Origin of the sequence: Pseudobutyrivibrio sp., assembly GCF_017471675.1 — a bacterium.
Taxonomy (GTDB): domain Bacteria; phylum Bacillota; class Clostridia; order Lachnospirales; family Lachnospiraceae; genus Pseudobutyrivibrio.
This window is the reverse complement of sequence record NZ_JAFUSK010000002.1, coordinates 1-57,671: the sequence shown is the minus strand read 5'-3', so window position 1 is coordinate 57,671 and position 57,671 is coordinate 1. Positions and strand designations below refer to the sequence as shown.

The 57,671-nt window shown below is 38.4% G+C and carries 54 protein-coding genes (1 of these 54 running past the window's edge); 5 read left to right on the top strand and 49 right to left on the bottom strand.

Going from position 1 to position 57,671, the window contains the following annotated elements; genetic code table 11:
• The 32 genes from flhA to IJ535_RS00145 form a co-directional block, all read right to left on the bottom strand.
• Positions 1-1,757: the 5' portion of a flagellar biosynthesis protein FlhA gene (gene flhA / locus IJ535_RS00300; protein WP_294297156.1), read on the bottom strand. 295 nt of this gene lie to the left of the window's left edge; the window shows 1,757 of its 2,052 coding nt (coding positions 1-1,757); its start codon is at positions 1,755-1,757; its stop codon lies beyond the left edge, outside the window.
• Between the two features lie 23 nt (positions 1,758-1,780).
• Positions 1,781-2,914: a flagellar biosynthesis protein FlhB gene (flhB, locus tag IJ535_RS00295; protein ID WP_294297154.1), complete on the bottom strand. Its 1,134-nt coding sequence runs from the start codon at positions 2,912-2,914 to the stop codon at positions 1,781-1,783.
• The gene (locus tag IJ535_RS00290; RefSeq protein ID WP_294297151.1) at positions 2,914-3,693 is read right to left on the bottom strand and encodes a flagellar biosynthetic protein FliR; all 780 of its coding nucleotides are present in this window, start codon (positions 3,691-3,693) and stop codon (positions 2,914-2,916) included. Before IJ535_RS00290 ends, flhB begins: the two co-directional genes overlap by 1 nt.
• 5 nt (positions 3,694-3,698) lie before the next feature.
• A complete protein-coding gene (gene fliQ, locus IJ535_RS00285; protein ID WP_294295557.1) occupies positions 3,699-3,968 on the bottom strand; it encodes a flagellar biosynthesis protein FliQ in 270 nt (89 codons plus the stop codon).
• A gap of 29 nt (positions 3,969-3,997) precedes the next feature.
• Positions 3,998-4,858, bottom strand: a complete 861-nt coding sequence (fliP, locus tag IJ535_RS00280; protein ID WP_294297148.1) for a flagellar type III secretion system pore protein FliP — start codon at positions 4,856-4,858, stop codon at positions 3,998-4,000.
• Positions 4,859-4,876: 18 nt separating this feature from the next.
• Positions 4,877-5,239, bottom strand: a complete 363-nt coding sequence (locus IJ535_RS00275; RefSeq protein WP_294297233.1) for a flagellar biosynthetic protein FliO — start codon at positions 5,237-5,239, stop codon at positions 4,877-4,879.
• A 1-nt stretch (position 5,240) separates the two neighbouring features.
• On the bottom strand, positions 5,241-5,603 hold the full coding sequence (locus IJ535_RS00270; RefSeq protein WP_028243865.1) for a response regulator: 363 nt from the start codon (positions 5,601-5,603) through the stop codon (positions 5,241-5,243).
• A gap of 25 nt (positions 5,604-5,628) precedes the next feature.
• Positions 5,629-6,816 (bottom strand): flagellar motor switch phosphatase FliY, encoded by a 1,188-nt coding sequence (fliY, locus tag IJ535_RS00265; protein WP_294297143.1) that lies wholly within the window; start codon positions 6,814-6,816, stop codon positions 5,629-5,631.
• 1 nt (position 6,817) lies between these two features.
• A complete protein-coding gene (gene fliM / locus IJ535_RS00260) occupies positions 6,818-7,798 on the bottom strand; it encodes a flagellar motor switch protein FliM (protein WP_294297140.1) in 981 nt (326 codons plus the stop codon).
• A gap of 78 nt (positions 7,799-7,876) precedes the next feature.
• Positions 7,877-8,401 (bottom strand): flagellar basal body-associated FliL family protein, encoded by a 525-nt coding sequence (locus IJ535_RS00255; protein ID WP_294297137.1) that lies wholly within the window; start codon positions 8,399-8,401, stop codon positions 7,877-7,879.
• Positions 8,402-8,413: 12 nt separating this feature from the next.
• A complete protein-coding gene (locus tag IJ535_RS00250) occupies positions 8,414-9,316 on the bottom strand; it encodes an OmpA/MotB family protein (RefSeq protein ID WP_294297135.1) in 903 nt (300 codons plus the stop codon).
• Positions 9,316-10,122: a motility protein A gene (locus IJ535_RS00245; RefSeq protein ID WP_334298418.1), complete on the bottom strand. Its 807-nt coding sequence runs from the start codon at positions 10,120-10,122 to the stop codon at positions 9,316-9,318. The genes IJ535_RS00250 and IJ535_RS00245 overlap by 1 nt, the downstream gene beginning before the upstream one ends.
• Before the next feature lie 391 nt (positions 10,123-10,513).
• On the bottom strand, positions 10,514-12,166 hold the full coding sequence (locus IJ535_RS00240; RefSeq protein ID WP_294297130.1) for a flagellar hook protein FlgE: 1,653 nt from the start codon (positions 12,164-12,166) through the stop codon (positions 10,514-10,516).
• Positions 12,167-12,255: 89 nt separating this feature from the next.
• Complete coding sequence (locus IJ535_RS00235; protein ID WP_294297127.1) at positions 12,256-12,657, bottom strand: TIGR02530 family flagellar biosynthesis protein; 402 nt, start codon at positions 12,655-12,657, stop codon at positions 12,256-12,258.
• Positions 12,658-12,673: 16 nt separating this feature from the next.
• Positions 12,674-13,528 carry a flagellar hook capping FlgD N-terminal domain-containing protein gene (locus tag IJ535_RS00230; protein WP_294297122.1) on the bottom strand — a complete coding sequence of 285 codons (855 nt, stop codon included), beginning with the start codon at positions 13,526-13,528 and terminating at the stop codon, positions 12,674-12,676.
• Positions 13,529-13,543: 15 nt separating this feature from the next.
• Entirely contained in the window at positions 13,544-15,016 is a 1,473-nt protein-coding gene (locus IJ535_RS00225; RefSeq protein ID WP_294297120.1) for a flagellar hook-length control protein FliK, read from the bottom strand.
• A 53-nt stretch (positions 15,017-15,069) separates the two neighbouring features.
• Entirely contained in the window at positions 15,070-15,945 is an 876-nt protein-coding gene (locus IJ535_RS00220) for a MotE family protein (protein WP_294297118.1), read from the bottom strand.
• A 3-nt stretch (positions 15,946-15,948) separates the two neighbouring features.
• Positions 15,949-16,404: a flagellar export protein FliJ gene (gene fliJ / locus IJ535_RS00215; protein ID WP_294297115.1), complete on the bottom strand. Its 456-nt coding sequence runs from the start codon at positions 16,402-16,404 to the stop codon at positions 15,949-15,951.
• Positions 16,405-16,415: 11 nt separating this feature from the next.
• Positions 16,416-17,708 (bottom strand): flagellar protein export ATPase FliI, encoded by a 1,293-nt coding sequence (gene fliI / locus IJ535_RS00210; RefSeq protein ID WP_294297230.1) that lies wholly within the window; start codon positions 17,706-17,708, stop codon positions 16,416-16,418.
• A 30-nt stretch (positions 17,709-17,738) separates the two neighbouring features.
• The gene (locus IJ535_RS00205; protein WP_294297110.1) at positions 17,739-18,635 is read right to left on the bottom strand and encodes a FliH/SctL family protein; all 897 of its coding nucleotides are present in this window, start codon (positions 18,633-18,635) and stop codon (positions 17,739-17,741) included.
• The gene (gene fliG / locus IJ535_RS00200) at positions 18,625-19,632 is read right to left on the bottom strand and encodes a flagellar motor switch protein FliG (protein ID WP_294295543.1); all 1,008 of its coding nucleotides are present in this window, start codon (positions 19,630-19,632) and stop codon (positions 18,625-18,627) included. Before fliG ends, IJ535_RS00205 begins: the two co-directional genes overlap by 11 nt.
• A 6-nt stretch (positions 19,633-19,638) precedes the next feature.
• Complete coding sequence (locus IJ535_RS00195; RefSeq protein WP_294297108.1) at positions 19,639-21,252, bottom strand: flagellar M-ring protein FliF C-terminal domain-containing protein; 1,614 nt, start codon at positions 21,250-21,252, stop codon at positions 19,639-19,641.
• A gap of 25 nt (positions 21,253-21,277) precedes the next feature.
• Positions 21,278-21,583, bottom strand: a complete 306-nt coding sequence (fliE, locus tag IJ535_RS00190) for a flagellar hook-basal body complex protein FliE (RefSeq protein ID WP_294297105.1) — start codon at positions 21,581-21,583, stop codon at positions 21,278-21,280.
• 54 nt (positions 21,584-21,637) lie between these two features.
• Entirely contained in the window at positions 21,638-22,090 is a 453-nt protein-coding gene (gene flgC / locus IJ535_RS00185; RefSeq protein WP_294297102.1) for a flagellar basal body rod protein FlgC, read from the bottom strand.
• Positions 22,091-22,113: 23 nt separating this feature from the next.
• On the bottom strand, positions 22,114-22,512 hold the full coding sequence (gene flgB / locus IJ535_RS00180) for a flagellar basal body rod protein FlgB (protein WP_294295539.1): 399 nt from the start codon (positions 22,510-22,512) through the stop codon (positions 22,114-22,116).
• Between the two features lie 245 nt (positions 22,513-22,757).
• Positions 22,758-23,534 carry a GTP-sensing pleiotropic transcriptional regulator CodY gene (gene codY, locus IJ535_RS00175; RefSeq protein WP_044934105.1) on the bottom strand — a complete coding sequence of 259 codons (777 nt, stop codon included), beginning with the start codon at positions 23,532-23,534 and terminating at the stop codon, positions 22,758-22,760.
• A 128-nt stretch (positions 23,535-23,662) separates the two neighbouring features.
• Complete coding sequence (gene topA / locus IJ535_RS00170; protein WP_294297100.1) at positions 23,663-25,735, bottom strand: type I DNA topoisomerase; 2,073 nt, start codon at positions 25,733-25,735, stop codon at positions 23,663-23,665.
• Between the two features lie 129 nt (positions 25,736-25,864).
• Positions 25,865-26,959, bottom strand: coding sequence for a DNA-processing protein DprA (gene dprA / locus IJ535_RS00165; RefSeq protein WP_294297093.1), 1,095 nt, complete (start codon positions 26,957-26,959; stop codon positions 25,865-25,867).
• A complete protein-coding gene (locus tag IJ535_RS00160; protein WP_294297089.1) occupies positions 26,959-28,491 on the bottom strand; it encodes a YifB family Mg chelatase-like AAA ATPase in 1,533 nt (510 codons plus the stop codon). Before IJ535_RS00160 ends, dprA begins: the two co-directional genes overlap by 1 nt.
• Before the next feature lie 89 nt (positions 28,492-28,580).
• Complete coding sequence (trpS, locus tag IJ535_RS00155; RefSeq protein ID WP_294297085.1) at positions 28,581-29,588, bottom strand: tryptophan--tRNA ligase; 1,008 nt, start codon at positions 29,586-29,588, stop codon at positions 28,581-28,583.
• 20 nt (positions 29,589-29,608) lie between these two features.
• Positions 29,609-30,142 (bottom strand): DUF5662 family protein, encoded by a 534-nt coding sequence (locus IJ535_RS00150; RefSeq protein WP_294297079.1) that lies wholly within the window; start codon positions 30,140-30,142, stop codon positions 29,609-29,611.
• Positions 30,143-31,996, bottom strand: coding sequence for an alpha-amylase family glycosyl hydrolase (locus tag IJ535_RS00145; RefSeq protein ID WP_294297076.1), 1,854 nt, complete (start codon positions 31,994-31,996; stop codon positions 30,143-30,145).
• A gap of 141 nt (positions 31,997-32,137) precedes the next feature.
• On the opposite strand from IJ535_RS00145, the gene IJ535_RS00140 reads away from it, so the two are divergent.
• On the top strand, positions 32,138-32,446 hold the full coding sequence (locus IJ535_RS00140; protein WP_294289960.1) for a DUF1292 domain-containing protein: 309 nt from the start codon (positions 32,138-32,140) through the stop codon (positions 32,444-32,446).
• Here the strand turns inward: IJ535_RS00140 and IJ535_RS00135 are convergent.
• From IJ535_RS00135 to IJ535_RS00115, 5 genes are all read right to left on the bottom strand, one after another.
• A complete protein-coding gene (locus IJ535_RS00135; RefSeq protein ID WP_294297074.1) occupies positions 32,422-34,245 on the bottom strand; it encodes an ATP-dependent helicase in 1,824 nt (607 codons plus the stop codon). The two genes, IJ535_RS00140 and IJ535_RS00135, sit on opposite strands and share 25 nt — an antisense overlap.
• Positions 34,246-34,293: 48 nt before the next feature.
• Entirely contained in the window at positions 34,294-35,742 is a 1,449-nt protein-coding gene (gltX, locus tag IJ535_RS00130; RefSeq protein WP_294297071.1) for a glutamate--tRNA ligase, read from the bottom strand.
• Positions 35,743-35,833: 91 nt separating this feature from the next.
• The gene (locus IJ535_RS00125) at positions 35,834-37,381 is read right to left on the bottom strand and encodes a carbohydrate-binding domain-containing protein (RefSeq protein WP_294297068.1); all 1,548 of its coding nucleotides are present in this window, start codon (positions 37,379-37,381) and stop codon (positions 35,834-35,836) included.
• Positions 37,382-37,383: 2 nt separating this feature from the next.
• The gene (locus IJ535_RS00120) at positions 37,384-38,079 is read right to left on the bottom strand and encodes a DUF4956 domain-containing protein (RefSeq protein ID WP_294297066.1); all 696 of its coding nucleotides are present in this window, start codon (positions 38,077-38,079) and stop codon (positions 37,384-37,386) included.
• Positions 38,080-38,089: 10 nt separating this feature from the next.
• Positions 38,090-38,785: a polyphosphate polymerase domain-containing protein gene (locus IJ535_RS00115; RefSeq protein WP_294297063.1), complete on the bottom strand. Its 696-nt coding sequence runs from the start codon at positions 38,783-38,785 to the stop codon at positions 38,090-38,092.
• 184 nt (positions 38,786-38,969) lie between these two features.
• Between IJ535_RS00115 and IJ535_RS00110 the strand changes: the two genes are divergently transcribed.
• Positions 38,970-40,031 (top strand): GGDEF domain-containing protein, encoded by a 1,062-nt coding sequence (locus IJ535_RS00110; protein WP_294297060.1) that lies wholly within the window; start codon positions 38,970-38,972, stop codon positions 40,029-40,031.
• 40 nt (positions 40,032-40,071) lie between these two features.
• On the opposite strand, the gene galT is transcribed toward IJ535_RS00110, so the two are convergent.
• The 5 genes from galT to hrcA form a co-directional block, all read right to left on the bottom strand.
• Positions 40,072-41,565: a UDP-glucose--hexose-1-phosphate uridylyltransferase gene (gene galT, locus IJ535_RS00105; RefSeq protein ID WP_294297054.1), complete on the bottom strand. Its 1,494-nt coding sequence runs from the start codon at positions 41,563-41,565 to the stop codon at positions 40,072-40,074.
• 114 nt (positions 41,566-41,679) lie between these two features.
• Positions 41,680-42,849 (bottom strand): molecular chaperone DnaJ, encoded by a 1,170-nt coding sequence (gene dnaJ / locus IJ535_RS00100; protein WP_294297051.1) that lies wholly within the window; start codon positions 42,847-42,849, stop codon positions 41,680-41,682.
• 254 nt (positions 42,850-43,103) lie between these two features.
• Positions 43,104-45,002, bottom strand: coding sequence for a molecular chaperone DnaK (dnaK, locus tag IJ535_RS00095; RefSeq protein WP_294297048.1), 1,899 nt, complete (start codon positions 45,000-45,002; stop codon positions 43,104-43,106).
• A 23-nt stretch (positions 45,003-45,025) separates the two neighbouring features.
• Positions 45,026-45,691, bottom strand: a complete 666-nt coding sequence (gene grpE / locus IJ535_RS00090; RefSeq protein ID WP_330619448.1) for a nucleotide exchange factor GrpE — start codon at positions 45,689-45,691, stop codon at positions 45,026-45,028.
• Entirely contained in the window at positions 45,675-46,739 is a 1,065-nt protein-coding gene (hrcA, locus tag IJ535_RS00085) for a heat-inducible transcriptional repressor HrcA (RefSeq protein WP_294297046.1), read from the bottom strand. Before hrcA ends, grpE begins: the two co-directional genes overlap by 17 nt.
• Before the next feature lie 214 nt (positions 46,740-46,953).
• On the opposite strand from hrcA, the gene lepA reads away from it, so the two are divergent.
• From lepA to rpsT, 3 genes are all read left to right on the top strand, one after another.
• Complete coding sequence (gene lepA, locus IJ535_RS00080) at positions 46,954-48,759, top strand: translation elongation factor 4 (RefSeq protein WP_294297043.1); 1,806 nt, start codon at positions 46,954-46,956, stop codon at positions 48,757-48,759.
• On the top strand, positions 48,749-49,960 hold the full coding sequence (gene hemW, locus IJ535_RS00075) for a radical SAM family heme chaperone HemW (protein ID WP_294297039.1): 1,212 nt from the start codon (positions 48,749-48,751) through the stop codon (positions 49,958-49,960). The genes lepA and hemW overlap by 11 nt, the downstream gene beginning before the upstream one ends.
• A gap of 133 nt (positions 49,961-50,093) precedes the next feature.
• Positions 50,094-50,357, top strand: a complete 264-nt coding sequence (gene rpsT, locus IJ535_RS00070) for a 30S ribosomal protein S20 (RefSeq protein ID WP_294297035.1) — start codon at positions 50,094-50,096, stop codon at positions 50,355-50,357.
• Positions 50,358-50,496: 139 nt separating this feature from the next.
• Here the strand turns inward: rpsT and IJ535_RS00065 are convergent, their stop codons facing one another.
• The 7 genes from IJ535_RS00065 to IJ535_RS00035 all read right to left on the bottom strand — a co-directional run.
• Entirely contained in the window at positions 50,497-51,288 is a 792-nt protein-coding gene (locus IJ535_RS00065; protein ID WP_294297034.1) for a PilZ domain-containing protein, read from the bottom strand.
• Between the two features lie 36 nt (positions 51,289-51,324).
• Entirely contained in the window at positions 51,325-52,305 is a 981-nt protein-coding gene (gene holA / locus IJ535_RS00060; protein ID WP_294297031.1) for a DNA polymerase III subunit delta, read from the bottom strand.
• A gap of 57 nt (positions 52,306-52,362) precedes the next feature.
• Positions 52,363-52,875, bottom strand: a complete 513-nt coding sequence (locus IJ535_RS00055) for a hypothetical protein (RefSeq protein WP_294289321.1) — start codon at positions 52,873-52,875, stop codon at positions 52,363-52,365.
• Positions 52,876-52,943: 68 nt separating this feature from the next.
• A complete protein-coding gene (locus IJ535_RS00050; RefSeq protein ID WP_294297028.1) occupies positions 52,944-53,834 on the bottom strand; it encodes a radical SAM protein in 891 nt (296 codons plus the stop codon).
• Between the two features lie 55 nt (positions 53,835-53,889).
• The gene (gene thrS, locus IJ535_RS00045; protein WP_294297025.1) at positions 53,890-55,656 is read right to left on the bottom strand and encodes a threonine--tRNA ligase; all 1,767 of its coding nucleotides are present in this window, start codon (positions 55,654-55,656) and stop codon (positions 53,890-53,892) included.
• A 448-nt stretch (positions 55,657-56,104) separates the two neighbouring features.
• Positions 56,105-57,124, bottom strand: coding sequence for an SPFH domain-containing protein (locus IJ535_RS00040; RefSeq protein WP_294297022.1), 1,020 nt, complete (start codon positions 57,122-57,124; stop codon positions 56,105-56,107).
• Between the two features lie 84 nt (positions 57,125-57,208).
• Positions 57,209-57,671: RpiB/LacA/LacB family sugar-phosphate isomerase (locus tag IJ535_RS00035; RefSeq protein WP_294297019.1), on the bottom strand; the 463-nt coding region annotated here is incomplete at its 5' end.

Below are 57,671 nucleotides of genomic sequence, written 5' to 3'. Positions count from 1 at the left end.
ACCTGTGTCACCTCATTAGGAGCAAAATACCTTCCTGATATAGCTCTCTTTAATCCCTGCCTTACATATTCTGTAAGTACATCTGTATCATGGGTTGTTGTAGCATGATCTGCAAGTACTTCAAATATTGTAAGAAGGTCTCTGATAGAAACCCCTTCTGAAAGCAAGTTCTGTAATACCTTTTGAACATCTCCAAGACCAAGTAGCTTTGGTACAAGCTCATCAACAATAACAGGATTGCTTTCCTTAAGGTTATCAATAAGATTTTGAACATCCTGTCTGGTAAGAAGCTCTGCAATATGGCTTCTAATAACCTCCGTCAGATGTGTTGCAATAATTGAAGGTGGATCTACAACAGTATAGCCAAGAGATTCAGCTCTTTCTCTCTGGCTTTCCGTTATCCATAATGCTGGCAAATGGAAGGATGGCTCAAAGGTAGGAATACCTGTAATTTCCTCCTCCACGTAGCCTGGATTCATAGCCATATAATGGTCGAATAGAATCTCGCCTTCTGTAACCTGAATTCCCTTAATCTTAATAATATATTGATTAGGATTAAGCTGAATGTTATCACGAAGTCTGATGATAGGAACTACAGTACCAAGCTCTAGTGCTATCTGCCTTCGAATCATAACAACTCTATCTAGCAAATCACCTCCTTGATTTGCATCAGCTAGTGGTATAATGCCATAACCAAATTCAAGCTCAATCGGATCAACCTGTAAAAGAGATACAACATTTTCCGGCTTTCTTATTTCTTCTGCTTCAGTTTCTTCTGCTGCTACCTCATGTTCAATTTCCTCTTCTCCAAGAGTCTTGGACATTGAATAACCTGTGATAATGAAAGCTGCTCCAAATGCCACAAACAGTACCCAGTTCAAAGGTGTTGCAATACCAAGGAAAGCCATGGCAGCACCAACAATATACAATACCTTAGGAATACCAAATAACTGCCTTACCAGTACTCCTGAGAAATCAGCTGCCTTAGAGCCCTTTGTAACAAGAATACCTGTTGAAAGTGATATTAAAAGAGATGGAATCTGTGATACCAGGCCATCACCAATTGTAAGAATGCCAAACTGCTGAATAGCCTCTGCAAATGGCAATCCCTGATTCATCATTCCCATTACAGAACCACCAGCAAGGTTTATTACTGTAATAATCAAGCCCGCTGTAGCATCTCCCTTTACGTACTTGGTAGCACCATCCATAGCTCCGAAGAAGGCTGATTCTTCTTGAATCTTATCTCTTCGCCTTTTAGCCTCAGCATCATCTATGGCTCCAGTATTAAGGTCAGCATCAATTGCCATCTGTTTACCTGGCATAGCATCCAGTGTAAATCTTGCTGATACTTCAGCTACACGTTCAGAACCTTTATTGATTACCATGAACTGAATAATAATCAGAATTAAGAAGATAATTGCACCTATAACAAGATTATTTCCGCCAACGAAGCTTCCGAAGGTTCTAACTACATTTCCTGGATCACCTGTTGAAAGAATAAGTCTTGTAGAAGATACGTTTAATGAAATTCTAAAAATAGTTGTAAACAAAAGTAATGTAGGGAAGAATGACATGTCCAAAACTTCCTGTACAAACAGTACATTCATAAGAATAATAAGAGCCACAGATATATTAAAGGCAATCATTATATCAAGAACAAAATTTGGAATAGGGATAACAAAGAATGTAACTGCAGCAAGTAAGTATATTGCAATTCCAATATCAGATTTTTTAACTGAAGCTGTTAAATCCATACTCTTCTCCCCCTTCCTTAAGATTAGCTAACTTCTTTGTTTCTATTGGTGTAAACAACCGCTAAGATTTCTGCCACTGCCTGATATAGCTCTGGTGGAATGGCTTCGTCAATCTCTACTGTAGCGTAAAGCGCTCTGGCAAGAGGCTTATTTTCAACAATAGGAACATCGCTTTCTTTAGCTAAATCTTTAATTTTTTTAGCAAGATAATCCTCACCCTTTGCAACCACTCTCGGTGCCTCGTCCTTAGTATTATCATAAAGAATAGCCACCGCAATGTGAGTAGGGTTTGTAATAACAACATCGGCCTGTGGAACATTTTTCATCATTCTACGCTGAGAGCTTTCCATCATCCTCTGTCGTTGTTTACCCTTAATCTGAGGATCTCCTTCTGTGTTTTTATATTCATCCTTAACCTCTTGCTTAGTCATCTTCATATCATCTTTGAATTTCCATCTCTGATATGCGTAGTCAGCAAAGCCAAGAACAATATAAACAATACTTATTTTTATTCCAGTATCAACTATAATCTGAAATATAAGACTAAGTGCAGCATTAAAAGATATATCATACAGTAAAAACAATGTATTAGCCTGGTCCTTTATGCTTGTATATGCTATATAAAACACAAGTATAATTTTTGCTAAAGCAAAAATCAGATTTACAATAGATTGCTTTGAAAATATACGCTTAAAACCACTAATTGGATTAAACTTAGAAAGCTTTGGCTCTAAAGGCTTTAAGGTAGGCTTCCATCCCACCTGTATTAGATTACCAACAAAATCAGTTGCAAATCCAATTGCCAAAAAAGGTAATAAAATAATTAAGGTTTTAAGTATAAGTGACCTAAAAATACCAATAAAAGCTTGTATGGTAAGGCCATCTTTCATACCAACAACATCTGGAAAAATTGCATATATCCATTTAAAGATTTCTCCTATTCGAACACCTGCAAATCCAAAGAAAACCCTAAGTGCAAAGAAGAACCCCAAAAGAGATACACCATTTACTATCTCTTTACTTTTTGCAACCTTGCCTTCTTTTCTGGCATCAGAAAGCTTTTTACTGGTAGGTTCCTCTGTTTTTTCGCCCCCTTCACCGTCAGGAGCAAAAAATTGCAGATTATATGGAATTAGCAAATAATTCTTTTCATACATCAATACAACCCCTGCAAATAAAGTGACATCATCTTCTTCATTTCTTTAAAAATAAATGTAGCAATGTCTGGTAACAAAAATACTGTTAGAAACAGCACTGCAAATCCAACAATTATTTTAAGCTGGGCACCAACTGAAAACATGTGAATCTGAGGTGCCACCTTAACCATAATTCCAAGTATGGCGTTAAGTACCATAATTACTGCAAATATTGGAAGAACAATTCTAAATCCAATAATAAAAATGTCAGTGATAAAGGTAATGGTACTTGTTAGCAATGAATCCCATTTAAATACGGTTCCCCCAATAGGAATGAGTGTATATGCATCCACAAATGTCTTGAATATAAATCGATGCATTCCCGATAAAATCAACAAAATCATAATGAAATTGTTGTAAAGTGTTCCTGTTGCAGAAGTTTCAGTCTGTAAAGATGGGTCATACTCCTGTGCCATAGATAGACCAATATTCATGTCTATCATATTTCCAGAAAGCAGAATAATAAAATTGCAACAGAATGTGGCAAAGCCTATTATTAATCCTGTAATAGCCTCCTTAACAACTAAAAAAGCATATCCAACTACCGTAGAGTAATTAAGAGCGCTAAAATCCACAACAAAATACAAAAGTAAAGCAACTAAAGCAGAAAAGCCTATTTTAAGTCTAGCCGGTGTATTTCTTGTGTTAAAAAATGGCGCCACTACTACAAACATGGATATGCGGGTAAGGAGTAACAAGTAATATTCAAAATTTTCTAAAGTAAAATTAATACTAAACATCTATTCTAGCCCAGGTATATGGAAAAGTTTGCCCAAAGGTCGGTAATATAATTAACAAGCACTGTGAGCATCCATGGACCGAAAAACATAAGTGCCGCAAATACCCCTACAATCTTAGGTATAAATGTAAGGGTTTGCTCCTGAATAGATGTGACTGTCTGAAAAATACTGATAACAAGACCTATCACAAGTGAAACTAGCAAAAGTGGTAACGATGTAATCAAAAGAATGTAGATACTATTTCTAATGATATCTAATACCTGTCCTTCAGTCATAACCTATCCTCTCCTAAAATTTTCTATTATTAATAGAATGTTTTCACTAACCCGCCAATTACAAGATCCCATCCATCTACTAAAATGAAAAGTAGCATTTTGAATGGTAATGAAATAGTTGTAGGTGGAAGCATCATCATACCCATAGACATAAGTACCGATGCAACTACCATATCAATAACAATAAAAGGAACATAAATCAAAAAGCCGATAATAAAGGCTGCCCTAAGCTCTGATAAAATGAAGGATGGAACAAGAACTGTAAATGGAACCTCGTCCAATTCATCTAAGCTATAGGTGATACCTGCAATATCACAAAACAAAGCCAAATCCTTTTCCTGAGTTTGTGGATACATAAACTCTCTAACAGGAGTAATGGCTGCATCTATTGCTTCCTCCTGGGTAATTTCGCCTGCATCAAATGGGTCAATTGCATCTGTTTTAATCTGAGTTAAAACAGGTGACATAATGAATAATGTTAAAAACAACGCCAACCCTATCAATATCTGATTTGGAGGCGCTGTATTAGTTCCAATAGCAGCGCGAACAAAGTGAAGCACAATGACGCATCTGGTAAAGGATGTAAGCATTATCAGAATTGAAGGCGCTAAGGTAATGATAGTAAGAACAAGTAGCATTCTAAGCGTAGCTGTAAAATTGCCGTCCTCACCATCAAATGTTAATGAAAAGCCCTTATTTCCGCTGCCGACAACCTCGTCCGATGCATTAGGTGCATTTTCAGTTGCACCATAGCCCTCGTTACTGGCCCCATATTCTGTACCATATTCAGTTGCATAAGCTTCCATGCTCCAAGTAAAAAGTGTATATGAAATAACAGCCAGTGAAAAAATCAGGCTAAAAATCACATACCCCTTCTTTAATTTTTTCATAACAATCTCGCCGCCTAATTATTTTTGTTTCTTGGAAAGCTTCTCTAAAACTGTTTTAAAATCAACAGGTTGAATACTTTCAACAGGCTCATCTAACTCTTTGAGCTGTGATGAGGATAATTCACCTAAAAGTGTAACCTCGTCCTTACCTGTGGCAACTACGAAGTATTTATCCTCACCAGCTCTAACAATTTGTACAAATTTATTATTTGATAGTCTGATAGCCTCAATTATCTCTAGATTTTTATTTGCCCCCACTGTCTTTTGATATCCTGCAATCCACTTTGTGACAAAAGCGGTAAGTGCAAGAACCCCCACAAATACAAATAAGGCAAAAATCAATTGAAAGAAGCTTTCCCCCGCCGAAGAAAGAAGTATCATATTATCCAATTACCTTCTTTACAGCTTCTAGTACACGCTCAGCCTGGAATGGCTTTACGATAAAGTCTTTTGCACCAGACTGGATAGCTTCAATAACCATAGCCTGCTGACCCATAGCAGAGCACATAATAACGCATGCGTTAGGATCCTTCTCCTTGATTGCCTTAAGGGCACCAATACCGTCCATCTCAGGCATTGTGATATCAAGAAGTACAAGATCTGGAGAAAGCTCAGCATACTTATCAACAGCAATCTTGCCGTTTTCAGCCTCTCCGACTACATTGTAGCCATTCTTGGTGAGAATGTCCTTAATCATCATTCTCATAAATGCAGCATCGTCACAGATTAAAATGTTTTTTGCCATGTCTTCATCTCCTTAAATATATTGTTTATTCTTTGATGATTTCTGTTATTCGTACACCAAAAGACTCCTCGATTACTACGACTTCGCCTTTTGCCACGTACTTGCCGTTCACAAGTACATCTATTGGTTCACCGGCTATTTTATTTAGCTCGATGATGGTACCTGGTGCAAAATCCAAAATATCTTGGATTGTTTTATTGGTTCGACCTAACTCAACTGTAACCTCCAAAGGCACATCTAAGATTAAGTCGATATTCTCCTGGGCGAACTGTGCTGCAAAGCCAGGACCGAAAGGAGAAAACTGTGCAGGCTGTACATTTACCTGCTGCTGAGGTGGATACATATACTGTGGCATCATCATAGGCTGACCTTGTGGCATCTGCCCTGCCATCATATTTGGATCGATCTGTGGTGGCGGCGCAGCCTGTGGTGGTGGAGCTGCTGCCTCTGGTGCCGGTGGTGGTGCTGGAGCATCTGCTGGTGCTTCTGCTATTCCGTCATCCACTGTAGACTTAGAATCAGACTCCATATTATTGAGTACTGAATCACACATCTCCTTGGCAAGTGAAATAGGATACAGCTGCATCATTTCACTGTCTACCAGTGTTCCAATTTCCATCTTAAAGGCTATTCTTACGAAATTTTCCTTTAAGAATTCGTCAATCTCACCTGCATCTATAGTAGCCAAATCTGTAAGAGTGGCTGTAGGAGGTGATATATCTACCATTTTATTTAGCATACATGAAAGGGATGTTGCACTTGCTCCCATCATCTGGTTCATAGCCTCTGATATTGCCGATAGATGAAGGTCTGATATCTCACCATCTATATTGGTGCCATCTCCACCCATCATCAGGTCTGTGATAACCTTTACGTCATCCTCTTTCAGTACAAGGATGTTAGAACCATCAAGACCCTTAGTGTAACCAATTCTAACTACAACGCAGGAATTATCATAATTAGATGCTAAATCTTCCCAATTAGTTTCAGTAACAACCGGTGTTGATATTTCTACCTTTTGGTTTACCAAGGAGAAAAGCGTTGTTGCTGCACTTCCCATGCTTATATTGGCAACCTCACCAATTGTATCTATTTGCTGTTCGGAAAGTTCTCCACCGCCTCCTGACGATCCGCTTTCCGAAGGGCCTGCATCTGGAATACCCCCACTAAGTAGTGCATTAATCTCATCCTGTGATAATACACCGTCTCCCATTCTACTGCTCCTCCCTAATGATTTGTGTCACTCTAACTGCGTAATCCTTACCTGATGCTCCTGGAAGGGCTTGGAACTTCTTTATGTCGCCCACGAAAACATCTAGCTCTTGATCTACCTTTGTATCAAGTCTAACTATATCCCCAACTTGAAGCTGGGAGAAATCAGCCACCGTAATTGTACTATTGCCCAGTACTGCGGTAACTGGTATCTTAGCGTGAGTAATAAGTGCTTCAACAGCCTCTGAATAATTCTCACCTGCTTTCTCCTTTTGACTACTATACCAGAACTTTGTGTTTAATTTGTCCATAACTGGCTCTAAAGTAATAAAAGGTAAACAAATATTCATAAGGCCTTCTACATCACCGATTTTTATATTGACAGTTACAATTGCAATCATCTCTGACGGTGATATAATCTGTGCGAACTGAGAGTTCGTCTCAATTCTTTCAAGTCTAGGATGAACATCAAGTACGTTCTCCCAGGGTTCTCTAAGCAAGTCCACACAAGAAGTCATAACCCTTTCTATAAGTAACAGCTCAATTTCTGAGAAATCTCTTATTTTATCAAGGGGTTCTCCTTCGCCCCCAAGCATTCTATCAACCATGGCAAAGCCAAGATTAGAAGCCATTTCTACGATTATATTTCCCTCTAAGGGAGAAAAATCAACCACACCTAAAAGCACAGGATTCGAAAGGGAATTTGAAAACTCCATGTAGGTAACAGCCTCGGAGTTCATTACCTCTACCTGTATATTCTTTCTAAGGAATATTGGTAAATTGGTGGAAAGTAATCTTCCATAATGCTCGAAGATAATTTCCATTGTACGAAGATGCTCCTTAGAAAACTTGGATGGTCTTGCAAAATCATAATTCTTAACAGGCTTTTCTTTATTATTTTTGATTTCTTCTGCATCTAATTCACCGCTTGTTAAGGCGTTCAGCAGGTTGTCTATTTCGTTTTGTGAAAGAACGTCACCCAAAGTTTTCTCACCACCATTCGTCCCAGTAATAATGTATTTTGCCCTATTAAAAGTTTCCTATAGCTAGGGCCTAACAGCTTATTGATAAGTTGCACTACTGAAGTTAACTCTTACAATAAATGCTGATTTAAACAATCCCTGGAGAGCTTCAAGAATTTCTTCCTTTACCTCATCCTCTTTATTTTTCATATCCTCAATAGTATGATTCTTAACTATCGTGTTTATGGTATCTCTGATAACACTGTCATAGGTTGCTAAAGAACCATCTGGAGCAATCGTTGCGTAATCCTCGTTGGTGCTATCAAGTGATAAAGAAACACTAAGTACAGCGTAATGAGTAGCACCATCACCACTATCGGCTAAGTTTATAGTAAGATTTTCGCCTGTATTAACAGCATAATCAACCATATCGGATACATTTACTGCCAATGAACCTGCGGTATCTCCAGCCACCAAATCCAAATCTATAGCCGAGCATACCTTTGTGATTAGCTCATTAGCCTTTTGGGTCTCTGGTATGATAGTTATTGTCAAAACCGCTGTAAGAGCCAGATTAACAACAACCAGCGCAAGTATAACTACTGTAATCAAATTTCTCTTCATGATTTGCCTTTCTTACTCATCTGTATTAGATGAATATGAGTTGTAAATTTTGATTTCAACACGTCTATTTCTTGCTCGCCCCTCTGCAGTACTATTGTCCGCTATAGGAACATATTCACCTCTACCCGCTGATTTAATATATGCAGGATTAAGGTTAGTAACCTGTCGTATTCTTTCGGCAACATAAAGTGCTCTGTACATTGAAAGTACATCGTTATTTTCGTAAGTACCAGATTTCATTGGAACATTATCTGTATGTCCCTCAATTTCAATAATATTATTTGTATACTGTGAGAGTATTTTGGATAAGTTATCAACTATAGGTATAGCATCTTCTGTAAGCACTGCCTTACCAGAATCAAAAAGCAAAGCACCATTAATGGTAATCATTACGTAATTTGCATTAAAATCAACTTCCACCTGATCCTGAAGACCATATTCCGAAAGCTTGCTTTCAATTTCTTCTGCAATGGACTCGCTTTCTGTAGCACCAGCTTCCTCTAAAGCTTCTTGCGCCTCTTCTACAGAAACACCATTTGAGGTTTCCTCACCTTCATTTGAAGCAGAGCCATCTTCCTGTTGCTCTCCTTCATTTTTGGTATCGGTCGCTCCCTCCTTTTCGTACTGTTCATCATCACCATCATGAACACTATTAAAATAATCATCAAACATTTCAAGCTGACTGATTCCCGAAGAAATCATCTGTCCCTCACCAATAGAGGTGCCGCCCGATGAAAATATACTAAAACTAGACTGAATACTTGCTATTACTTCCTGAAATTTCTCCGTATCTGTACTACTCATAGAAAAAAGCAATACGAAGAAGCAAAGTAATAGGTTCATCAAGTCTGAGAAGGTGGCCATCCAGGCAGGAGAACCAGCAGGAGCCTCCTCTTGCTTTGGCTTCTTTGCCATTAGCCTTCACCTCCTCCATCGCCTCCGCCAATAGCTTCACGAGCTGAAGGTGGCAAGAAGGATTTAAGTTTTTCTTCTATTACTCGTGGGTTTTCACCTGCTTGAATAGATAGCAAGCCCTCCACTGTAATACTCTTAGACATTGTCTCCAATCCACTGTTAATACCAAGCTTAGTTCCTATAGGACCTGTAAGCCAGTTGGCAATTAGAGAACCATAAAGTGTTGTAAGTAAGGCAACGGCCATGTTAGGACCAATTGTAGATGCATCTTCAAGGTTCTTTAACATGTTAACCAGACCTACTAAGGTACCAATCATTCCCCAGGCTGGTCCCATTTCACCCCATTTAGACCAGAAGTTTATAACTGTTTTATGTCTTGATTCCATATTATCAAGATCCGTTTCGAGAATAGCTCTTACAAGTTCAGGTTCTGTACCATCTACTACTAAGTTAATTCCTTTTTTTAGGAATTCATCATCTATACTATGTGCTGCCTCTTCTAGGGCTAGTATACCCTCTTTTCTGGAAATATTGGCCAGATTAATGATTTGAGAAATACTATCAGCTGGACTTACTACCTTTGGTTCATTAATAGCTAAAGTAATACCCTTTAGTCCACCAATGAAGTCGGCCATCTTATTACACGCCAAACAAGAAGACAATGAACCACCAATTGTGATAATAACTGATGGAACGTCTATGAAGTTTGCCATTGCTGCGACACCACCGGATGAAACGATTCCAAAGATAACCATTACAACACCCAGTACCAAACCAGCTAAAGTAGCTATATCCAAAACTCTCACCACCCCGTAATTTTTTAGAAAATCTAGCCAAATTGCATGGAATTACGCGCTTTAACTTTTGTGTATATTTTACTAGATTTAAACTTTATTGTCTACTTTTATACATAAAATCCTCTCATATTATTGTGTTTTTTCCATGTCCTAACCACTAAATATAGAATATTCACAAAATTTTTAAAATTTCATTACACTATTATTCTAAGCGGCCTCCAAGAATTACATGCTCCCGCAAGCCATCTCCCGTTTCAGCCAAGGGAACCTCCCTAAAGGGTCCCTCCTTAGCTGAATGGGGCCCTCTTGCTCGCGCTTGCCTAGGTTGAGTAGCCGCTTACTATACATAAAAAATAGCTAGGGCGTGTAGACGCCCTAGCGAGATTTAACCTAAACTAAATTATCGTTTGAGGTTGATAAGTTCTTCAAGCATTGTGTCGGATACGGTGATAATACGTGAGTTTGCCTGGAAACCACGTTGAGTGGTAATCATGTCGGTGAACTCCGCAGAAAGGTCTACGTTAGCCATTTCAAGCTGTCCTGTGTTCATAGAAGAACCATCAGCTGAAATGTCAACCCCAATACCATCAAACTCTCCTGAGTTAAGTGTTGTCTTGTAACAGTTGTTACCAATTTCTTCAAGACCAGATGCGTTAGCGAATTGAGCAGCTGCAATCTGTCCTAAAAGAACTGTGTTACCATTTGAATATGAGCCATAAATCTTACCATCATTTGATACTGAAAGGCCAGTCATTGTACCGAGCTTCTTACCTTCACCTCTCATAATAGTTCCATCTGGAACACCACGGTTTGCAACAGCAGTTGATGTACCGCCGTTATCATAGTTCATAAGCTGGGCAAAATCGATAGATATATCAGATAAAGCTCTGTTAATATTATCTCCTGTTAATGGGTCTGTATTACTTGTATTTGGTCCAAGAAGGGATGTATGTAATGTTATTTTTGTATTGCCTTCGCTTCCGGCATAAATCAAATTACCTTCTTTGGTATGAAACTGAAGCTCTGAAGAAGCCATTGTAAGTGTAATGGTACTTCCAGAAACATCTACTCCAATAACTGCGCTATCATCATCAAGCCCACAGACCTGAGCCAATGTTAGTGTTTTACCTGAATTATCAGCCGCCACAAATTTATTTTCTTTTGCATTATACTGGTATGTAACACCATCGTATGTAACTAAATCAGAGCTTCCGCCACTAGTAACTCCAGTACTTAGTGAGTATACCTTAGTAAATGGTGTAGGATTATCTCCACCAAAAATCTTATCTAAAGTATTATCTGCTGATTCACTTAGATAATCAGCCAGAATATTGTTATTGTTAGTATCATAAACACCAGTTAAACTAACTGAATACTTGCCAGTTTCCCCGTCCTCCAGCTTAATAGCAAATTTAGCTGTATATGAATATCCTAAGTTATCGTACAAAGTAAATGAGCGGGCGTATCCACTAGAAGATTTAAACTGTGAATCATATTTATCAATTACACCACTGAAGCTAGCCTCTGTTGTAGCCTCAGGAGGAGATGTAAGATTTGCAGCCTGCATTACTCTAAGTGGAGTTACAGTGTTCTTGTTGATTACAGATGGGTTCTGGGCATCAACCTGCCATCCCATAACCAAGTAACCAGTTGTTGTCATGGCAAGGTTACCGTTACCATCAATATAGAATGAACCTGCTCTTGTAAATACATTCTCAGAGCCATTATTTACTACAAAAAAGTTGGTTGTATTAGTGTCAGATAATCTGATATCAAGAGCATCACCAGTAGACTGGGCAGCGCCTGATGAAGTAACAGATATTTTTGTTGCTCCATTGGTAACACCAAGACCAATCTGCTTAGCATTTACACCACCACGGGTTGCAGTGGCACCAGATGCCTGTGAAGTTGTCTGATACATAATATCAGAAAACGTTGTTGAAGATGATTTGAACGCAACTGTGTTAACGTTAGAGATGTTATTACCAATAACATCCATTTTTGTCTGATGTGTCTTAAGACCTGCCACACCAGAGAAAAGTGATCTCATCATAATGAATGACCTCCTCAAAGCAAAGTGCACTTGAGGTGACTGCTTGCCCCATCTGTCAGTCAGGGACAATTAGCTTCCATAAGGTCCAGCTAAACTATAACAGCACCGTCAATATTTGTAAAAATGTTTTCTTCTGATTCAGTCTGATCCATAGCAGTTACAACTGTCTGGTTAGGTACATTGACTATGAATGCAAGTGTATCTAATAAAACCAGAGAATCAGTTATACCCTTAGCCTGTGCCTTTTGAACACCTTCCTCTAATCTAAGAGATTGCTCCTCAGATAGAACGATATTTCTGTCATCAAGCCTTTGGGTTGCATGCTTAGAGAATTTTAATTCAGAAGCACTTTCAAGCTTCTGCTTAAAAATATCTTCAAAGCTTGCGCCATTTAAGTTGCCAAGTGGTCTAGACTCAGCAGCTGGATTTAGATAAGTTCCAGCAACTTGCTCTATGGAGGTGAAATTAGGATTAATACTTATATTACTCATGTTACCCTCCTAAGCTTTAAATCTCTGTGGCTCCTTCCACTAAAACCTCTTCATCTTCTGTATTTACTTCTGGGGTATTATCAGTTGATATATTCATGTCAGCATTCTTTTCAGCCTCAGCAGTATTTTCAGATGAAGCATCCGATACTTTTTCAGGGGTTTCAGAAGTAGCCTCACTATTTTTATCGGCTTCTTCTACCGCTTTCATTAGCTTTTCAAATTGAGCTAATACTTCAAGATACTTTTTCTCAACATCCTCTTCCAAGAAATCATAAGATCTTGGATATTGACTTAATGCGTTGTAATATGCAGTTGCACCTGCAATCTTCTCTCCATCTTTTACTGTAACTTCCTCTACCTTAGGAAGCTTATTAACTTCATCGGTAAAGAGGCTTACAACGTATTTAGACATGTAATAATCTCCGTCAACAACAGATGTTATTTTTGACTTTTCATACATCTGTCCATCCACAGATACCATTAAGCCTTTTTCGTCATCCTTCTGCACAAAATCAACAATACCTGTAATTTCCTTACCATTAACCTTTAATGTCACATAGTTTCCAACTAAGCTGTTGCCCTCGATATTTTCCATACCAGATTGTACACTTTGAATGGCTTCAATCTGTGTAAATGAAGCAAGCTGAGCAACATACTGGCTGTTATCTGTAGGCTGTAGTGGATCCTGGTATTGCATTTCAGCTACTAACAGCTGTAAAAACATATCCTGATTATATTCAGTACTTTTTGCATCCTTAGTTTTAGATGTGGATGTTGTAGTATTACTTTTAGTAGCCTCTTGTGACTCTGCAGTCTTTTTATACTGACCATTAGTTACACCACCAATAAGGTCAAGCTTTACATCTGCCATTTAATTCCTCCTCCCTTACGCCTGATAATCTAAAGTATTGCCATTATCAATCATCATCTGAGCAATCAGTGCATCCTCCTCAGACATCAATCCTGAAAGCTCATCTAAGCTGTTCAAATTGATTCCCCTAGTCTGTTTTCTGGAACTTCCTTCCTGTTCATTTCTCTGCTGCTGATTTCTGGCATCTTCCTCAAGATTTCTTTCAAACTCATGGGTTCCTACTGACACTTCAATGGATGTTACCTTAGTAGAGTTCTGATTCATTTCAAGCTTAAGATTAGCCATTTGACTTTCGAGAGCTTGTTTTACAGCATCATTTTCTGTGAAAATTTTTGCTACTATATCATTACCCTTTTGCGTAACCTCCAGATAGATTTTACCTAACCCCTCTGGATTAAGAGTCATTTCCATTGTCGTTGATTCTGCATTAGTTAGAACCCTTGCCTGTTCAACCAGCTGATTAATGATTTCTTCACTTCTAACAGTCTGTCCAGTAGGAAGTGTAACAATCTGTTCTTCGCTTGAAAATTGAAGTTCAAATTTAGGCTCAGCATATACTATGCCTTCACCTTTAATCTCTGGCTTTGTCTCAGGCTTAATTTCCATCTTAAATGTTTTTGCATCAGAAGATTGCCCTTCATTAAAGCTTTCTTTCTTATTTTCCGTAGCATTTTGCTTTTCCAAAGAAGCTTCCACATCTGAATAATTATCATCTGTTGCAATTACATCTTTTGACTCCTTATTGACATTCTCTTTAACCACATCATTTGAAATTACCTGCACTTTATTTTCTTCATTCTTCAAAGGTTGTAATTCTTCTGTTGTCTCAACAGGTACTTCTTTATTTTCCTGGGTTAAATTTTCCTGCACTAAAGGAGCAATTTCTTTCTCACCTTTTGTTTCAAAGGAAGCAATTATTTCCTTGAAATCCTCTAAAGGTATCTTTGTTTCTTGTAGCAACTGGTCAGTAATTTCATTTACTGAATCAAGTATAGCCTTAAATTCATCACTCATAACTAAAGCAATAGAATCCTCTTCCCCTTTTAGAGTGGCCACTACATCTGCAAGCTTTTGCGGATTAAACAAATCCATTAATGTAAGTCCTAATTCTTCTATAGCTTTTTCAATATCTTCCTCAGATACATCAAGCTCATCTGCTATGACTTCCTTAATTTCTTCTACCGCTTCCATGACCTTATCTACAGTCTCCTGAGGTTCGTTTTCTTTTACAGGAGCAGAATCTTCAAGCTTATTATTTTTCGTTCCGCTAAGCTTTTTTGAGGCATCACTTGCAGTATTATCAGCAGGTGTAGCCTTTGATTCTAGAACTTTAGATAAGTCAGTTCCTTGCACATTTGATCCAGCAATGTTTTTTAATGTACTTTCAAATAAAGTGGAATTATTCGTCTTATCCACTTTACCTGCAGGCATTTCTACATTAATGCTTTTTACCTGAACCAGTAGATTTGAAACATTGCTACTTGTCATGCAATTCCTCCTTTCTAACATATTCTGTTTTCAAGTTGCTATATAAGATGTTATTAAGGCTCCATCATCTGTGTAATGATTGCTGCATTTTCAGTACTCATAGCTGAAATGATATCTGCTCTTGTGGCTGCATCCATACCTGCAAGTATTTGGCAAACCAGATCAAAATCATCTGTCATGGTATCAAAAATTGCAGCTGCATTTTTTGGCTTCATGCTGGTATAAACCTTTACATAGTCTTCGATTTCTGCGTCCTTTTGGAGCTGAGAAACCACCTGCTTGTAAATAGCTTCAGCATTATCAGGTTCAATGGATTCATAATAGCTCTTATATTCATTTATATCGGGTGCTTTATCCGAAAAAACAACCTCTTCATAAAATTTTTCTTTTTCCTGTTCAAAGGCTGCTTCATTAGCCTTATATTCAGCAAGCTCCGCTGATGCAGCCTCAAGCTCCTTAATATAATCACCGTTTTCAGTTCCAGCTTTTTTTAGCTCTTCTATCTCTACCTCTAATTCCTTAATTCTTTCCATGGCCTCTTCCACAGTTTTGTAAGGAATTTCTTCCTCTTCCTCAGCTGGAATATATTCTTCAATTCCTGGCAAAATACGATTTACATAAGGCACGTCCTTAAGCACAGGAAACAGCACTGTAGAGCCAAATCCGCCTACATCCATTTTTACTAAAAAGGCAAAAATAACAAGCCAGATAAGAATAATAAGAAGTACAACAAATCCCATGATAAGACCTCCTACTACACCTAGGCGTTCCTCATCACCAGGATATACCTCTCCATTTTTCTTTGCTTCTTTTCTGGCTTCCTTTTCAGCTTTTTTTGCTTCTTTTTTCGCTTCCTTTTCAGCTTTTTTTGCTGCCTTCTTGTCCTCTTTGCTTTCTTGTGTCTCTTGTGTCTCTGCTACATCTGCCATAACTTATCCTTCCTCTTTTTCTGAATTAAAATATGAATAGCTAACTAGTTCATCTGTAATCTTGCTTTCTTCATAGTCCATTTCCTCAATAAATTCCTCAAAGGCATGCTCTCGTAATTTCTCATGCATTTTTCTTTCCATCATTACATCGTTAAGCTTTTTTCTAGCATTTTCCATAGCCTTTTGAGCCTTTGACAGCTCTATCATCTGGTCTCTAAGAGCCACTTTCATAGAAGAAATTGCATTCTTACAGGTCTTTATTTCCTTGATATCAATATTTCCGATAGAAAGCTCCTTTAACTGTCTTTCATAACCCGCCTGACGAATCATAAGTTCTCTAAGCTTTTGCTGTTCTTCGTTAAACCTGGCGGTAGCCATACCAAAATTTGCTTTTTCCTGCTCTTCAATCTTCTGTTTTAACTCTAGGATGTTTTGCATCCTATAAACAAATTTTGCCATAAGCTAACCCCTTAATCATCGAAAATAGCTGTCATTTGTGAGATGATATCATCAAATTCAAACTTGTCATGTGTTTGCTGTAAAAGGAATTCATTTACAGCATCTATCTTTTTAATAGCATAATCTATCGATTTATTTGAGCCATTTTTATATGCACCAATATTAATAAGATCCTCTGCCTCCTGATAGGTTGCAAGTACATTCTTAAGCTTTCCAGCTATTGCCTTATGCTCTGGTGTTGCCACAGCAGACATTACTCTGGAAATTGATTGAAGCACATCTATAGCAGGATAATGATTCTTTTGAGCAAGCTTACGATTAAGCATTATATGTCCATCTAAGATGGAACGGGCTGTATCAGTAATAGGTTCATTAAAATCATCACCGTCTACAAGAACTGTATAAAGGCCTGTTATAGAGCCTTCAGATGCATTTCCTGCTCGTTCAAGAAGACGTGGCATTTCTGAATATACAGATGGAGGATATCCTCTTGTAACAGGAGGCTCCCCTGATGCCAAGCCAATTTCACGTTGTGCCATAGAAAAACGGGTAAGAGAATCCATCATCAAAAGAACATCTTTACCCTGGTCTCTAAAATATTCAGCAATGGCTGTAGCAGTAAGCGCAGCCTTTTTTCTAATAAGAGCCGGCTTATCAGATGTGGCACACACTACAACAGACCTAGCCATGCCCTCAGGTCCTAAATCGTTTTCTACGAACTCTCTAACCTCTCGTCCACGCTCGCCAATAAGTGCTATAACATTTATTTCAGCCTTAGTGTTTCTTGCAAACATACCCATAAGGGTAGATTTACCAACACCAGAGCCTGCAAATATACCAATTCTTTGTCCCTTTCCTACTGTAATCAGACCATCTACAGCCTTAACTCCCAGTGAAAGTGGCTCTTTAATAATTACGCGGGACATAGGATCAGGAGGGTCTGCTTCCGCAGGATACTCCACCAGATCTTCAAATTCAGTTAAGTCATCTACATCTGACGGAACACCTAGCCCATCCACAAGATGTCCTAACAGTTCGTTCCCCACTGCCACCCCAAGAGGATGTCCAGTGTTTTCTACCATGCAGCCAACACCAATGCCCTCCACATTCTCATAAGGCATCAAAAGCAGACGTTTATCCTTAAATCCGACAACCTCTGCTTTAATTCTTTCCTCAGACCCTTCTACTATAATTTCGCACAAATCACGTAGCTTAGCCTCAGGTCCAACTGATTCAATTGTAAGTCCAACTACCTTAACCACCTTGCCAAGAGATTTAAAATAATCCTTTTCAACAAGCTGCATTAAAGAATTCGCATCCAAATTATCTTCTCCTTAACTCAAGGCTCTAATCTCTCTAATAAGATTATCTAGCTCTGTATCAATACTGCAATCAAAAATACCCCCATCAGTTTCTATGATACATTGACTGTCATTTAATAGAGGGTCAGCTATTATATCAAGACCAACCTCTGCGCCTACTTTCCCCTGTATTTCGTCCTTTTTACTCTTTATAAAATCTGCATTTGCATCACTAACCTTGATTTGCATCTGGCCAGTGCGCTCTATCTTCATAATACAATGGTCTAAAAGATGATATATAACATCCTTTCTACCGCCTAGTTCTACAGAAAAAACATGTTCAAATACCGGGAGACACATTTCTACAATCTCCCTTTCCATTTGAAGCTGCTTTTCCATATAATCGTTTTGAATTTTATCAACTTCAGATTGCATGGAACGCTGTGCCTCCTGAAGCTCCATAGCGGCACGCTGGGTGCCTTCGTTATAACCTTCCTTTTCACCATCTTGACGGGCAAGATTTTTCATAGCATCAGCATTTAACTGAGCAGCTGAAAGAATCTCTTCTGCCTGGACATTGGCATCTGCTATTATCTGCTCAGCATTTTGTCTTGCTTCTTCTAATATAGCCTCAGTCTGCTCAGACATATCAATAGGTTCTTCCTCAGTCTGAGAAATAGTATCAACCAGGCCTAAGAACTCATCTACATCCATTCCATCAGGAACCTCTTCTCCAGATTCCCTCATAGCCTCCAGACGACGTTCCCTTTCCTCTTCTAAAAGTTTAGCCTTATATTCCTCTTCCTGCTTTAATATGATACGCCTTGCAAGCTCATTAGAATCAATAACAGCCGATTCTCGCTCCCCTTCTTCATCAACAGCATCTGGGGCAACGGTAAAGCCATAAATGACATTTTTACTAGACAACAAGTTCGTCTCCTCCACCTCTTGAAATTACAATTTCTGCGGAATCCTCCAGCTTTCTGATAATACCAACTATCTTCTGTTGAGCTTCCTCAACATCCTTCATACGTACTGGACCCATGAATTCCATGTCTTCCTTAATCATTGCTGCAAGACGAGAAGAAAGGTTCTTAAATATAGCAGCCTGAACCTCATCATTTGCTCCCTTAAGTGCCACGCCAAGGTCTGAGTTATCAACATCACGAAGTACACGCTGAATAGCTCTATCATCAAGAAGCAAGATATCCTCGAATACGAACATCTTCTTTCTGATTTCCTCTGCAAGCTCTGGCTCTTCGATTTCCAGAGATTCCATGATACGTTTTTCTGTACCACGGTCAACTGTATTAAGAATATTAACAACAGCATCTACGCCACCAGCGATTGTGTAATCCTGATTGATAAGAGAAGAAAGCTTTCTTTCAAGTACTCGCTCAACCTCCTTAATAACCTCAGGTGATGTTCTATCCATCATAGCAATACGCTTTGCAACATCCGCCTGCTTTTCAGGAGGAAGTGCGCCGATGATAAGTGATGCCTGCCCCGCCGACAGGTAAGACAAAATCATTGCGATAGTCTGTGGATGCTCGTCCTGTATAAAGTTAAGTACCTGTGAAGGTTCGGTCTTTCTGATAAATTCGAAAGGTCTAACCTGCAAGCTTGCTGTAAGCTTTGTAATAACATCCTGTGCCCTGTCGTCTCCAAGAGCCTTCTCCAAAAGCTCTTTGGCGTAGCCAATACCACCTTCTGCAATGTACTGCTGGGCAAGACACACCTGGTAAAACTCCTCAATAACTTCTTCCTTTAGCGCTGGAGAAATGCTTCTGGTATTTGCAATCTCAAGCGTAAGTTCCTCTATTTCCTCTTCCTTGAGATGTTTAAAAATCTGAGCCGATTTCTCCGGGCCAAGGGCAATTAAAAGTATAGCTGCCTTTTGTACGCCATTTAAATCCTCGTTCGCCATAACTTATTATCCCCAATCCTCATTTAGCCAATTTCTAAGAAGCTGCGCAACAGCCTCCGGTTTCTCGTCAACAAATTTTTCAATAAGGATACGTGCCTCAGATTTTTCAGTATAGCCAATATCCTCAAGCTCTTCTTCCTCCTCTTCCTGAGTGGAAGCAATCAAATCGTCAATGGTAAGCTCCTGCTCCACAGGCTCCTCTTCCTCTGTTCTAAGACTTCTAAATACAACAAAGCCAAGCATTGCAAAGATAAGGAACGCAAGAACGATTTGAAGTATATCTGTTATGGAAATTCCTGAACCTTCTGAATACTGGAACATAGGAATTTCATAAGCAACAACTTTAACACTTGTGGTTGGAAAACCTGTGGCTCTTGCAACCACTTCCACAATATCATCTGTAACCTCCTGCTGAACAGGATCAGAATTTGCTCTGACGAATTCATCAAAGGTCTGTCCCAGCTCTTCTAGTGTGCCATCGCTTTCCATCTTATCCTGATTGTAAATTGCAAAGGTCTTACATGTAACAGAAATAGAAGAATCATCTAATATACGCTTTCCCATCTCATCCTTATGGGTGGTGATTTTCTCATCAGGTAAATAATCCTTGTAGAACTCTTCTGTAGAGGTTTCTGTTTGATTATCATCCTCCATAACATAGGTGGTATCATCATCATTTGTATCAGTTCCTGGAACTCCACCTGCTCCATTTACTGAATTAGAGCTTGAGCCCGATTCACTATCAAGATAGCCTTCAGTACGACCTTCATCTACAGAATAATCATAATAAACATAACTGTTTTCATCGAAATTCATAGATAGATTTACACCTACAGAAATATCATCATATAGGTTTGTTCCATCTAAAACCTTATGTACTCTCTCGGCTATTTCATTACTAGCCTGCTGCCTAACATCCTGATTGCCAGCAGCACTTGATAATGATGTTGTTTCTTCGTCGCCAGGGAAAAGCATATTGCCTTCTGTATCCATAATGGCGATATTATCGGTATTGTCATTTCCTAAGGTACATGCCACATATCTGGCAATTCCTCTGGCAGTTTCAGGAGACATTTCAGACGATAACGTAAGAGTAATTGTAGCCCAAGATGGTTCTTTTTTAGCAATCAAAGTACCATCCTGTTCTGGAATATTTAAAAGAACCTCTGCTTTTTCTATCATGGATTGAAGTTCAAGTGTTTTTTCATATTTTTCTTCAAGAAGCTCTTTATATTTTTTCTGCTTGTCAGCTTCCGTGGTAGAAAAGCTTCCGTCAAAAACATCATCAATTGAATAGCCTGAACTTGGAATATCATTAGAACCAAGAACAACATTCATCTGTCCATAGTTCTTATCCATTACGTAGAATGTAAAGCCATCATCACTGGTTTGATATTTGACGCCTTCAGAATCCAGCAATTCTTTTACCTGTGCTGCCTGTGCGCCGTCTTCACACTTTATTAATTCAACGTAATTCGGTCTTGTGATAACAACAGCTAAAATAATGAAAGACACAAGAACAACAGCAGTAATTGACACAATCAACACCTGCTGTCGTTTTGTAAACTTCCTCCACCATTCAAGTATTCTGTTAATGATAGCTTGAATCTGTTCTGGCATATGATCTCCCCTTTTTGTGCATTAATTAGATTTGCATTTGCATGATCTGCTGATAAGCCTCTAGAACCCTATCGCGAACTGCTACTGTGTACTGTAATGCAATATTTGCTTTTTGCTCGGCAATCATCAAATCGTGTGTATTGTCAGTCTCGCCAAGTGCAAAAGCAACCTCCTCCTTATGAGCTGCCTGAATCTGCGAATTGGTATCATTCACCAAATTCATAACAGAATCCAACATGCTCTGAAAACCCTTATCCGCATCTACCTTAACTTCTGATGTGGATTTAACTGGTGTAGTCCCATATAATTCCTTAAGTGCTGCAATATCCATGTAACTCCTCCCCTAATCAAGAAATTGCCCTTACGAATTCCTCCTTAATTGTATTTACTGGCCAACCTGTATTCCTGATGAAGCCATGCTCTTAATTGCCTGGAAAGCTGTAACATTAGCCTCATAAGAACGGCTGGCATCAATAAGGTTAGTCATCTCAGTAACTGTGTTTACATTAGGATATCTAACGTATCCATTCTCATCAGCATCCGGATGAGATGGGTCGTAAGCCATAATAAAATCCGTTTCAGTATCCTCAGAAACCTTGGATACCTTAACACCATTTCCCATATATGCAGCCGTGCTGTCCTTTAAAATATGCTTAAACGAAGGCACCCCCGCCTTAAGCTGCTTTTCCTGAAAAGTAACAATCTTTCTTCTGTATGGACCACCATTTTCAGTACGAGTAGTGCTAACATTAGCAATATTTTCTGCTATAACATCCATACGAAAACGCTGTGCAGTCATTCCTGTAGCTGCAATATCAAAAGGCTGAAATAATCCCATAGTCTACCTCCTTAAAAACCTAACTACTTTGAAATAACTGACTTAAATCTGTTAAATTCGTTGGTAGTACTAGTCATTAGTGCCTGATACCTAAGGGTCTCTGATGCAAGCTCTACGTTTTCGGTATCCATATCAACATTGTTTCCATCTAATCTATATGAATAGTGTCCGTAATCTGTATATTCTATTCCTTCTACCTTGTGACCATCATCATCAAGCTTATTAACAGCTCTCTCTAACGAGGTCTCGTGAACATCTAGAAGTTCCTTTCTGAGAACACTTTCAAACTCTATATCCTGTCTCTTATATCCAGGAGTATCGTCGTTTGCCATGTTATTTAAGATGAGAGTCTGTCTTTGCCAACTCACATCAGCTGTATTATCAAGTGCATTGATAAATCCAAAAGCGTCTGAAGTAATCATTTTGCAATCCTCCTAGATTAATATAATTATAGAAATATTTACCAAAAAACACAAGGTATTTTTACATCATGTAGTATAAATTGCTTGTTGTATATACAACTAATTGTATTAAAGGCATTTTTTATTAAACACCTATATATATATTATGATAATTTTGTGTATAAGTTATGAAAAATAACATCAAAATTCCAAAGAATACAAAAAAGGACCTACTTCAAGTAAGTCCTTTTATTACACAAATCCATTTATTTATTTTTCTTAATCTCGTTAAGTTCATCAAATACAACATCATTTAAAACCTTAATGTATGTACCCTTCATACCAGAAGAACGAGATTCGATAACACCTGCCGACTCGAACTTGCGAAGAGCATTTACGATAACTGATCTTGTTATACCTACTCTATCGGCAATTTTTGATGCAACCAACACCCCTTCGTTACCATCTAATTCATCAAAGATGTGAATGATTGCCTCAAGCTCTGAATAAGAAAGTGTTGAAATAGCACTCTTAACCACCTGAAGCTTACGATTTTCCTCAGCAGACTCCTCATTAACTGAACGCATCATCTCAAGGCCAACTACTGTTGTACCATACTCTGTAAGAATGATATCGTCAATATCGTACTGCTTGTCAAATCTGTAAACAAATAATGTTCCAAGTCTCTCTCCTGCAATATCAATTGGAGCAATGATTGCTGAATACATATCAATATCAGATTTCTCAAAGCCAAGAGTCTTAAGATTTACATTCTCCTTTGTAGAAAGGATTGAAAGTAATCTTTCGTTTAAAAGAGGGTCGATAAATCCTCCAACCTCATCCACAATAAGCTCACCTATTTCTGTGGTGTTTGGAAGATGTGAAAGTCCAAGTACTTTACCCTTCTTCGAAATAACAAGCACAGAAGAATCCAAGATTTCTGTAAGAACAGAACAAATATCATTGAATACTACTTTTGAAGAGTTATTATTGTGAAGAAGCTTTCCAATCTTTCTTGTCTTGTCTAATAACTGTACACTCATTTAAACTAAATTCCTCCTAAATCTAAACATACTCAAATATTCATAATCATCTATCCCCTGTTTTGTGAAATTTGTGTATATTATAGCACCGATTGATACAAATTACAATTAATTTCAGAATATTATAACTATTTATTCTGATTTTCAACAAATCTGCATTCATCGTTGGCGCAAACTAGTTTATTGCCCTTTTCCACCATATAGGTTCCACACTTAGGACACTTTTCTGTAGTTGGTCTAGACCAGCTAATGAAATCACACTCTGGATGATTTGCACATCCAAAGAACTTTCTTCCCTTTTGTGACTTTCTGATAACAACATCACCGCCACATTTAGGACAAGGTACTCCAATCTTTTCCAAGAATGGTTTAGTATTACGGCACTCAGGGAAACCTGGACATGCCAAGAACTTACCATGAGGTCCAAATTTGATAACCATATTACGACCACACTCTTCGCAGATAACATCTGTTACCTCATCATGAATCTCAACCTTAGCAAGCTCTTCCTCTGCTACCTGAACAGCCTTTTCCAAATCAGGGTAGAAATTTCTGACAACAGACTTCCACTCTACCGTACCTTCCTCTACTCCGTCAAGAAGCATTTCTAAATTTGCTGTAAATTTATCATCTACAATAATAGGGAATGATGCCTCCATTATAGAGTTAACAACCTCTCCAAGCTCTGTCACAAATAGATTCTTTGCTTCCTTTGTGATGTAATGACGCTTGATAAGTGTTGTAATTGTTGGAGAATAAGTACTTGGTCTACCAATGCCAAGCTCCTCTAATGTCTTTACCAGTGATGCCTCAGTAAAATGAGGTGAAGGCTGTGTAAAGTGCTGCTTTTCCTCAAAGCTGTCAAAGGCAAGCTTTGTATCTTCTGTTAATTTTGAAAGAGGATGTGTCTTAGACTCTCCCTCATCATCGGCAGAAACATATATCATCATAAAGCCATCAAACTTGATAGATGAATCTGCAGCTGTAAATACATGATTCTTAGCCTGCACATTAAGTGAAACTGTATCATAAACAGCATTTGCCATCTGGCTTGCAACAAATCTCTTCCAAACAAGCTGATATAGTCTGAACTGATCTCTTGTTAAGCTATCCTTGATTTCCGATGGAATAAGCTCAATATTTGCTGGTCTAATTGCCTCATGGGCATCTTGAACCTTACCTGTATTTTTCTTAGAAGCAGCTGAAGCTGCAGATAAATAGTTATCACCGTAGTTTGCAGTAATAAATTCCTCTGCTGCTGCCCTTGCCTCATCAGATACTCTAGTTGAATCTGTACGAAGATAAGTAATAAGACCGATTGTACCATGACCTTTTACACTAACACCTTCGTAAAGCTGCTGTGCAACGCTCATAGTCTTTTGAATTGAAAAATTCAAAGCCTTTGAAGCTTCCTGTTGCATTGTAGATGTAGTAAATGGAAGTGGTGCCTTCTTTTCTCTGGTACCTTTTTTGATTGAAGCGATGTTAAAATCTGCATTCTTCAAATCTTCCATTATTTTATCAAGGCTTGCCTTGTCAGAGATATCCTTCTTACCTGTGGTATCTCCGTAATATTTAGCCACGATTGGCTTTTTTAAGCCTTCTGCATTAAGTAAAACATCAAGTGTGTAATACTCCTGAGGAATAAACTGTTCAATCTCTTTTTCTCTGTCGCAGATAATACGAAGTGCTACAGATTGAACACGTCCTGCAGATAACCCTCTTTTAACCTTCGCCCAAAGAAGTGGTGAAATCTTATAACCTACCATTCTATCAAGCATACGTCTAGCCTGCTGAGCATCAACAAGATCCATGTCAATTTCTCTAGGATTCTTGATTGCGTTTTTAACAGCTGTTTTTGTAATTTCGTTAAAGGTAATACGATATACCTTTTTATCTTGTAAATTAAGGGCGTGAGTAAGATGCCATGAAATAGCTTCTCCCTCACGGTCGGGATCAGTTGCGAGATATATCTTGTCTGCCTTCTTTACTTCCTTACGAAGTGCCGCAAGCAACTCTCCCTTGCCACGAATTGTAATATATTTAGGTTCAAAATCATTATCCGGGTCAAAGCCAAGCTGACTCTTTGGCATGTCTCTGACATGACCTTGAGAAGCCATAACCTCGTAATTACTACCTAAAAATTTCTTTATGGTATGCACCTTTGCTGGTGACTCCACAATAACTAGATTTTTTGCCATTTAAATTTGCTCCTATATCTTAAAATAGAAATCGTTTCTCACTATACAACATTATTTTTTTATTTTCAAGGAATAATTTTCCATATTGAAGAAACAATTTAATTAAAGAGTATAAAAACTAGCTACAAATCATATCATTTTTACGTAATTATTTTTGAAGACTTCAGACAGCGCACCTAGTCTTTCCAATGAAAGCACAGTTGATAAAAGCTTTAAATAATCCATGTTACTTTCCTCTAAGGCTGTAGCAAGGCTTTTAGGATATTCATCAAACATGCACAGCACCTTCTTTTGTTCAGCTGTTAGATTTAAAGATTCTTTTTTTCTATTAAGCTCACTTTTGGGCTGCCCGTAATAATTTAGCAGCTCGTTTACAAATGCATCAATATTATATATTACACCAGCACCCTGGGATATAAGCTTATTGGTACCAGTGCTAAGTGAATCTCCAACTCTACCAGGAGTTACATAAATATCCTTTCCATGCTCTAGTGCAAAGTCAGCAGTTATCAGTGAGCCTGATTTATCTCTTGCTTCAACAACTATCACTATATCAGATAAAGCTGAAACAATTCTGTTTCTTCTTGGGAAATTTAAAGCTAATGGGCTTGCTCCCATTTGATATTCAGAAATTACAGCTCCTTGGGATGCAACTATTTCTTCATATATATTTCTATTATCACTTGGATAAACAACATCACATCCACTTCCCAAAACCGCCACAGTGTTTCCACCACTATCAAGGCAACCTCGATGGGAATATGCATCTATCCCTCTTGCCATTCCACTGATTACAGTAAAGCCATTTAGCCCAAGCTTTTCTCCAAGCTCCAGTGCCATCTTCTTCCCATAGGCACTACATCTTCTTGCACCAACAATAGATACGGCTCTGTTAAAATCAGGAAGTTTGCCAATATAAAACAGACCATAGGGATAATCATAAATATTCCTTAGTTTTTCAGGATATTTATCATTTTCCACTGTGATAAATGAAAATGGAGAGTTATAAAATTCGTAATACTCCTTTTCTAAATCAAATTTTTTCCTGCCCTCTAAAAATTTATCTATTGTCTTTTTATCTAAAAGTTTAGTGGCCATAAGCTCTGCTTTAGAGGCATTATACAGATTATACGAATCATAAAAATATTCTATCAGCTTTGGCTTTTTGCCATAGGTGATATCTTCATTTTTCATAAACCAATACTGGTAGTGAATGTTCTCCATTAAATCCCCTCCTCCCAGTATCTCTTATCCAAGCCTCTATAGCAAAGAGCCTCCTGCAGATGCTCTAAACAAATATTCTCACTTAAATCCATATCGGCAATGGTACGTGCCACCCTTAATACCTTGTGATAGGTTCTTGCGGTAAGAGAATATTTTTCGTACATAGCTTCCATATATTGAATTTGCTCATCTGTAAGAATGCAAAACTTATCTATCAATCCACTAGGAATTTGACTGTTAAATTTAAAATCATAATCTGCATATCTCTTTTTTTGAATTTCATGACAGGCGATTACTCTTTTTCTAATATCGTAAGAGCTTTCATTTTTCTGCTTCATAGATATTTGAGCAAAATTAAGAGTTGGCGCCTCAACACAAATATCTATTCTATCTAAAAGAGGCTGTGATATTTTGGATAAATATCTTTGAATAGACAAGCGTGTACAATGACATCTATTCAAATCCGGATAGTATCCGCAAGAGCATGGATTCATTGCTGCAACAAGTACAAAATCTGCCGGAAATGTAAAGCTTCCTGCTGCCCTGGAAATATTCACCTGCTTATCTTCTAAAGGCTGCCTAAGTATTTCCAATGTGCTTTTATTAAATTCTGTTAGCTCATCCAAAAATAATACACCTCTATGAGCCAGTGAGATTTCCCCGGGATGGGGATTATGTCCGCCCCCAACAAGCCCCTGGGCTGATACTGTATGATGAGGACTCCTAAACGGTCTGGCTTGAATCAAGCCCTTTCTTTCATCAAACATACCACAAACTGAATATATCTTTGAAAGCTCCAGCTGCTCCTTATCATCCATCTTTGGCAAAATAGATGGAATACATTTTGCAATCATAGATTTACCAGCGCCAGGAGGGCCTACCATAAGCATGTTATGCATACCTGAAATTGCAACTTCACAGGCTCTTCGTAAAGCCTGTTGTCCATTAATCATGGCAAAATCATATTCCTCCTGGGATGGTTTTACATCAAATCCTGTCTCAAGCTCCTTCTCTTCAAAGATGCCTTCATTCATAAGCTCAATCACATCGCTTATATTTTCAACACCTATACTTTTAATGCCTGTAACCAGTCTTGCTTCTAAAAGATTTCCTTTTGGAACAATCAAAATCTCAAAATTATTCTTTTTAGCTTCTATGGCCATTGATAGCACACCGTTTATAGGCTGTATTTTGCCATCTAAGCCAATTTCTCCACAAAGGCATATAGATGGAAGCTTTTCGCATTCAATTATGCCTATTGCCGATAAAATGGCCACTGCGATAGGCAAATCAAAGCCTGCTCCTGTTTTTCTAATACTAGCTGGTGATAAATTAATGGTGATTCGCTTTATAGGAAGTGCATAACCTGCATTTTTTAGTGCAGCTCTCACTCGCTCCTTTGCTTCCTTCACCTCTGAGGATAGGTAGCCCACCATCTCAAAAATAGGCATACCTTCAGAAATATCTGCTTCTACAGATATCAGCTTTGAATCGATACCATAAATGGTAGCGGTATTTACAATACTATACAATTAAACTCCTTGGAATAGTATAAGATATATAAGAAAAGACAGGAGTTATATTAACATACTCCTGTCTTTTGTTCAAGTTGTTTTATAACTTAACGAATTCTTTCTGTAAGACCAAGCTTCTTATGAACCTTTCTAAGTGTCTTATTCGCAAAATAAGATGCCTTCTCAGCATTTTCTTTAATGCATTCGTTAATATATGTTTTATCACTTTCAAGCTCGGCGCATCTAGCGTGGAATGGATCAAGCATATCTGCAACAGCTTCACCTACAGCAACCTTAAAATCGCCATAGCCCTTACCTTCAAATTCCTTTGCAACCTCATCCATAGTCTTATTTGTAACAACACCATAGATTTCCATAAGATTAGATACACCTGGCTTATTCTCCACATCATATCTAACCTCTGCGTCAGAATCAGTTACTGCCTTTTTAAACTTGCGGATGATTGTATCTCTATCATCAATAAGGTAGATTGTAGCATTAGCATTTTCATCTGATTTAGACATTTTCTTTGTAGGCTCTGCAAGGGACATAATTCTTGCACCAGCCTTAGGGAAGTATCCCTCCGGAATTGTAAATACATCACCATAAATATTATTAAAGCGATCTGCCACATCTCTACAGATTTCAAGATGCTGCTTTTGGTCTGCTCCAATTGGTACTAAATCAGTCTGATACAAAAGAATATCAGCAGCCATTAATGCAGGATATGTAAATAAACCAGCATTAATATTATCTGCATGCTTAGCAGATTTATCCTTAAACTGAGTCATTCTGTTAAGCTCGCCCATATATGTAAAGCAATCTAAAACCCAGCCAAGCTCAGCATGAGCTGGTACATGTGACTGAAAATAGATACAGTTCTTCTTAGGATCTAAGCCTGCTGCCACATACTGAGTATAAATACGTCTTGCATTCTGCTTGAACTCTGTAGGGTTCTGTCTAACTGTAAGTGAATGTAAATCCATTACGCCAAAGAAGCAATCATACTCCTCATTAAGATTAACCCAGTTCTTAAGGGCTCCAATATAATTTCCAAGGGTAAGCTTTCCAGTAGCCTGCATACCCGAATATAATACTTTTCTTTCTTTTTCCATAATACTAGTCTCCAAATTCATTATTTATTATGAAGTATATTCTTTCGAATATACTCATTAGTAGCTGCTTCTCCTTCTTTAGCCAGATGTGTAAGCATATCCTCTAAAAGCCTTGCTGTCTCTTCATGCATAAGATACTTGGCCTTACCCCTATTATAGTATTCAAGGGCACTGGCATCGGTGTAAGCATCCTTTTGATAGTTCTTACAAGCTGCCACTCTATCGCAGTACATTTCCACTACGTAATTAACCGGCATCTTCATACCAGCCATTCCTGATTTTCCATCTAAAGCGTAATCAATCCAATATTCAAAATGATGCTTATTTCTGCCTTTGTGATGAAGCCAGGCAAGTGATACTCCCTTATCTTCTCTTTCAGCGTTGTTAGGACTCTTATCACCTTGATAGTATTTAGCTCCAACCAAAAACTCCACAGGGCTGTATTTAGATAAATCATGTAATAGTCCTTGTTTGTATAGCCCTACTGCAAAGCATCCTTTCATTACAAGATGTCTATGATGTGTAATTGTTTTAAAATGTTCCCAAGCTTTCATTTAATTAGCACCCTTCTTCATCTTAATTCCAACTAAAACGCTAATGGAATTTCCTGGAACATTTATTGATTGCTGATCATGGATTGGCTTTGGTGAAAAATCACCATCATACTTAGCTGTATTAAAGCAAAGACGCCATCGCTTTCCAGGCGCCAATAGAGGAAGTGCCATATTAACATCATCATAGTGATAGTTATAGCATACAAAAACCTCTTCGTTTTCATCCACATAAGCTCCGTTATATAAAACACCAAGAGCCTTCTGTTCCTCTCCAATAGACATCATCCAAGGCTCTGTTCCGTGAAATGACATATCAGGCAAGCCTAAATGTCTATAATCGTTCATAAGAAAAGGTGTCTCACCCCTTAAGCACTTGTGATTCTTCCTAAACTTAACCAGCTCTTTTACAAAGCCTGTAAGCTCTTCCTTACTCTTTGTTTTAGAAAAAACAGTATAGCCTGTTTTATTATCCTGGCAATATGGATTGTTATTTCCAAAATGTGTCGCAGCGGCCTCATCGGCAGCAACAAAAAGCGGTACGCTTTGTGCCAGCATAAGTGCAGTAAATGCATTACGCATTTCTCTGAATCGATTAGCATTAATAATGCGATTAGTTGTTTTTCCTTCTATTCCATAATTAAAGGAGAAATTGGTATTAGTACCATCTCTGTTTTCTTCACCATTATCAAAATTATGCTTTTCCCCATAAGAGAAGGAATCCCACATAGAAAAGCCATTAACATTAGCCATATAGTTAACAAAACCATAGGCCGAATTTTGTCTTCGCATGTGATTGGCAAACTGAACCATGCTTCCATTCATGTGATTTTCTATCTGTCTGGTAACATTCATAAATGAATCATTATATATAAATAAGTGCTTTCTGCCAGCTTCCTTACATAGGATTTCCTCTGGGATATATTCATAGAAAATCTTAGTATCAGAAAGGAATGGATCATCTGCAATACGCTCTATAGGGGCATTGCAACCAACAATGTGAAATCCATCAATGTGGAAATACTTAACATAATACTTAAGGCATTCTAACATCATTTCATGTGTTGTATCCTTACTAAAAGCCATTTCCATAATGGCTTCAAAGCCATTCTTGTGGAGAGTAGATATCATATCGCGCATTGAATCCACACATTTATCAGCCCCTCCAAAATACGAAGCCTTAGGGGCAAAATAATTAGCTTCTCCAAAACCCCAGTAATTGCGTTTTCCTGTATACTCTGTAGTCTCTGAAACCTTTCCCTTAGGAGAGATTACCATCTTAGATTCTAAAAACAGCTCTTCAAAATCATAAAGAGGCATAAACTCAATGCTGGTAATACCAAGCTCCTTAAGATATGCAAGCTTTGATAAAACACCCTTGTACGAGCCTACCCTAGAAGCGCTCATGCCCATGCCAGCTGTAAATCCACGGATATGAAGCTTATAAATAACCATATCAGTAGGTTCGATATAAATATTTGTATCCTTCCAAGGCTTCTCTAAATGAGAAATACCTGAATAAACCTTGTAATCATAAGGCTTTCTTCCCTTTTCGTCAGCCCAGGTATCACGACCAATTACAGCTGTTGCGTAAGGGTCAATATAAGCCTTTTCATCTTCTTTTATTAAATAACAAATTTTATCTACATCAATATCTGAAATTTCAACAGAATAAACCCTACCCATTGAATATTCCTGTGTTAATTCTATACAACTAAGCTTTTTCTTTGAAGCTTTGTCAAACAAAAGAATTGCCGCCTTCTTTGCAGTAGGCGCAATAGATACTGTGATATTAATAGAATTCTTTTTTATGATTCTAGAACCAAAATCTCTAAAATCCCCTCTAGTTACCTTCATAAGTATGCCTCGTTTCATCGCAACAGTGTAATAATACACATATTTTCAATCAAAATTTATATTTTCACTAGACAATATTCCTGATGAATTATATCATAAGGACATGGCTTAAACAAATAATTTATTAGGAAGGAAGCAAATATGGACGAAAATGAAGTTTTCCCAGTAGACAACGAAGATGATGACGTAGTTGTCACACTTAATCTAGATGACGGTTCCGAGGTAACATGTGAGATTCTTACAATCTTTGATTTGAATGATCAGGATTATATAGTCCTTTTACCTCTTGATGAAAATGGTGAAGAAAACGAGGAAGGCGAAGTATATATCTATCGCTATTTTGAAGACGAAACAGGCGCACCTTCACTTGATAATATTGAATCAGATGAAGAATACGCCGCTGTTTCTGCTAAGTTCGACGAGCTTTACGGTGAAAGCATCGAGGAATAATCTAGTTCAGTAAGGAATCGGGATTTGTCCCGATTCTTTTTATTTGTATAGCTAAGATATAAATTTTTCTTTGTCCTGGTAATTCCAACATAGAATAATCTTCTCTCTGCTTCTATCTCTTCCTTTGAATCAGCCTTATTTGTTGGTATAATCCCTTCATTTGCAGAAATGATAAATACATTTTCAAATTCTAAGCCTTTACTCGAATGTAAGGTATAAAGTCCTATTTTATTTTTCTTATCCTTTTCATTATTCTTGTTTTCAAAATCGACCTTGAGCTTTAATATATTAAGCTTATCAATAGCCTGCTTTATGGTTTTGCATTCTTTAAGTACTCCTGTAAGGAAATCCAAAACATCAATGTATTCCGCCTCTAACATCCCAGCATTAACAGCTTCTTCTTTCAAATATTGTCCATAGCCTATTATATTTTTAATATAGTTAATTGCAGATACAGGACTCATTTTTGATATAAGATTAATATCATTAATTAAAGCCTCCACCTGCCTGTGGGCATTTTGATTGTCTTGATAAAATCTAAGCATGCCCTTTAAATCACATCCTTCCTCCACAGCCCTTCTATGTAAATATCTATTAGGTCTATTAATAATTCTAAGTAGTCTTTCCTTGGTGGAGTTATAGGCGGCTATTTGAAAATAGGCTTCCATGTCACTGATAACAAAATGACTGTATATGTTAGGCATTTTCTCCTTTAAATAAAAAGGAATGTTCTCATTAATCAGAGCATCTACCATAAACCTGGCATCAGAATGATTTCTGTATAAAATTGCAATATCATTAAGTGAAGTGTTATCCTGTAGCAATCCATTTATAGTTTTTAAAACTTCCTTAGCCTCTATAAATTCATTCTCATAGCAATTGATGCTTATTTTTCCATCTGGTGAAGTGCTTTTTATATCCTTTTGAAACCTGAGGGTATTTTTTGATATTAGCTTATGAGCGCAATCTACAAGGTTTTTAGGGTTTCTGTAATTATAATCAAGCACTATTGTCTCAGTTCCTTCAAAGCGCTTTACAAACTTATTCATCACCTTAGGATTAGCACCTCTAAAGCCATAAATAGATTGATCGTCATCCCCTACGCAAAAAATATTTTTAGTCCTTTGCCCAAGCATAGTAATAAGTTCGAACTGTACATCATTCATATCCTGCATTTCATCAATCAAGAAATATGAAAACCTGTTTTGCCATTTATACAATACATTAGGCTTAGATTTAAATAACCTATAGGTTTTAAGCAGCATATCATCAAAATCAATTACATGATATTTATTTTTTAATGCCTCATAGGCCTTTGCGAACTCAATTAAATCCTTCTTCTCAATATATTTAGGCTCATATTCCTCTATATTTTTAGCTGAATTATAAAAGGTAGACAGTTCCATGGAAAAAAGATTTAAAAGCATTTTATCTTCACACCTGTTATCTATGGATGTAAATGCTGTATACATCAGCTGCTCTTTTTGTTTTCCCATAAGAATATCCGTAGACTTATATCCTAATTCCTTTTGTAAAATCCCCCAAAACAAAGAATGGAACGTACCAAAGGTCACAGGATATACATCATCTGATAACCTTTGGAAACGTTCCTTCATTTCAATTGCTGCTGCTTTTGTAAATGTAATAACTAAAATCTCGTTAGCCGGGACACCAGATTCAATAAGCTTGATTATTCTGCAGGTTAGCGTGTAGGTTTTACCACTGCCAGGACCTGCCAAAACCATGCATGGTCCTTCCTTTTTCATTACCGCTTTTTGCTGACTATTATTTAGTTCCATAAAACTCCTAATAGTCGACTTACCAAAATATCAGGTTCCCCAACCTGTTTAAGATAGCTTTTCGATAGCTGCCTTGATACGTTTGATAGATTCTTCCTTACCAAGAATCTCCATAAGCTCTGTTGCACCACCAGGTGTCATCTGTTTACCTGAAACAGCTGTACGAACTGGCCAAAGCACGTATCCATTCTTATATCCATGCTCTGCTGCAAATCCTGAAAGAAGTGCGTAAAGAGCATCATTTGAGTAATCATCCTGCGCCTCAAGAACAGGAAGTAGTTCCTTAAGAACTGCAAGTGAAGACTCCTCATTAGTCTTCATTTTCTTGTGAGTATACATTGAGCTGTCATACTCTGGTACTGCATCAAAGAAATCAACATGGTCTTTGATGTCTGGGAAGATTTCAATTCTAGTCTGAACCATCTTTGCAATCTTCTTAAGGTCGTAATCTCCCTTGATATATTCCTTGAGATAAGGAAGAGCCATATCATAGAACTTATCAAAGTCCATAGCCTTCATGTACTCACCGTTCATCCACTTAAGCTTTGTGATATCAAAAACTGCAGGTGACTTTGAAATACGGTGATAATCAAATTCCTTAACAAGCTCCTCTAATGAGAAAATCTCGTTATCATTCTCTGGTGACCAGCCAAGAAGGGCTACAAAGTTAACAACTGCCTCTGTTAAAAAGCCCTGCTCAATTAAATCCTCATAAGAAGAGTGACCTGAACGCTTAGAAAGCTTCTGATGCTCTTCGTTAGTAATAAGTGGGCAGTGGATGTACTTAGGCACTTCCCAGCCAAATGCTTCGTAAAGACGATTGTACTTAGGTGATGATGAAATGTACTCGTTACCACGAACTACGTGTGTAATTCCCATCAAATGGTCATCTACTACGTTAGCAAAGTTATATGTAGGATATCCATCAGACTTGATAAGAATCATATCATCAAGCTCTGCATTATCAACAGTAATCTCACCGTAAAGCTCATCTACGAAAGTGGTTGTGCCTGTACGTGGATTGTTCTGACGAATAACATAAGGCTTACCAGCTGCAAGATTAGCCTCTATTTCTTCCTTTGAAAGGTTAAGGCAGTGCTTATCATAGATGTGGATTTCCTTACCGCCAATTACCTGCTTGCACTCCTCAAGACGCTTATCATCACAGAAGCAGTAATATGCCTCACCCTTTTCAATAAGCTTCTTAGCATACTCAAGATAAATGCCTGCGGCCTGACGCTCAGACTGAACATAAGGGCCAACGCCCTTATCCTTATCAGGACCTTCATCATGTACAAGACCTGTTGCTGCAAGTGTTCTATAAATAATATCAACAGCACCTTCAACAAGGCGCTCCTGGTCAGTGTCTTCTATTCTAAGAAGAAAATCTCCTCCCTCGTGCTTAGCTACTAAATATGCATAAAGAGCTGTACGAAGATTACCAACATGCATACGACCTGTTGGTGATGGTGCGAAACGTGTTCTTACCTTACTCATTTATATTTCCTCTCACATACTAAATTTAGGATTGCAAAAAACTTTGCAATCCTAAACTATTCTATACTAATTTTTAATTTTTTCAAGTACCTTAAAGATTCTCTATTTCATCAAGGTCATCTAAATTATCTTGTTCTATACTATTTTGCTTAAATTCGCCCTTATTTCCATCCATCTGTGGACGTTCTCCTTCTGGGCGCTGGCCATTAAATTCCTCTGGCATCTCACCATCTAAGCCTTCTGGTCTTTCTCCATTTCCCATTCGCTGGTCTCCTTGGCCTCCCATGCCGCCATGTCCTCCCATGCCGCCCATGCCATTAGCCTGACCACCTGCATCTACTACAGTAGTATCAGCTGTAAAGGAAATTGCTTCTGTGCCATTTGCATAGATTGTGTAATCTGCACCAGTAATTATATTAGCACTTGATATAATCATTGTGTTTCCAGAAACCTCTGGTGTGGTAGAAAATACCACATTGCCATCAGAATCCTTAATCTCTATTGTCTCACCCTTATTAAAACTTCCATATACTACAGTCACCTGGGAACTATCCTCTGATATAGGACTATTTACATCTCCTATGGCAATCACTTCACCGCCATTAATGATTGCGCTGGAATTGTCTGCATCAATTCCTCCTTCTGGACTGTTACCGCCAACTACATATACATTACCGCCATTTATTACGATACATCCTTCATAATTACCATTACAATCTAAGGCATCTCCTGTAGCACATGTAACATTTACAGTACCATCATTTATCTCTAGATATGTAGCCGCATTTATTCCATCATCCTTAACAGAAATATCTATTGTACCTCCGTTAATATAAACGGCATTCTTAGATTCGATGCCTTCATCATCACTAGAGCCTGTAATGGTTCCTCCTGTGATTACCAGGATATCCTCACTTTCAATAATATCGCTTGCTGCTGTTATCTGAAGAGCGCCTCCATCAATGCAGACCAAATCATTAGCGTGTATTCCATCTGTTCCTGTGGATGTAATATTTATATTTCCAGCCTCAACATATAACTTATCATCTGAAACAATACCATGCTTATGATTAGCTGTTATGTTAAGTGTTCCATCTCCTAAGATAATCAAATCATCCTCGCAGGAAATAACGCCTTTGCCAATCTCTTCTCCAGTAGTAGAATCAGTCTCATAGTTACTACTATCACATAGATTATTAGTTGTTCCATCAGCTAGCTCTACATATAGATTCTTAACCTGCTTACCATATATCACAGGACCATTAGTGCTAGTTAAATCTACACCATTTAATATAAGCTTTACATTTTCTTCTGTATCAATCACTATGGAAGCATCAGATGATGTTCCTGTAAGGGTATATGCGCCACCTGCTGTAATGTAGATAACACCATCTTTATTTTCTGCTCCGCTTCCATCAATAGTAACATCAGATTCAGAAAATATTATTGTTGCAGCCTCTTCCCAGTCAGTCTTAATAGTGAGAGCTTTGTATATTTCACTACTATCATCACTAGCTGTAGCTACAGTTTCAGCAGCTGCACTTGTGGATTTTGTTGTACTTGAAGTATTCGTGCCGCAGGCCACAAGGGATGCCACCATCATTATTGCAAATAAGCTTAATACAAATCTTCTCTTCATAATTACAACTCCTCTGCTTCATTTACATCACATCTACCACAAATAACAGTGAGATTTCCATTTCTCATTCTGATATCATCTAAGAACTTCTTTTCTTCCTTCTCATCTAAGAGCTTTACTCTATAGTTTATCTCATACATAGACCCCATATTAGTAGTTCTTACTGCAATTAATTTATGCTCCTTTGTGTACTTAGCAAACAAATCATCAAAAATATCACTGTAATCTAAGTTCTCTGGAATTGTTACCCTCAAATCTTTTTCCTCTGCACTATTTGCACCATACTTAATGGCATTTAATACAAAATAGATTCCGCAGATTAATACTGTAAGTGTTGCTGCTAGAATAATCTCACCAACAGCACATACAATACCAACAGTCATTGAAAAGAATATAAAGCTTATATCCCTGGAGCTTCCCTGCAAAGACCTGAATCTTACCAATGAAAAAGCACCCAAAACTGCAATAGATGTACCAAAATTGCCATTCACAACCAAGAGCACAACACATACAAGAATCGGCAAGGTTATAAGGGTTCTGGCAAAATTCTTAGATATCTTGCTGCCTGTCTTCATATATGTTAAGGAAATGAGTAACCCAAGTATTCCAGCTGCTATAGTATAGATAATAGCTATACTATTTGTTATTTCCACCTCAGCTGTGGTGGTTCCTAATAATGATGTTAATAATGACTCCATATTTTTCTCCTTACGCTTCTTTTAATTGTTTTTTATAGAAATTTCCATACTTTGAAAATGAAGTAGGATAAATCTCATATTTTGATAAAAGTCTTGCAAACCAAAGTGGCATGGCATCTGATATTTTTACCTCCATAAGCCTTGTGCCCTTCTCAAGTAGATATTCATTTTCTTCATCACTATATAATGTCAGGTTAGTATCTCTACTTCTGATATTTATATCAAAGGTCACCCTAAATTCCGGATCTTCTTTTCCAAACATTGCTATTCTATCGTATGCAATGTAGCGCTTAGGTTCTAATGGATAATGACTGAAGAAATAATCTATTTCCTTAAATATCTGATTTGGATTTGATGGAAGCTTACCGTGAATAAGATATTGCTCAGCCTCCTCCATTGGTATTGCCACACGCCTTTTATTTACTAGACCTTTGTACTTTTTCTTTATTTCCAAAAAACACATGCTATCGTATGTTGGGGTTCCGTAGCACCTTACTCTAAATTTTTCCTTATACTTAGGTCCTTCTATAGATGTTCGTATCAGCTCATCTGTAGGAGTGTCATAATATATATTTCTAATTGTGTGAAGCCCATATTCATCTTCAACCATGTATTCATCTAATTCACGCTTGAAATCATTGTATGTTTCTTCATCCAGCAGGAATTTCTTTTCATATCGATTAAATACTTTTTGTATTTGTCCCATTTTTTAACTCCTTTAATTGGCTCAACTATCTTGTACTGTTAATTTAAATGGGTAAAGTGAACATAAAGTGATGATATTTAGAATGTAAAGGAAATATTCTGAAAATATTTGGAAAATAAGAAATATCTATGAACATTTAGCTACTTTTATTGTTCTAATACAATCTACGATATATAATCAAGCTATGATAACAAATAAGATTCGCCCTGAATTGCGAAAAGACTTTTATCAGTCTAAATTCAAATATTATAAAAAAGTAGCCACCTATTGTGCGTATTTAATAGGCCTTCTTGAAGTGACTTACTTTGCATCAGATTGTATAATATTTGGCCGTTTTGCTTATGAAACTATAATCCCAAGACTAAGTATAATCTTACCTCTTATTATATTTTATATTCTGGTTCCGAGAGCCAACACCTATCAGTATGGTGTTCATCTTTACTATACTATTCCCCACGCAGCTATGTGGAGCACCATTTGGGCAATAATTTATTTACCAAACAAAGACTTTGCAAGAGAAGGTTTTATAATAATGCATTTTGCTTTTCTGGCAATAGGACTGGCTATGCCTTTAATCTATCATATTCCTATTCATGCTTGCCTTCTTTTAAATATAATTATTTCTAATAGTTTTATTCATTATCAATATTTTAAATTGATGATAGCACTGGCATTACCTCTTTACATAGGTGTTGTTTTAATGCTTTGGATTCAAGAAAATACCTACGCAGATCACTATCTTATTAGGAAACAGTTAGAAATTAGCTATGTAACCGATGAACTTACTGGAACGTACAACAGACATAAACTTTCTGAAATTGTAGATGTAAATTCAGAAAGATTCTTATTTGATAAAAAAGGCTACCTTATTATGCTAGATATCGATTACTTTAAAAAAGTAAATGATACCTATGGCCATGAAGCTGGAGATAAAATATTAAAATATGTTGCCACACAATTAAAAAGCCAGATTTACGATAGAGATTACCTGTTTCGTTGGGGTGGTGAAGAATTCGTCATTATCCTAGTAGACTATTCTTTGCGCCAGGCCATGTCTTTTGCCGAAAAAATCAGATATGATATTGAATCAACCGATAATGGTATTTGTCCAATAACAATATCTATTGGTCTAACCAAGTACACTACTAATGAGAATTATCACAAAAATATCGATAAAGCAGATCAGGCATTATACTATGCCAAAGAACATGGTCGTAATCAAGTAGTTAATTATGATAATATTTAAAGAAAGCCACCAATTAGATTTTCTAAATGGTGGCTTTATATTATAAGTTGTTTACAAATCTAAGGAATGCAGCCATTCCCTCATCGGTGTTTTTATACACTCCTGCACATTCTAATACTTCGCAGAATACCTTTCCTATCTCCTGCTGAAGAATTTCATTAATGTTAGCAGAATCAATATGGTCGTAGTTCTTTGAAAAAGCTTCAACCCAATCAGCATGCTTTGCAAGAGCCTCATTACTTCTTAAATCCTTGCCATTTACAATATAATCAGCAAGCTGTTCCATCTCCCCCTTTAGGCGGCTAGGAAGGACTGCAAGTCCCATAACCTCTATAAGACCAATATTTTCCTTTTTTATATGATGCAAATGAGCATGTGGATGATATACACCAAGAGGATGCTCTTCTGTTGTAATGTTATTTCTAAGAGCAAGGTCCAGTTCAAATAAATCCCCACGCTTTCTAGCAATAGGTGTGATAGTGTTATGCTTTTCACCGTTAGTTTCTGCAAATATAAAAGCGGCTTCGTCTGTATAACCTCGCCATTCATTAAGGATATGTTCTGCTAAATCAATAATACGTTTTTCATCTTTACACTGAAGTCTAATTACAGATAATGGCCATTTAACTATACCAGCTGTAACATCCTCATATCCCTTTACTGTAAATTCTTTGATGATAGGTGCCTTTTCCATTGCAAATGTATAATGACCGCCCTGGAAATGATCATGACTAAGAATAGAGCCACCAACTATTGGAAGGTCAGCATTGCTTCCAAGAAAATAATGTGGAAACTGTTTTACAAAGTCAAATAGCTTTACAAAGGTGGCACGCTCTATCTTCATAGGAGTGTGTTCCCCATTAAATACGATACAATGCTCGTTATAATAAACGTATGGGCTATACTGAAATCCCCATTTACTATCATTGATTGTAATTGGAATTATACGATGATTTTCCCTTGCAGGGTGATTAGCTCTTCCTGCATATCCTTCGTTTTCCATACAAAGCTGACACTTTGGATATGCTGACTGTTTAGCATTTTTAGCAGCAGCTATTGCCTTTGGGTCTTTCTCTGGCTTAGAAAGATTAATTGTGATATCAAGTGTTCCATATTCAGTTTCTGTAGTCCACTTAAGATCCTTCTTTACCCTGTATGTTCTTATATAATCCGAATTACGGCTCATACTATAGAAGAAATCTGTGGCAGCCTGTGGTCCCTCATTATTATAGATGCTATAGAACTTTTCAATAACCTGAGAAGGTCTAGGGCAGAGCTGATTCATAAGCTTTGTGTCAAACAAATCTCTATCTGTAATAGAATCCTCTATGATGCCTCTATTTATAGCTTCATCTAATAAACCCTTTAAAACATCCTCTAAAACAATATCTGATAAATCACAATCAGGGTCTGTATACTCATCCTCTTTCATACATTCTAACAAAAGGTTAGTTGTATAAATTCTCTCGCATTCTGGTGTTAACCCACAATTTATTCCATATTGTACTAATTTTTTTATATTCTCCTGTAGCATAAGCTCCTCCAAAAATAAAAATAGTTTCCAAAGAAATCTCTCTGGAAACTATTTTACATCTTTTCGGTTTTTTACATCAAGTATTCTTGATATTAATTTTTGCAAATTCGACTATTATAAATCGTCAATTGCATCCTTTATCTTATCAGCAAAGCCTTTTTTCTTTTTCTCAGCCTTAACTGACTTTGGGCCACCAACTGTTGTCTTACCAGTAAGCTCATCAAACTTACGCAGTGCTTCCTTTGCATCTTTTGAAAGGCCTGTAGGAACCTGTACAACAAGTGTAACATACTGGTCACCACGAACATTTCTATTTCTAAGAGAAGGTATACCCTTTCCACGAAGTCTGATTGTAGTATCAGTCTGTGTACCTGGCTTAACCTCGTAGCTTACCTTACCATCAAGAGTATCAATGATAACTTCGCCACCAAGCGCAGCCTGTGCGAAAGAAATAGGTGCTGAAGAATAAATATCCATATCCCTACGCTGGAATATAGGATGATTAGCAACAATTACTTCTACAAGTAAATCTCCTCTTGGGCCACCATTTCTGCCTGGCTCACCCTTCTCACGAATACGAACACTCTGACCATTATCAATACCAGCAGGAATTGATACAGAAATCTTCTTCTTGCGAGCAACATAACCTGTTCCATTACAATCTGGACATGGAGTATCAATAACCTCACCAGTTCCATGACAGTCTGGGCAGGTAGTTACATTCTGAACCATACCAAAAAGCGACTGCTGCGACATCATTACACGGCCCTTACCGCCGCACTTAGAACATGTACGCTTACTTGTACCAGGTTTAGCGCCACTACCATGACATGCAGCACACTCTTCTTTAAGTGTAATTTCAAGCTGTTTTTCACAGCCAAAAGCTGCTTCTTCAAAAGTAATATGTACAGCTGCGCGAAGATTTGCACCTCGCATAGGACCGTTAGAAGCACGTCCACCGCCGCCACCAAAGAAGCTGCCAAAGATATCCCCAAAGATATCGCCAAAATCCATGCCTGAGAAATCGAAACCGCCGGCACCACCGCCGCCGTTTTCAAATGCTGCGTGGCCAAACTGATCGTATTGACGTCTCTTATCAGGATCTGAAAGAACAGCGTAAGCTTCAGAGGCTTCTTTGAATTTCTTCTCAGCGTCTGCATCACCAGGGTTCATATCTGGATGATATTTCTTTGCAAGCTTTCTATATGCACTTTTAAGCTCACTTTCTGAAGCTGTCTTGGAAACTCCAAGAACCTCATAGTAATCTCGTTTTTGTTCTGCCATATTTATCAATCCTTTACATACACAAATACGCTGTGAAATAGCACTTTACTTTTCAAAGCTCCCGTAGGTTGCTAAAGGTCCAGTGGACCTTTGTTCAGCAACGACCGGAACGGCAGTGAAGAACACCCCCCATGCTTTCGTCTGGGAACCCTCCCGCCGGCGTAGGTCCTTCCCATCCTCGGCATGGTGCCTCCCTACTCGCGCTTTCCTAGTACACTAAGCTATTTCACAGCTTAAATTACTTGCTATATATACTATACCTCTTTGAAATCAGCGTCTACGACGTCGTCGGCTGGGTTAGAGCCTGCACCTGCTCCAGCGCCTGCGCCTGTGAACTGGCTCATATCTGGGCCTGCACCCTGAGCACCTGCTGCTCCCTGAGCCGCCTGTGACTGCTCGTACATCTTAGCAAACACCTTCTGAGCACTCTCTGTAAGCTTCTCCTGAGCTGCCTTAAGCTCACCAATCTGTGAATCGCTCATTTCCTCAGGTGTCTGATACTGGTCAAGTAACTTCTGAGCTGCTTCGATATCAGCTTCAACTGCTGCCTTATCAGCTGCATCAATCTTGTCGCCTACTTCATCAAGAGCCTTCTTTGTCTGGAATACAAAGCTCTCAACATCGTTTCTAGTATCAACAGCTTCCTTACGCTTCTTATCCTGAGCCTCATACTCCTGAGCCTCTTTAACTGCCTTATCGATATCTTCATCAGACATGTTAGAACCAGCTGTGATTGTGATGTGCTGCTCCTTACCAGTGCCTAAATCCTTAGCAGATACGTTAACGATACCGTTAGCATCAATATCAAATGTAACCTCGATCTGTGGTACACCTCTCATTGCTGGTGGGATACCATCAAGTCTGAACTGTCCAAGTGACTTGTTATCCTTAGCGAACTGACGCTCACCCTGTACTACGTTGATATCAACGGCTGTCTGGTTATCAGCTGCTGTAGAGAAGATCTGGCTCTTCTTTGTAGGGATAGTTGTATTTCTCTCGATAAGTCTTGTAGCAATACCACCCATTGTCTCGATAGAAAGTGAAAGTGGTGTTACATCAAGAAGAAGGATATCGCCTGCACCAGCATCGCCAGCCAACTTACCACCCTGGATAGAAGCACCGATAGCTACGCACTCATCTGGGTTTAATGTCTTGCTTGGCTCGTGACCTGTAAGAGCCTTTACCTTATCCTGAACTGCTGGGATTCTTGTAGAACCACCAACAAGAAGTACCTTAGAAAGCTCTGATGCGTTAAGACCAGCATCCTTAAGAGCCTGGTTAACAGGGCCTGCTGTAGCTTCAACAAGGTCATGTGTTAACTCATCAAACTTAGCACGTGTAAGGTTCATATCAAAGTGCTTTGGACCTTCAGCTGTTGCTGTGATGAATGGAAGGTTGATGTTTGTAGTTGTTGCGCTTGATAACTCCTTCTTAGCCTTCTCAGCTGCTTCCTTAAGTCTCTGAAGTGCCATCTTATCTGTTGAAAGATCTACACCCTCAGCTGCCTTAAACTCTGCAAGCATCCAATCTGTAATCTTCTGATCGAAATCATCACCACCAAGTCTGTTGTTACCAGCTGTAGCAAGAACCTCGATAACACCATCACCGATTTCAATGATAGATACATCAAATGTACCACCACCTAAATCGTAAACCATAATCTTCTGCTCCTGCTCGTTATCAAGACCATAAGCAAGTGCTGCTGCTGTAGGCTCGTTGATGATACGCTTTACATCAAGACCTGCAATCTTACCAGCATCCTTTGTAGCCTGACGCTGAGCATCGTTGAAGTACGCTGGTACTGTGATAACTGCCTCTGAAACTGTCTCACCTAAGTAGTTTTCAGCATCGCTCTTAAGCTTCTGAAGAATCATTGCTGAAATCTGCTGTGGGCTGTATTTCTTGTCGTCGATGATACGACCGTTGTCTGTACCCATATCTCTCTTGATAGAAGAGATTGTCTTCTCTGCATTTGTAACAGCCTGACGCTTTGCTGGCTCACCAACAAGTCTCTCACCTGTCTTTGTAAATGCAACGATAGATGGTGTTGTTCTAGCACCTTCTGTATTTGCGATAACTGTTGGCTTTCCACCTTCCATAACAGCTACGCAGCTATTAGTTGTTCCTAAATCGATACCAATAATCTTTCCCATTTTTATTTCCTCCTATATATTACTTAGTTAGCAACCTTAACCATTGAATGACGAACAACTGAATCGTTCATCATGTAACCCTTTTGGAATTCCTCTACGACGATGTTCTCGCCTACCTCTTCATCATCAACATGCATTACTGCGTTGTGGAAGTCTGGATTGAATTCCTGTCCTACTGCCTCGATTGGCTTAACACCAATTTCTTCGAGTGTAGTAAGTAACTGCTTATATATCATGAGCATTCCATCAGCAAATGGGTCTGCCCCTTCCTCAACTGTAGCAAGACCTCTTTCGAAGTTATCTACTACAGGAAGAATCTTTTCTACGATGGCCTTCTGACCATTTCCAAACATCTGAGCCTTTTCCTGGTCAGTACGTCGTCTGAAGTTTTCAAACTCTGCCATCTGACGAGTAACTCTATCTGTAAGCTGTTCGATTTGCTCATCACGCTTATCTTTCTTTTTTTCTTTCTTTTTGAAAGGCTTTTTGCCTTCCTTCTCTTCCTTAGAAGACTCTTCTGAAGATTCATTAGCTGTTTCAGCTGAAGCTTCTTCTGAAGGCTTAGCATTTTCTTCTGCCATAGCCTCAGCATTTTCAACTGCTTCTTTTACTGCTTCCTCAGTAGAGAACTCTTCCATCTTTTCTTTATTCTCTGCCACGAATTTCATCTCCTTAATTTCTATTATCATTTTTTCTGTCAGCCTCTTGCTTCAGTAATTTATCTAGCTGACCTTTAAGACTTTTTATATTATCAACAACATTTTCATAATCCATGCGCTTTGGACCTACGATACCAATAGTACCCTTGACTCCATCACCAAGCTCGTATGTTGCTGTAACTATTGAGCAATCCTTCATGGTAGATATTGGAGATTCATCACCGATATAAACCTGAATTCCTGTGTTCTCATTTCCATCAGTGGAGTCATTTAAAAGCTCCATCAATGACTGCTTTTCCTCAAATGTGGTAAGCAATTCTGATGCCTTCTTAGAATCAGCAAGCTCTGGATATTTGAAAATATTGGTAGCACCTGAGGTGTATACCTGCAAATCATCACCCTCGGTAATGGTTTCTGCAACTGTATCAAGAACCTGGGCTATGATTTCATCATGAATGCCTGCCTGCTCCTTAAGCTTTGTGATGAGAGCTAGGTTAATCTCATCTACTGTAAGACCGTTAAGATTAGTATTAAGAAGCATGTTAAGCTTAAGCATTGTCTCGTTATCAAGTGGCTTATCAACTGTTATTATCTTGTTCTTAACGATGTTGCCATCCATAACAACCACTGATAAAACCTGATGTTCATCTACAGCTGAAAGCTGGACGAACTTAAGTCTGTTTGAAACAACTGATGGCGCAGAAACAAGTGTTGCATACTGAGTGTTATTAGCAAGTGTCTTTGCCACATTCTTAAGAAGACTTTCCATCTTTTCCGTCTTCTCAATCATCCACTCCTGCATGTCTGCTACTTCTTTATCCTTCTCAGCTATCAGATTGTTAACATAAAATCTGTAGCCCTTATCAGAAGGAATACGCCCTGCCGATGTATGAGGCTGAACAATATATCCTAAATCCTCAAGATCTGACATCTCATTACGAATGGTGGCTGAGCTAAGATTCAAATCAGTGTATTTAGAAATGGTACGTGAACCAACAGGCTCGCCAGTCTCTAAATAATTCTTGATTATAGCGTTTAATATCTTTACTTTTCTCTCATCAAGCTCTGTGTCAGCCATACATTCACCTCACTTAACTTTGAAAACTTTGTTGTTAGCACTCACTAGAATGGAGTGCTAATTAATTCTGAGGTTAATTTACACCTACTGAACTCTTTTGTCAACACGGTTTATACATTTTTTATATTTTTTATCCTTCTTTTATTAATAAGGAATAATTGTTATTTTGGCGGCTCTCTGATAATATATGATAAGAAATTCTTAGAGGTGAAATATGGATCAAAGTAAAATTAGAAATTTTTGTATAATTGCTCATATCGATCACGGTAAATCAACACTTGCCGACAGAATCATTCAGATGACCGGCACTCTCACAGATAGAGAGATGCAGGCTCAGGTTCTTGATAATATGGACCTTGAGCGTGAGCGCGGAATCACTATCAAGTCTCAGGCTGTTCGTATTATTTACAAGGCTGACGATGGAAATGAATACATTTTCAATCTTATTGATACTCCTGGTCATGTGGATTTTAATTATGAAGTTTCCCGTTCACTTGCTGCCTGTGACGGAGCTATTCTTGTTGTTGATGCAGCCCAGGGTATTGAGGCTCAGACACTTGCTAATGTATATCTTGCCCTTGACCACGATCTTGATGTAATCCCTGTTATTAATAAGATAGATTTGCCTTCAGCAGACCCTGACCGTGTTATAGAAGAAATTGAGGATGTAATAGGTCTTGAAGCTCAGGATGCACCACGTATTTCTGCAAAAACTGGCCTTAACATTCATGATGTGTTAGAGGCAATCGTTAATAAGCTTCCTGCACCAACTGGTGACCCTAAGGCTCCTCTTCAGGCACTCATCTTCGATTCACTTTACGATTCTTATAAGGGTGTAATCGTATTCTGTAGAGTTAAAGAGGGAACTCTTAAGGTTGGAGACAGTGTCAAGATGATGGCTACAGGGGCAACCTTTGACGTTGTAGAGGTTGGTTATTTTGGCGCAGGCCAATTTATCCCTTGTGACGAGCTTCCAGCAGGTATGGTTGGTTACATGACAGCCTCTATCAAAAATGTTCGTGATACACGCGTAGGTGATACTATTACTCATGCTAACAAGCCAGCAGATGCTCCTCTTCCAGGCTATAAAAAAGTAAATCCTATGGTTTACTGCGGACTTTATCCAGCTGACGGAGCAAAATATCCAGACCTAAGAGATGCTCTTGAAAAGCTTCAGCTTAACGATGCTGCACTTTATTTTGAGCCAGAAACATCTATTGCACTTGGTTTTGGTTTTAGATGCGGCTTCCTTGGATTATTACATCTAGAGATTATCCAGGAGCGTTTAGAGCGTGAATACAATCTTGATTTGGTTACAACTGCACCATCTGTTGTTTACAGAGTATACAAAACAGACGGCACTATGATAGAACTTACAAACCCAAGCAATCTTCCTGACCCATCAGAGATAGATTACATGGAAGAGCCTATTGTTGAAGCTGAAATCATGGTTACAAGCGATTATATTGGTGCGATTATGGATCTTTGTCAGGAGCGTCGAGGACAGTACATCAGCATGGAATATATTGAAGAAACCCGTGCAGTTCTTAAGTACACTCTTCCACTTAACGAAATCATTTACGATTTCTTTGATGCTCTTAAGAGCCGTTCTCGTGGATATGCAAGCTTTGATTACGAAATGAAGGGCTACATGAAGTCAGACCTTGTTAAGCTTGATATCCTTATTAATAAAGAAGAGGTTGATGCACTTTCCTTTATCGTCTTCTCTGGCACTGCTTATGATAGAGGCCGCAAGATGTGCGAAAAGCTTAAGGACGAGATTCCACGTCACCTGTTTGAGATTCCTATCCAGGCTGCAATCGGTTCAAAGGTTATTGCACGTGAAACTGTTAAGGCCATGCGTAAGGATGTACTTGCAAAGTGTTACGGTGGTGATATTTCCCGTAAGAAGAAGCTTCTTGAGAAGCAAAAGGAAGGTAAAAAGAGAATGCGTCAGGTTGGTAATGTAGAAATTCCACAGGCTGCCTTCATGAGCGTTCTTAAACTAGATGAGGATTAAAATGACTCCTATCGAACTATACATACATATACCATTTTGTGTCAAAAAATGCTTATATTGCGATTTCCTATCTGGGGTTTTCGATGAAAAAATGCAGCGGCGTTACGTCGCTGCTTTGTGCACTGAAATAAAATACGCAGCATCTACTCATCCAGGCTGCATAGTTTCTACCATTTATGTAGGTGGCGGTACTCCATCCTGGCTATCAGAGGATTTAATGGATGCCATAATCACTACTGTTAAAAGCTGCTTCAAATTAGACCCACTTGCAGAGATTTCTGTAGAATGTAATCCTGGAACTCTTTCATCGGAAAAGCTTAATGTATATAGAAGTATTGGTATCAATCGCTTATCTATTGGTCTTCAGTCTGCTAATGATGATGAATTGAAGGAACTAGGACGAATACACGATTATAATCGCTTCCTTCATACTTTTGATTTAGTCAGAAAAGCTGGTTTTGACAATGTTAATGTAGATATTATGACTGGCTTACCACATCAGACAATAGAGAAGCTTGACCGTACTCTTAATGCTGTCACCATGCTTCGTCCAGAGCACATTTCTGCTTACTCTCTCATTATCGAAAAGGGTACACCTTTTTATGAGAAATACAAATTTGACGCTGTTAAACAGCAGGCTGGAATGGAAACAGAGGACTTGCCTACTGATGTGCTGTCCTACCGCCTATATAAGCACACTATGGACTTTTTAGAATCAAAAGGCTATAAGCGTTATGAAATATCTAACTACGCCAGAAACGGCAAAATATGCCGTCATAACGTAGGCTATTGGGATAGGGTTCCTTATCTTGGATTAGGCCTTGGTGCTGCTTCCTTATTTGGAAATATGCGAACAAGCAATGTAAGGGATATTTATAAATACATCGAAACATCTGAAGCCTTAGAAAAGGGCATCACATTAGATTGTGAGCTTTCTTCTCCTTACTTTGAGTCAGAGGAAATCATATCTAAGAAGGATGCAATGGCTGAATTTATGTTTTTAGGTCTTCGCAAAATAGATGGCATTGCAAGGGCTGATTTCTATCAAATGTTTGATATTGATATTGAGGCCATTTATGGTCCTGTTATCACTGCCCTTCGAAATCAAGGCTTTATGGATGCCAAAGAGGGCCGACTTTTTCTTACTGACATAGGAATAGATGTGAGCAATCAGGTTTTATCTAAATTTTTATTAGATTAATATGTATTTTCTATTGACAAAATAGCATCTATTATCTATTATATTTGAGTATGCGTTGAACTGTCCGTGTCCGGCTACAACGTATTTTAATTTGAAACATTTTATATTATACAAATTGGAGGTGTAGCAACACATGGCAAATATTAAATCTGCTAAGAAGCGTGTTCAGGTAACAGCTGTTAGAACAGAGCGCAATAAGGCAATCAAATCAGAGGTTAAGACATACGTTAAGCGTGTTGAGGCTGCTGTAGAGTCTGGTGACAAGGCTGTAGCTGAGTCAGAGCTCAAGGCTGCTATCAAGGTTATCGAGATGGCTGGTTCAAAGGGTGTTTATCATGACAACACTGTAAGCCGTAAGGTATCTCGTCTTACAAAGCTTGTAAACAAGTTAGCTTAATATGCAAATAGGAGGGGCCCACTTGTGGGAAGAACCTGTTTGCCACAGCGCACTCTTTGCCGAAGGCAATCTTAAATGTGCGCTTTCCCGTTTTTAATATAACAATAAAAAGCATCGGTCCCGTCAGCCGATGCTTTTTTTATTTATTTAATTCATCTATCAACTTCTCTTGCCAGTTCTCACCACTTACACTCTTTTTTAGCCTCTTACCTAATCTCTTGCCTCTTATGGCTTCTATCTGTTTGTTTGCTATATAGCGTTGTAAGTCTGATGCATGATCTGCTGCTAAGATGCAGCCACATAGTATTTTTCCATCATCAATTTCCTTTTGATTATTAATACGCCCAGTAATTTTTGCAACCAGATATTCATTTCCATCTTCATCTGTATCTATCAGATTAATAGTAAAAGCCTTATCAGGATCAACAGGTGTTTCAGCCGATTCTACAAATGCTATACCGCAGTAAGACAGGTCACGAACTATCACAGAAAATTTTTCACCATTCTGCTCTATATTCATCCTCTTATCAATATTAATACGAACGCCTCTTCTTCTGTTATATTTCTCCCCAACTGGATTAGAGCTAAAGGCGACGTGAATTTGTCTTCCGTTTTGAAGTGTGTATTTATTAATCTTTACATTTTCCCAATGAAATACGCCTTCCTTAGTAATAGCTATCAGGCTAATCTTTGAAAGTGTTCCAGAAAACTCAACCTCCCTCAGCTTATCTTGCCATAGCTTAAGGATATTCTCTAGAGGAAGATACTTATCATTAAATCTCTCAGCTAATTCCTTCTCTTCCTCATCATTTAAAACAGCATACTCCGTAGGAAGCTCTATTTTCTTATTATCCATTGATGCAACAATAGAAATAGTGGCTTCCTTACTTAATTCAGCTAGATTAAGTTTTACTGTTTTATCATTATTCATATTTTTATTATATCAGACCTATTTTACAAAATGCATTTATTTTCCAGCGTATTTCATGATTATAAGCTCTACCGCAAGCTTTTCATCAAGCCTTCCCGTTTTAAACTTCTCTTCAAAATCAGCGGCATCATTAAGAAGATTTGTAATTTCTTTATCGGAGAAATTGCCTGCAAGCTGCATAGTGCGTCTTACAGCAAAATCCGGCATGCCAACCTTTCCTGCTATAGTTGAAGCGTTGTTTCCAAAGCCGGATAGCTCCTTCACTACCTTCATTTGTCTGAACTGGCGAACAATCATAGTAAGGATTCTCATAGGAGGCTCCTTAGCAGAAAGCATATCCTGATACAAATCCATTGTTTTTACCATGTCCTTAGCAGAGATAGCATTAAGCATATCAAAAATCTTAGTTTCTACCTTGGCTATACATATAGCATTAACATCATCAATGGTAATCTGATTTCTATCTCCTACATATGTAATAAGCTTTTCTAACTCTCTGGACATGTTATCCATTGATTCATGGGTCATATTTAAGAACTGGCTCCAGGCATCCTTTTTCATCTGCTTGCCAGCCTCATTTAGCTGAGCACCTACCCACTTGGCAAGAACAGCCTCATTTGGCATATTGATTTCTATATCACGGCCTTCAGCCTTAGCAGCCTTGTATAGCTTTCCTCTCTTATCTGCAGTTGGCTCTACAAAGATAAATACTGTAAATTCAGGAATTGTAGAAAGATAATTACCTAAATCCTCAGGCATCTTTTTTCCAAAGCCACTGTTTTCTATAAGAATCACTCTATGCTCAGCAAAAAAAGGCATCGTCTCTGCCTGATCTATAATCTGGGCAGTGTTGATACCATTGTCCTGATACTTTGAGAAATTCATATTATCCCCATCATTTACAAGAGCTGCTATTAGCTTGTTCTTGTATTGAAGCTTAAGATAATCTTCCTCTCCATATATCAAATATAAATTCTTAAATTGTCCGTTTGCTATGTCTTCATCTATTCTTCTCATAGATAAAAGTATAGCCTAAATTATGGTTTACTACTAGTGAATTTTGCAAAGAAATATTTAGACTTCTGCATCAAAATTCATGCCTGCAAGCAATCCAGAATCAGCATCTTTTCTATTCTTTTGATATGGATTATCTTCGTTTGGATAAGCAATCTTGGTGGAAGTTGTACCACCGGAGACGTAAGTCTTACCACATTCAGGACATACTGCAGTGTGTATTGCAACTGTTGCCTGTAACACTTTTCCGCCAGCTTCCTTAGCCTTATCATAGGCATTGCTAACATGCTCCTGCTCATGGCCTCTTACTCTTGCTCCAGCTGCTTCTGGCGCAATATGAGCTGCCGACTTAAATGAAACCTGTTCATCTGAACCATCCTGATATGTCCGGCTAGCACAGGTAGCGCACTCAACCAGGCCTGCAGAAATAGCCTGCCTACGATTAGTGTATTTAGATGCCTGAGCCTCTGTGCCACCATTTGCTACTATTTCACGCCCTAGCGAACTAAGCGGCTTAGAATAAGAGCTGCCATAGAAACTATTATTTAGATTATTAGATAGCTGAATCGGCATAAGCACCTCCAAAATCCTGTGCCTATAATTAATGTAATAATAACATCTAATTAAGAAATATCTATGAACTAATCTAAAAAATTATTAAATTCAGGGATAAAGCTTTCCTTTGCCACCGCCCTATCCTGTATAAAAGCATTTTCCACCCCTAAATCGATAGCATAGTTTATAAGGCTATCATATTCCCTTTTAGTGACTCTACGGTTTAATTCAGGGTATTTTGAGGCTATATGGGGCATTGGCGTATACTGACTCATCATACTAATGTAGATTCTGTCACCGAAGGTTTCATATAAATATTTAACTATGTTCTTGGCATCCTTCACATGCCCTGGAAGCAATAATTGACGAACGATAACTCCTGATTTGATAAAGCCATTATTATCAAATTGAAGCTTACCGCATTGGCGCACCATCTCGGCAATTGCCTTTTTTGCTACATCAGGGTAATCTTTGGCATGAGAATACTTCAAAGCCAATGAATTATCCATATATTTAAAATCAGGTAAATACGTATTTACGATACCTTCTAACAGCCTAAGGCTTTCAACCGTCTCATATCCACTGGTATTGTATATGATTGGAATATTAAGCCCATTTTTTCTTGCAATAGTTACCGATTCTACAATCTGAGGAATGTAATGGGTACCTGTCACAAGATTGATGTTGTTAGCACCTTGGTTTTGCAAGTCAATATAAAGCCCGGCTAACTCTTCAATTGTAATTTCCTGCCCTACTTTACCATGGCTAATTTCTTCGTTCTGACAAAAAACGCAGTGGAGACTGCATCCCGAAAAGAATACAGCTCCACTGCCATTATTACCAGAAATGCATGGTTCTTCCCAAAAGTGAAGGGCTGCTCTAGCTACCTTCACTTTGGCTGAAACCTGACATACGCCAAGAGTGGTGTTGCGGTCAATGTTGCAGGCTCTTGGGCATAAGTTGCATTTTTCATACATATAGTTAACACCTCATCCGACTCCTTCGGAGCCACCTTCCCCTCAAGGGGAAGGCTTAGTTATGTCCTTTTGTTTTGATTTCGTTAACAATAAGATCTACGAACTCGTCAAACTTAACTGTTGTAGTGCCCTGCTCGCCGTGAAGTCTGTATGAAACAGTGCCCTCAGCCTCTTCATTCTTACCAAGAACTGCAAGATAAGGAACCTTCTGAATCTGAGCTTCACGCATCTTGTAACCAAGCTTTTCTGAACGTGTATCAAACTCAACACGAACATCTGCATCAGCAAGTGCATCAACAAGCTTCTGTGCATAAGCATTAAGACCTTCATCATCATTCTTAACAGGAAGAACCTTAACCTGTGTAGGTGCAAGCCAAAGTGGAAGGTTACCCTTTGTCTCCTCAAGAATGTAAGCCATGAATCTATCAAGTGAACCAAGGATAGCTCTGTGGATTACTACAGGTGTCTGCTTGTTAGAATCAGCATCTGTGTATGTAAGGTCAAACTTAGCTGGTAAGCAGAAATCAAGCTGGCAAGTAGAAAGTGTGATTTCGTTACCAATAGCTGGCTTAACATTAACGTCAAGCTTTGGTCCGTAGAATGCAGCCTCACCAATCTCCTCTGTGAACTCGATGCCGATTTCTGTAAGAGTCTCACGAAGAGCCTGCTCTGCTGTGTTCCACATCTCATCATCCTGATGATACTTCTTTGTATCAGCTGGGTCACGAAGTGAAAGAACGCATCTGTAATCTGTGATACCAAAATCCTCGTATGTGCTAAAGATAAGGTCGCATACGCTCTTAACCTCAGACTTAATCTGCTCCTGTGTACAGAAGATGTGTGAATCGTTCTGGCAGAAGTGACGTCCTCTTTCGATACCCTTAAGAGTTCCTGATGACTCAAAACGGAAATCGTGTGCGATTTCAGCGATGCGAATAGGAAGCTCCTTATATGAATGTGGTCTATTTGCAAAGATTCTCATGTGGTGTGGGCAGTTCATAGGACGAAGAACGAAGTTCTCTCCCTCAACCTCCATAGCTGGGAACATGTTCTCCTTATAGTGATCCCAGTGACCTGATGTCTGGTAAAGCTGAACTGTACCAACACATGGTGTCATAACGTGAAGGTAACCAAGCTTACGCTCCTTGTTACGGATGTAGTTTTCAAGTTCTGTCCAGATTGTGTAACCGTTTGGAAGGTACATTGGAAGTCCCTTACCAATTAAATCGTCAGACATGAAAAGCTGCATATCCTTACCGATTTTACGGTGATCACGCTCTTTAGCCTCCTCTAAAAGTGCAAGGTGCTCATCAAGCTGCTCCTGTGTTGGGAAGCAAACACCGTATACACGGTTAAGTACCTGATTGTTAGCATCACCCTTCCAGTAAGCACCAGAGTGCTTAACAAGCTTGAAGTAACGGCACATCTTAACGTTATCTACGTGTGGTCCACGGCATAAATCTGTGAAATCGCCCTGGTCATAGCAAGAAATTGTCTGAGTATCCTCATCCATGTTGTTGATAAGGTCTACCTTATATGGATCATCCTTAAACATCTCTAAAGCTTCAGCCTTTGAAATCTCACGACGATAAATCTTGCAGCCAGACTTAGCAACCTTCTTCATTTCCTTTTCAATCTTAGCAATGTCTTCATCTGTAAGCATAACATCGCCAAGATCCATATCGTAGTAGAAGCCTTCCTCTACAACTGGACCAACCCAAAACTTAGCGTTTGGATAAAGATGCTTTACAGCCTGTGCCATCATGTGTGCACATGAGTGATTGAGAGTGTTTAATGACTCATCTTCTTTGAAATTAACCATGATTTTCTCCTTTTTCTAATGAATGAATTTAAGTAACTACTTGTACTAAGGGTGCAAAATAAAAAACCCCTAGGAAAAGCTATTTCTAGCTTTCCTAAGGGTACAAAATTCAAAAGGATACTCGCCCATCTAAAAATTGCCTTCGGCAATGGGCTCGTCATGTTCACGATTTCTGTAATTTCATTACACAAATCGTGAAATTTTGCACGGTTCCACCTTAGTGTTTCACTCATTTTGTCTTTAACGGAACTACCCGGAGACGCTTCGGAATTAATCCTTCTACGTTCAGCTCGAGAATGGTGTTCATATAAGCTTCCACTAGACGCTTCCAGCCTAGGCGTCCTCTCTCTTAGCTTCTGCAAATACTACTGTTTCTGTCATCGCTTTTCGTGGTTTATACTACCACAAATCATAGAATTAAACAAGCGTCTGCCCGCTTAATAACCTATTAGATTTGTTCGAAATTAACGTGGTCTTCTACAAAATGCTTTGTTGTTGCACCTTTGTCTGAATCGCTGCAACATGGATCCGCTGCCTTTGTAACAGGCTTCTTTTCAGTAGACTTGTCAACTGGAGTGTTGTTGCCAAATCCAAGCATCTCTGTCTTAAATGTAAGATCAGCAGCCGCACTTGCAAGGTCTGTAGGAACAACAATCTTTGTAGCACGTCCATCTCCCATCTTCTCAAGTGCTTCAAGCTTCTTTATAAGAAGAACTCTCTCATCAATGTTGGCATCCTTAAGCATCTCAATACCACGAGCCTCTGCTTCATAAACAAGGCGAATAGATTCTGCCTCACCAGTTGCTCTTGCAATAGCAGCATCTCTTTCAGCCTCTGCCTTAAGAACTAATGCCTGCTTATCACCCTCTGCTCTAGTAATAGATGCCTGCTTGTGACCTTCTGCCTCAAGAAGAGTCTCACGACGATCACGCTCTGCCTTCATCTGCTTTTCCATTGAACGCTGAATTTCTTCAGGTGGGATGATATTCTTAAGCTCAACACGGCCTACCTTAATACCCCATGGGTCAGTGGCTTCATCAAGGATTCCCTGCATTCTAGCATTTATGTTATCACGTGATGTAAGTGTCTGATCAAGCTCAAGTTCACCAACAAGGTTACGAAGAGTTGTTGCTGTAAGATTTTCAAGAGCAAGAATTGGACGCTCAGCACCATAAGCGTAAAGCTTAGGATCCTGAACCTTGAAGTAAACTACAGTGTCGATTTTCATAATAACGTTATCCTTTGTGATAACATCCTGTGGTGGAAAATCTGCTACCTGTTCCTTCAAAGAAACCTTTTTTGAAACCTTATCAACAATAGGGATAATTACATGGAAGCCTGGGCCTAAAGTATCATTATATCTTCCCAATCTTTCAATAACGTAAACATATCCCTGTGGAACAATCCTTATTCCAGTTCCAACAAGAATAAGAATAATTACAAGTAAAACTATAACAAATCCTGTCATAAGTAATACCTCCTAAAAATATTTGATATTAATAGTCTATTATTTTCCTCACACAAATGCAATGTGTATATTTAGATTTTCAATTTATTTTACTGGAACGCAATGCTTATCATTAATATCGCATACTTTCTGCACTCTTCTTCTGTATTTCTCTTCCATTAAAGGCTCTGTATTAAGCCAGGTCTTAACAATCTCCATAGACATAAGACCACCTATAATCTTTGCGCCAAGGCATAAGATATTAGAATCAGTATGCTGCCTTGCAAGTGTAGCGCAAAGTGGATCCTGACATACAGCTGCATAGCAGCCATTAATCTTGTTAGCAATTAACGCACTACCGTAACCTACTCCATCGCAAAAAATTCCTCTATCACATTCCCCCTTTGCTACAGCAAGTGCAGCTGGGTATACAAAATCAGACAAATCGCAGCTATTTTCATCGTAGGTTCCAAAATCCTCTACCTCATAGCCTTCGCTTAATAGATAAGCCTTGATTTCTTCTTTCATCTGAGTTCCTGCATGATCGTTTGCCATTGCAATTTTCATT

What these genes read in the sequence shown, in the direction of transcription:
- IJ535_RS00240 (WP_294297130.1), bottom strand. Translation starts at nt 12,166, where the DNA reads ATGATGAGATCACTTTTCTCTGGTGTGGCAGGTCTTAAGACACATCAG.
- IJ535_RS00065 (WP_294297034.1), bottom strand. Translation starts at nt 51,288, where the DNA reads ATGAATAATGATAAAACAGTAAAACTTAATCTAGCTGAATTAAGTAAG.
- IJ535_RS00290 (WP_294297151.1), bottom strand. Translation starts at nt 3,693, where the DNA reads ATGTTTAGTATTAATTTTACTTTAGAAAATTTTGAATATTACTTGTTA.
- IJ535_RS00250 (WP_294297135.1), bottom strand. Translation starts at nt 9,316, where the DNA reads ATGGCAAAGAAGCCAAAGCAAGAGGAGGCTCCTGCTGGTTCTCCTGCC.
- IJ535_RS00050 (WP_294297028.1), bottom strand. Translation starts at nt 53,834, where the DNA reads ATGTATGAAAAATGCAACTTATGCCCAAGAGCCTGCAACATTGACCGC.
- IJ535_RS00255 (WP_294297137.1), bottom strand. Translation starts at nt 8,401, where the DNA reads ATGAAGAGAAATTTGATTACAGTAGTTATACTTGCGCTGGTTGTTGTT.
- flgC (WP_294297102.1), bottom strand. Translation starts at nt 22,090, where the DNA reads ATGGGATTATTTCAGCCTTTTGATATTGCAGCTACAGGAATGACTGCA.
- IJ535_RS00235 (WP_294297127.1), bottom strand. Translation starts at nt 12,657, where the DNA reads ATGAGTAATATAAGTATTAATCCTAATTTCACCTCCATAGAGCAAGTT.
- holA (WP_294297031.1), bottom strand. Translation starts at nt 52,305, where the DNA reads ATGAGAAGAATAGATGAAGACATAGCAAACGGACAATTTAAGAATTTA.
- gltX (WP_294297071.1), bottom strand. Translation starts at nt 35,742, where the DNA reads ATGAGTAAGGTAAGAACACGTTTCGCACCATCACCAACAGGTCGTATG.
- hrcA (WP_294297046.1), bottom strand. Translation starts at nt 46,739, where the DNA reads ATGGCTGACACAGAGCTTGATGAGAGAAAAGTAAAGATATTAAACGCT.
- IJ535_RS00115 (WP_294297063.1), bottom strand. Translation starts at nt 38,785, where the DNA reads ATGGGACAAATACAAAAAGTATTTAATCGATATGAAAAGAAATTCCTG.
- IJ535_RS00120 (WP_294297066.1), bottom strand. Translation starts at nt 38,079, where the DNA reads ATGGAGTCATTATTAACATCATTATTAGGAACCACCACAGCTGAGGTG.
- galT (WP_294297054.1), bottom strand. Translation starts at nt 41,565, where the DNA reads ATGCTACAGGAGAATATAAAAAAATTAGTACAATATGGAATAAATTGT.
- IJ535_RS00040 (WP_294297022.1), bottom strand. Translation starts at nt 57,124, where the DNA reads ATGACAGGATTTGTTATAGTTTTACTTGTAATTATTCTTATTCTTGTT.
- IJ535_RS00055 (WP_294289321.1), bottom strand. Translation starts at nt 52,875, where the DNA reads ATGCCGATTCAGCTATCTAATAATCTAAATAATAGTTTCTATGGCAGC.
- rpsT (WP_294297035.1), top strand. Translation starts at nt 50,094, where the DNA reads ATGGCAAATATTAAATCTGCTAAGAAGCGTGTTCAGGTAACAGCTGTT.
- hemW (WP_294297039.1), top strand. Translation starts at nt 48,749, where the DNA reads ATGAGGATTAAAATGACTCCTATCGAACTATACATACATATACCATTT.
- IJ535_RS00230 (WP_294297122.1), bottom strand. Translation starts at nt 13,528, where the DNA reads ATGGCAGATGTAAAGCTTGACCTTATTGGTGGTGTAACTAATGGTCAG.
- fliE (WP_294297105.1), bottom strand. Translation starts at nt 21,583, where the DNA reads ATGGATATTGCAGCACTTAAGGAATTATATGGGACTACACCAGTTAAA.
- IJ535_RS00270 (WP_028243865.1), bottom strand. Translation starts at nt 5,603, where the DNA reads ATGGCAAAAAACATTTTAATCTGTGACGATGCTGCATTTATGAGAATG.
- grpE (WP_330619448.1), bottom strand. Translation starts at nt 45,691, where the DNA reads ATGATAATAGAAATTAAGGAGATGAAATTCGTGGCAGAGAATAAAGAA.
- lepA (WP_294297043.1), top strand. Translation starts at nt 46,954, where the DNA reads ATGGATCAAAGTAAAATTAGAAATTTTTGTATAATTGCTCATATCGAT.
- IJ535_RS00220 (WP_294297118.1), bottom strand. Translation starts at nt 15,945, where the DNA reads ATGGCAGATGTAGCAGAGACACAAGAGACACAAGAAAGCAAAGAGGAC.
- IJ535_RS00140 (WP_294289960.1), top strand. Translation starts at nt 32,138, where the DNA reads ATGGACGAAAATGAAGTTTTCCCAGTAGACAACGAAGATGATGACGTA.
- IJ535_RS00150 (WP_294297079.1), bottom strand. Translation starts at nt 30,142, where the DNA reads ATGAAAGCTTGGGAACATTTTAAAACAATTACACATCATAGACATCTT.
- fliJ (WP_294297115.1), bottom strand. Translation starts at nt 16,404, where the DNA reads ATGGCAAAATTTGTTTATAGGATGCAAAACATCCTAGAGTTAAAACAG.
- thrS (WP_294297025.1), bottom strand. Translation starts at nt 55,656, where the DNA reads ATGGTTAATTTCAAAGAAGATGAGTCATTAAACACTCTCAATCACTCA.
- fliG (WP_294295543.1), bottom strand. Translation starts at nt 19,632, where the DNA reads ATGGCGAACGAGGATTTAAATGGCGTACAAAAGGCAGCTATACTTTTA.
- dnaJ (WP_294297051.1), bottom strand. Translation starts at nt 42,849, where the DNA reads ATGGCAGAACAAAAACGAGATTACTATGAGGTTCTTGGAGTTTCCAAG.
- IJ535_RS00275 (WP_294297233.1), bottom strand. Translation starts at nt 5,239, where the DNA reads ATGATACTTCTTTCTTCGGCGGGGGAAAGCTTCTTTCAATTGATTTTT.
- IJ535_RS00195 (WP_294297108.1), bottom strand. Translation starts at nt 21,252, where the DNA reads ATGCCAGAACAGATTCAAGCTATCATTAACAGAATACTTGAATGGTGG.
- IJ535_RS00125 (WP_294297068.1), bottom strand. Translation starts at nt 37,381, where the DNA reads ATGAAGAGAAGATTTGTATTAAGCTTATTTGCAATAATGATGGTGGCA.
- dnaK (WP_294297048.1), bottom strand. Translation starts at nt 45,002, where the DNA reads ATGGGAAAGATTATTGGTATCGATTTAGGAACAACTAATAGCTGCGTA.
- flhB (WP_294297154.1), bottom strand. Translation starts at nt 2,914, where the DNA reads ATGTATGAAAAGAATTATTTGCTAATTCCATATAATCTGCAATTTTTT.
- IJ535_RS00135 (WP_294297074.1), bottom strand. Translation starts at nt 34,245, where the DNA reads ATGGAACTAAATAATAGTCAGCAAAAAGCGGTAATGAAAAAGGAAGGA.
- IJ535_RS00110 (WP_294297060.1), top strand. Translation starts at nt 38,970, where the DNA reads ATGATAACAAATAAGATTCGCCCTGAATTGCGAAAAGACTTTTATCAG.
- fliI (WP_294297230.1), bottom strand. Translation starts at nt 17,708, where the DNA reads ATGCAGCTTGTTGAAAAGGATTATTTTAAATCTCTTGGCAAGGTGGTT.
- fliP (WP_294297148.1), bottom strand. Translation starts at nt 4,858, where the DNA reads ATGAAAAAATTAAAGAAGGGGTATGTGATTTTTAGCCTGATTTTTTCA.
- codY (WP_044934105.1), bottom strand. Translation starts at nt 23,534, where the DNA reads ATGAGTGTACAGTTATTAGACAAGACAAGAAAGATTGGAAAGCTTCTT.
- trpS (WP_294297085.1), bottom strand. Translation starts at nt 29,588, where the DNA reads ATGGAAAAAGAAAGAAAAGTATTATATTCGGGTATGCAGGCTACTGGA.
- flgB (WP_294295539.1), bottom strand. Translation starts at nt 22,512, where the DNA reads ATGATTACTTCAGACGCTTTTGGATTTATCAATGCACTTGATAATACA.
- IJ535_RS00145 (WP_294297076.1), bottom strand. Translation starts at nt 31,996, where the DNA reads ATGAAGGTAACTAGAGGGGATTTTAGAGATTTTGGTTCTAGAATCATA.
- IJ535_RS00225 (WP_294297120.1), bottom strand. Translation starts at nt 15,016, where the DNA reads ATGACAAGTAGCAATGTTTCAAATCTACTGGTTCAGGTAAAAAGCATT.
- topA (WP_294297100.1), bottom strand. Translation starts at nt 25,735, where the DNA reads ATGGCAAAAAATCTAGTTATTGTGGAGTCACCAGCAAAGGTGCATACC.
- fliQ (WP_294295557.1), bottom strand. Translation starts at nt 3,968, where the DNA reads ATGACTGAAGGACAGGTATTAGATATCATTAGAAATAGTATCTACATT.
- fliY (WP_294297143.1), bottom strand. Translation starts at nt 6,816, where the DNA reads ATGGGAGACGGTGTATTATCACAGGATGAGATTAATGCACTACTTAGT.
- dprA (WP_294297093.1), bottom strand. Translation starts at nt 26,959, where the DNA reads ATGGAGAACATTCACTACCAGTATTGGTTTATGAAAAATGAAGATATC.